This is a genomic window from Streptomyces sp. NPDC086787, assembly GCF_044745865.1.
GTDB lineage: Bacteria > Actinomycetota > Actinomycetes > Streptomycetales > Streptomycetaceae > Streptomyces.
This window is the reverse complement of the sequence record NZ_JBIVBC010000004.1, coordinates 457,241-514,911: the sequence shown is the minus strand read 5'-3', so window position 1 is coordinate 514,911 and position 57,671 is coordinate 457,241. Positions and strand designations below refer to the sequence as shown.

At 73.3% G+C, this 57,671-nt stretch carries 28 protein-coding genes (2 of these 28 running past the window's edge); 18 read left to right on the top strand and 10 right to left on the bottom strand.

Features of this window, described 5'->3' with window-relative positions; all coding sequences use genetic code 11:
- The 5 genes in view from ACIPK3_RS14190 to ACIPK3_RS14170 are tightly spaced (at most 3 nt apart) and all read left to right on the top strand, a layout consistent with a single transcriptional unit that may run on beyond the window.
- A protein-coding gene (locus ACIPK3_RS14190; RefSeq protein ID WP_402569402.1) for a type I polyketide synthase crosses the window boundary here: on the top strand, positions 1-837 show its end. 2,163 nt of this gene lie to the left of the window's left edge; the window shows 837 of its 3,000 coding nt (coding positions 2,164-3,000); the start codon falls outside the window, past its left edge; it ends in the stop codon at positions 835-837.
- Positions 834-1,850, top strand: coding sequence for a 3-oxoacyl-ACP synthase III family protein (locus ACIPK3_RS14185; RefSeq protein WP_402569401.1), 1,017 nt, complete (start codon positions 834-836; stop codon positions 1,848-1,850). Before ACIPK3_RS14190 ends, ACIPK3_RS14185 begins: the two co-directional genes overlap by 4 nt.
- A gap of 3 nt (positions 1,851-1,853) precedes the next feature.
- Positions 1,854-3,782 (top strand): HAD-IIIC family phosphatase, encoded by a 1,929-nt coding sequence (locus tag ACIPK3_RS14180; RefSeq protein ID WP_402569400.1) that lies wholly within the window; start codon positions 1,854-1,856, stop codon positions 3,780-3,782.
- A complete protein-coding gene (locus ACIPK3_RS14175; RefSeq protein WP_402569398.1) occupies positions 3,779-4,063 on the top strand; it encodes an acyl carrier protein in 285 nt (94 codons plus the stop codon). The genes ACIPK3_RS14180 and ACIPK3_RS14175 overlap by 4 nt, the downstream gene beginning before the upstream one ends.
- Complete coding sequence (locus ACIPK3_RS14170) at positions 4,060-4,905, top strand: 4'-phosphopantetheinyl transferase family protein (RefSeq protein ID WP_402569396.1); 846 nt, start codon at positions 4,060-4,062, stop codon at positions 4,903-4,905. Before ACIPK3_RS14175 ends, ACIPK3_RS14170 begins: the two co-directional genes overlap by 4 nt.
- Before the next feature lie 3 nt (positions 4,906-4,908).
- On the opposite strand, the gene ACIPK3_RS14165 is transcribed toward ACIPK3_RS14170, so the two are convergent.
- Positions 4,909-5,970 (bottom strand): LuxR C-terminal-related transcriptional regulator, encoded by a 1,062-nt coding sequence (locus tag ACIPK3_RS14165; protein WP_402569394.1) that lies wholly within the window; start codon positions 5,968-5,970, stop codon positions 4,909-4,911.
- Between the two features lie 425 nt (positions 5,971-6,395).
- On the bottom strand, positions 6,396-7,103 hold the full coding sequence (locus tag ACIPK3_RS14160; protein WP_402569392.1) for a 4'-phosphopantetheinyl transferase: 708 nt from the start codon (positions 7,101-7,103) through the stop codon (positions 6,396-6,398).
- A gap of 319 nt (positions 7,104-7,422) precedes the next feature.
- Here ACIPK3_RS14160 and ACIPK3_RS14155 point away from each other — a divergent pair, with 319 nt between their 5' ends.
- From ACIPK3_RS14155 to ACIPK3_RS14145, 3 genes are all read left to right on the top strand, one after another.
- On the top strand, positions 7,423-8,235 hold the full coding sequence (locus ACIPK3_RS14155) for a metallophosphoesterase family protein (RefSeq protein ID WP_402569448.1): 813 nt from the start codon (positions 7,423-7,425) through the stop codon (positions 8,233-8,235).
- A 256-nt stretch (positions 8,236-8,491) separates the two neighbouring features.
- Positions 8,492-11,251, top strand: a complete 2,760-nt coding sequence (locus ACIPK3_RS14150; RefSeq protein WP_402569391.1) for an AAA family ATPase — start codon at positions 8,492-8,494, stop codon at positions 11,249-11,251.
- 44 nt (positions 11,252-11,295) lie between these two features.
- A complete protein-coding gene (locus ACIPK3_RS14145) occupies positions 11,296-11,517 on the top strand; it encodes an MbtH family protein (protein WP_402569389.1) in 222 nt (73 codons plus the stop codon).
- Here ACIPK3_RS14145 and ACIPK3_RS14140 read toward each other — a convergent pair.
- Positions 11,482-12,384 carry a hypothetical protein gene (locus ACIPK3_RS14140; protein WP_402569387.1) on the bottom strand — a complete coding sequence of 301 codons (903 nt, stop codon included), beginning with the start codon at positions 12,382-12,384 and terminating at the stop codon, positions 11,482-11,484. The genes ACIPK3_RS14145 and ACIPK3_RS14140 overlap by 36 nt on opposite strands.
- Positions 12,385-12,386: 2 nt before the next feature.
- Entirely contained in the window at positions 12,387-12,680 is a 294-nt protein-coding gene (locus ACIPK3_RS14135; RefSeq protein WP_402569385.1) for a hypothetical protein, read from the bottom strand.
- 204 nt (positions 12,681-12,884) lie between these two features.
- On the opposite strand from ACIPK3_RS14135, the gene ACIPK3_RS14130 reads away from it, so the two are divergent.
- Positions 12,885-13,826, top strand: coding sequence for a polyprenyl synthetase family protein (locus ACIPK3_RS14130; RefSeq protein WP_402569383.1), 942 nt, complete (start codon positions 12,885-12,887; stop codon positions 13,824-13,826).
- Between the two features lie 3 nt (positions 13,827-13,829).
- Here ACIPK3_RS14130 and ACIPK3_RS14125 read toward each other — a convergent pair whose 3' ends face one another.
- The 5 genes from ACIPK3_RS14125 to ACIPK3_RS14105 all read right to left on the bottom strand — a co-directional run bounded on the left by ACIPK3_RS14125 (position 13,830) and on the right by ACIPK3_RS14105 (position 23,372).
- Positions 13,830-15,503 carry an AMP-binding protein gene (locus ACIPK3_RS14125; RefSeq protein WP_402569382.1) on the bottom strand — a complete coding sequence of 558 codons (1,674 nt, stop codon included), beginning with the start codon at positions 15,501-15,503 and terminating at the stop codon, positions 13,830-13,832.
- Complete coding sequence (locus tag ACIPK3_RS14120; RefSeq protein ID WP_402569380.1) at positions 15,500-17,833, bottom strand: ATP-binding protein; 2,334 nt, start codon at positions 17,831-17,833, stop codon at positions 15,500-15,502. The genes ACIPK3_RS14125 and ACIPK3_RS14120 overlap by 4 nt, the downstream gene beginning before the upstream one ends.
- A gap of 117 nt (positions 17,834-17,950) precedes the next feature.
- Positions 17,951-20,488, bottom strand: coding sequence for a BTAD domain-containing putative transcriptional regulator (locus tag ACIPK3_RS14115; RefSeq protein ID WP_402569378.1), 2,538 nt, complete (start codon positions 20,486-20,488; stop codon positions 17,951-17,953).
- 37 nt (positions 20,489-20,525) lie between these two features.
- Positions 20,526-21,530, bottom strand: coding sequence for an AfsA-related hotdog domain-containing protein (locus ACIPK3_RS14110; protein WP_402569376.1), 1,005 nt, complete (start codon positions 21,528-21,530; stop codon positions 20,526-20,528).
- Positions 21,531-21,935: 405 nt separating this feature from the next.
- The gene (locus tag ACIPK3_RS14105) at positions 21,936-23,372 is read right to left on the bottom strand and encodes a LuxR C-terminal-related transcriptional regulator (RefSeq protein WP_402569374.1); all 1,437 of its coding nucleotides are present in this window, start codon (positions 23,370-23,372) and stop codon (positions 21,936-21,938) included.
- A 160-nt stretch (positions 23,373-23,532) separates the two neighbouring features.
- On the opposite strand from ACIPK3_RS14105, the gene ACIPK3_RS14100 reads away from it, so the two are divergent.
- Positions 23,533-24,861 (top strand): MFS transporter, encoded by a 1,329-nt coding sequence (locus ACIPK3_RS14100; RefSeq protein WP_402569372.1) that lies wholly within the window; start codon positions 23,533-23,535, stop codon positions 24,859-24,861.
- Between the two features lie 121 nt (positions 24,862-24,982).
- On the opposite strand, the gene ACIPK3_RS14095 is transcribed toward ACIPK3_RS14100, so the two are convergent.
- The gene (locus tag ACIPK3_RS14095; RefSeq protein ID WP_402569371.1) at positions 24,983-25,972 is read right to left on the bottom strand and encodes an AIR synthase-related protein; all 990 of its coding nucleotides are present in this window, start codon (positions 25,970-25,972) and stop codon (positions 24,983-24,985) included.
- Between the two features lie 263 nt (positions 25,973-26,235).
- On the opposite strand from ACIPK3_RS14095, the gene ACIPK3_RS14090 reads away from it, so the two are divergent.
- From ACIPK3_RS14090 to ACIPK3_RS14055, 8 genes are all read left to right on the top strand, one after another.
- Positions 26,236-27,717 (top strand): amidase, encoded by a 1,482-nt coding sequence (locus ACIPK3_RS14090; RefSeq protein WP_402569369.1) that lies wholly within the window; start codon positions 26,236-26,238, stop codon positions 27,715-27,717.
- 10 nt (positions 27,718-27,727) lie between these two features.
- Complete coding sequence (locus ACIPK3_RS14085; protein ID WP_402569368.1) at positions 27,728-28,513, top strand: thioesterase II family protein; 786 nt, start codon at positions 27,728-27,730, stop codon at positions 28,511-28,513.
- A 114-nt stretch (positions 28,514-28,627) separates the two neighbouring features.
- Positions 28,628-29,467, top strand: a complete 840-nt coding sequence (locus tag ACIPK3_RS14080) for a hypothetical protein (protein ID WP_402569366.1) — start codon at positions 28,628-28,630, stop codon at positions 29,465-29,467.
- A gap of 3 nt (positions 29,468-29,470) precedes the next feature.
- Entirely contained in the window at positions 29,471-31,303 is a 1,833-nt protein-coding gene (locus ACIPK3_RS14075; RefSeq protein ID WP_402569364.1) for an amino acid adenylation domain-containing protein, read from the top strand.
- A 33-nt stretch (positions 31,304-31,336) separates the two neighbouring features.
- On the top strand, positions 31,337-32,368 hold the full coding sequence (locus tag ACIPK3_RS14070; RefSeq protein ID WP_402569362.1) for a methyltransferase: 1,032 nt from the start codon (positions 31,337-31,339) through the stop codon (positions 32,366-32,368).
- Positions 32,369-32,402: 34 nt separating this feature from the next.
- Positions 32,403-32,654 carry a phosphopantetheine-binding protein gene (locus ACIPK3_RS14065; protein ID WP_402569360.1) on the top strand — a complete coding sequence of 84 codons (252 nt, stop codon included), beginning with the start codon at positions 32,403-32,405 and terminating at the stop codon, positions 32,652-32,654.
- 67 nt (positions 32,655-32,721) lie between these two features.
- Positions 32,722-48,021, top strand: coding sequence for an SDR family NAD(P)-dependent oxidoreductase (locus ACIPK3_RS14060; RefSeq protein ID WP_402569359.1), 15,300 nt, complete (start codon positions 32,722-32,724; stop codon positions 48,019-48,021).
- Positions 48,022-48,065: 44 nt separating this feature from the next.
- A protein-coding gene (locus ACIPK3_RS14055) for an SDR family NAD(P)-dependent oxidoreductase (RefSeq protein ID WP_402569358.1) crosses the window boundary here: on the top strand, positions 48,066-57,671 show its 5' portion. The gene runs 2,124 nt beyond the window's last position; 9,606 of the gene's 11,730 nt are visible here — the first part of the coding sequence; its start codon is at positions 48,066-48,068; its stop codon lies off the right edge, out of view.

The window sequence follows — 57,671 nt, the reverse complement described above, 5'->3', positions numbered from 1 at the left end:
CACTCGCCGCTGGTGCGCCCCGTACTCGACCGGCTCAGGGCGGCCGCGGGCGCCACCGAACCGAGGACGCCCGACGTGCCCGTCTTCTCGACCCGCCACGGCCGTCTCCTCGACGCCACCGAGCGCATGGACGCCGACTACTGGGCCGCCCAGGCCGAGTCGCCCGTACTGTTCGCCGAGGCGCTCGCCGACCTGGAGGCGGTCTGCGCCCCCACCCACCTGGTGGAGATCGGACCACGCCCCCAGCTGCTGCCGCTCGCCGGGCGGGCCGGGCTCGCGTCCGGTGTGGAGTTCATGCACCCCTCGCCCGGCCCGGAGGCCGCCGGCACCGAACTCGCCGAGCTGGTGGCCCGCCTCTACCGCGCGGGCCTCGACCCGGACTGGGAGCGGCTGTACGACCCCGACGACCGGCCCGGACCCGGCGAGCGGCTGCGCGGCTACTCCTTCTCCACCGCGCACCGCTACTGGACCGCGCCCCAGCCCCCCGCCGCGCCCCGGGCCGCGCGGCCCGTGACCGCACCGAGGCCCAGGCCGACGCCCGCCGTGCCCGAGACCAGCGACCCGGTCTCCCGGGACCGGGACCCGGTGCTCGCCGCGGTGATCGACGCGGTCGCGGAGGTCGGCTCCTACCCCCTCGAACAGGTCACCCACTCCGCCCGCTTCTACGAGGACCTCGGCTTCGACTCGGTGATGATCATGCAGCTCAAGGACCGGATCGAGGCGCGGCTGCCGCACCTCGGGGAGGTCTCCGTACAGCAGCTCCTGCCTGCGCTGCGCTCGGTGGGCACCCTCGCCCAGTTCCTCGGCGGACACGTGACGGAAGGGGCACGCGGGTGAACCCCACGGCCTATCTCGCGGCGGCCGCGGGCGCGCTGCCCGGCCCGCCCGTCGACAACGCGACCCTCGGAAGGGCGCTCGGGCTGAGCGAGGAGTGGGTGGACATCTTCGTCGGCACCCGCACCCGCCACTTCGGCTGGGACCTGGAGACCGGACAGGTGCGGCACACCCTCGCCGACCTGTGCGCGCAGGCCGGCGGCGCGGCCATCGACGCGGCCGGACTCGACCCGGTCGACATCGAGTTCGTCCTGCTGGCCACCGCCACTCCGGACACCCTGCTGCCCACCACGGCGAGCGAGGTCGCCGACCGGCTCGGCCTGATGTACCTGCCCACCTTCCAGCTCCAGTCCGGCTGCGCGGGCGCCGTGCAGGCCCTCGACTTGGGCCGGACCCTGATCACCGGCGGCGCCCGTGCCGGGCTGGTGATCGGCGGCGACGTCACCCACCGCCACCTCGACCCGCACCGCGAGGTGACCCGCATGCCCACCGAGGAACTCGTCAACTACGTGCTGTTCGGCGACGGTGCGGGCGCGGCCGTCCTCACCGCCGAACCCGTCGCCGAGCGTGTCGCGCTCCGGGGCGTCCTCAACCGCTTCACCGGCCTCGGCAGGCCGCCCGGCCAGACGCTCGACTGGTACGGCATCAGCGACCGGCACAGCGAACGCCCCATGGTCGTCGAGGACTACAAGGCGATCGAGGAGTCCGTGCCCACGATGGCCCGCGAGATCCTCTGGGAACTCCTCGACCAGCTCGAATGGACCCCTGACGACCTGGACTTCCTGCTGCCGCCCCAGCTGTCGGGCCGGATGACCGAACGGATCACCGAGCAACTCGGCGTGCCCGCCGCCAAGGAGGTCTCCTGCGTAGCCGAGACCGGCAACACCGGCAACGCCCTGGTCCTGCTCCAGCTCGCCCGGCTCCTGCCGGACCTGACCACCGGCGGGCGGGCACTCGCGATCGCCGTGGAGTCCAGCAAGTGGATCAAGACCGGGCTCGGTCTGGAGAAGGTGTAGGAGATGGCGGTGCTGACGACGACGCGGGGCGAGCCGCTGCAACGACTGCGGGACCTCGCCGCCCGGGGACGGCTGGAGGAGTGCTACGACGAGACGGTTCCGCTCCTCGCGGAGCTGGCCGACGACCCCGGGGCGCGGCCGGACTGGGCCCGGCGGGCCGGTCGGCTGCTCGCGCGGGCCGACCGGGACGCCGTACTGGCCCGGCACCCGCACCTCACCCGGGTCACCGTGGCGGTCACCGGCCAGTCCACGGCCGCGGACGTCGTCGAGCCGCTCACCGGCGAACTGGCCAGGCACGGACTGCTGCTGAACCCGGTCGTCGGCGACCACGGCGCGTATCTGCGGGACCTCACCGACCCCTCGGGCGTCTTCCACGGCATGACGTGCGACCTCGCGCTCTGTCTCCTGGACGACAGCACGATCTTCGCGGAGGTGCCCGCCGTGTGGCACCCCGACGACGTCGCACGGGCCGCGACGGAGGTGGCGGAGCGCATCGAGGGCCTCGCCCGGCACCGCGCGGTCACCGGCGCGGGCACTCTGGTGCTCAACACCCTTCCCCTGCCCCGCGAGCGCACCCACCAGCTCATCGACCACCGCTCCCGGGCCCGGCTGGGCATGACCTGGCGGGAGTTCAACACTCGGCTGCTGCGACTCGGCGCCGAGCTGCCCGGCGTGGTCGTCATCGACCTCGATCCGCTCGTCGCCGCCTCGGGACCGGTCGCCGACGCCCGCCTCGCGCAGTACGCTGGAGCCAGGATCGGCGCCCCGCTGCTCGACGCCTACGCCCGCGAAGTCGCCCACCTGGCCCGCGCGCTGACCGGACGTACCCGTAAATGCCTGGTCCTCGACCTCGACAACACCCTGTGGGACGGGGTGCTCGGCGACGACGGACACGACGGCATCGCCGCCGCCGGCACCCTGCGGGGCGACGCGTTCGGCGCCTTCCAGCGGGCCGTACGCCAACTCGCCTCCCAGGGCGTGATCCTGGCCGTCAGCAGCAAGAACGAACGCGGCGCAGTCCTCGACGCACTGCGCACCCACCCCGATCTCCTGCTCAGGGAGGGCGATTTCGCCCGTGTGTACGCGGACTGGGAACCCAAGAGCGGGCATCTGACCGCGGTGGCCGCGGCGTTGGGCATCGGGGACGACGCGCTGGTGTTCGCCGACGACTCGCCCGCCGAGCGCGCCGAGGTACGGCACTCGGGCGTACGGGCGGCGGTGGTCCCGCTGGACGAGGAGCCCGCACTGCACCTGCAACGGCTGCTCGTCGACGGCTGGTTCGACACCCTCGCGCTGACCACCGAGGACCGCGTCCGCGCCGCCCACTACCGCGCGGCGGGCTCCCGCGCCGAGCTGCGCGCCGGGGCCGGGTCGCACGCGGACTTCCTGCGCGGCCTCGACGTCCAGGTCGCCCTCTCCGCACCCGAATCCCACGAGTACGAACGGCTCGCCCAACTCACCCAGCGGACGAACCAGTTCAATATGACCGGCCTGCGCCTGACGCCCGCCGAGGTGGCCGCGGCAGCGGCCGATCCCGGCCGGCTGCTGCTGGCGGCGCGCACCGCCGACCGGTTCGGCGCGAACGGCCTGACCGGCGCGCTGCTCGCCACCCGGGACGGGGACGTACTGCGCCTGGACAACGCCTGGCTCAGCTGCCGTGTCCTGGCCCGTGGGGTCGAGCAGACCCTGTTCGCTGCCGTGCTGGCGCACGCCCGCGACACCGGGCACCGCATGGTGCTCGCCGGATTCCGGCCCACCGCGAGGAACGGCCGCGCGGCCGGGCTCTACCCGTCGCTCGGGTTCACCGCCGAGGGCGAGCACGACGGGCTGCTGCTGTTCCGGCACGACCTGCGACGGCTGCCGGCCGTTCCGGAGCATGTGCGGACCACCGGGTCGGCGGCCACCGGTTTCGACGGGAGGGAGCGCCCATGAGCGCGGTCGACACGCTCGACGGGTTTCTCGCACTGCTCAGGGACGAGTTGGGTCTCGATGCAGAAGCGGTGGAGGCGGACCGGAGCCTGGTGGATCTCCCGAGGTGGGACTCGCTGTACTTGCTCCGGGTGGTCACCCTGGTGGAGGAAGAGACGGGCCGGCGGCTGCCGTTGGCCCCGGTACTACAGGCCCGCACGCTCGCCGAGATCCACGCCGTCGTCGTACGGCAGGGGTCCCGGCCTGAGCACGAGCGGCACAGCAGTGTGGAGGCACAGGCATGACCGTCCCCGGCAATTCCACGCTCGGGCCGCCGCTGGGCGCTCCCGTCGAGGTGGGAACCGACGACGCCGCCTGGGACCGCGTCCGCAAGGACCTGAAGTCGGGCGGGACCGCCCTGCTCTACGCCCACCGCTCGGTCCTCCAGCCCCAGTTGCCCGGCGGCGACGAGCTGCGCCGGCTGCTGGGCCGCGACTGGTCGCGCTATCTCGGGCTCGTCCACGCCGAGGTCCGCGACCGGTACGCGGCCTCCCGGGTGCTGCTCAAGTCCGCCGCGGCCGCTGTGCTGCGCGGTGATCCGGACGCGCTGGAGCTGGCGTACGGGCCCACCGGACGGCCGTATCTGCGCGGCTGCGACCAGATCGACATCAGCCTCAGCCACACCGACGACCTGCTGGTGGTGGGACTGACCACCCGGGGGCTGATCGGTGTGGACGCCGAGCGCGCCGACCGGCAGATGTACGGTGGTGGACTCGGGCGGCACGTGTGCACGCCGTACGAGATGGTGACCCTCGCGGCGCTGCCCGAGGAGCAGCGCAACCCGTCCCTGGTGCGGCTGTGGACGCTGAAGGAGGCGTACAGCAAGGCGATCGGGCAGGGCATGCAGTTCCGGTTCACCGAGTTCGGCTTCGGCCCCGACGGCAAGCCGGTGCGGGTGCAGCGGCCCGACGGCAGCGCGGGCACCGGGGACGAGTGGGCCTTCCGGACGTTCCCGCTGTCCAGCGGCTACTGCGTCAGCGCGGCCGTCTACGACGCCGGGTTCGGCCCGCCGGGCGGCACCGACATCACGACCATGCTCGACGCGGACTGCGTGGAGACCATAGAGGAGGCGCTGGGGGAGGGGTGAACGTCAGCCGGGCTCGGTCTCCCGCCCGGGTCCCCGCTGCTCCAGCAGGCCGGACAGCGCCACGTTGTACCCGGCCTGGAAGCGGCTGGTGGCCTCGAGTTCCTCGGTGATCTCGGAGATGTGGCGGCGGCAGGTGCGCACCGACATGCCGAGCCGGCGCGCGACCATCTCGTCCTTGTAGCCCTTCGCCATCAGGCGGAGGATCGACTGCTTGAGGTCGTCGGCGATGGACGGCGCGCGCGAGGTGTCCGGCACGAAGGGTGTGGCGCCGTCCCACAGGTGCTCGAAGACGTTGCAGACGAATCCCACCAGGGTGGGCTCCCGGACCACGATCGCGCCGATGGCCACCGGGCCGTCGGCGTCGTCGGCTCCCGCCCGGAGGCTGGGCGTGGGCAGGAGCACGGTCTCCCGGTCGTAGATCAGGATCCGGTCGATGACCTGGTCGGCGGTGCGCACCTCGACACCGGCCGCCGTCACGTCGCGCACATAGGCGCGGGTGGCGAGGTCGCTGCGCGCGGTGTGCTGGTAGATGACGCGCATCGCCACTCCCCGTTCGCGGATGCCGAGCGCCGACTTGCGGGCCGCCTGGAGGACGTCGCCGGGGCGCGCGCCGCCGGGAGCGACGGAGGCGACCTCGTGCCGGCAGTGGGAGCTGAGGTGGTCGAGCATGGACTGCACGGTGGCGGGGTCGGTGATGGCGTCGAACGCCTCGAGCCGGTTGCGCAGCCGGCGGCCCTCGAAGTAGACGGGCGTCAGCGACATCAGACGGCTGCGGACGTCGGTGACCGCCTGCTGGAGGTCGCGGATCTGGTCCTCGGCGGAGCTGACCAGGTCGGCGGTGGCGACGTCGGGGCCGACCGGCACGAGGACGCTGGGGTTGCCCGGCATTGGCTGGAGCAGCCGTAGCAGGGTCAGCACCTTCTCCGTACGCTCGATCTCGGCCGGGGACAGTGCCAGGCGTACCGCGATGTCGTCGCGGACGAAGCGGCCCAATTCGACGGCCTGCCCGTAGGCGGCAGCGCTGATGTCGTCCAGTTCGGCGAATTCGGAATGGGAATAATTCATTCCGCGCACCTGAATCTCGAGTGACCGAAGCGGAGTTGTTGCCGTGCAGCTTTGAGCCATCGCAGATGGCTTGGGTTTCGCTCGAGAAGTTGGAGATGGTGTTCCCGGCAGCGCGAGGGACCGCTGAGGAGTGCGGGGTTCAAGCGCATGGCGATCCGTCCCGACCGGCACCGGGGCACATCGAACCTGTAGGGGGAAACGTGCACGTTCTGACAAACATGATCAACATCGTTGCTCGTAGTGCAGCTTTGGGTAGTGCTCTTGGTCTGTTGTTTACCGGCGCCGTCCTTCTTGGTCAGCACGGCGACGCGGATCGAACCACGTCGGCACACCAGAGAACCGTCGCGACGGCGGGCGGTCCCATCCACCACGACGACGACCGGTGGCCGTAAACACCCTCAGCGTATCCGCAGGCGCCTCCCCACTCAGACCAGCAGGGGGGCGCCTGCCGCCGTGTGTGCGATCTCCGCGTGCCGTACCGCCGGTACCGCGATGGCGCTGAGGATCACGCCGTCGGCGGCCCGGAACCTACCGGTCAGGACACGGCGCGGCGAACCGGGCGCGGCCGCGGGGTCGTTGAGCAGAGCCGCGCGGAAGGTCCCGTGCTCCGGGTCCACCGTGAGCAGCGCGTCCTCGAACTCCAGGGTGTGCCCGGTGAGCGGGAAGTACGACTTGTAGACCGTCTCCTTCATGGAGAACAGCAGTCGGTCCCAGCGGACTTCGGGGAGTGTGCGCAGCAACCGGGCCACCCACGAGCGCTCCTGGGGCAACGCGATCGACTCCAGGATGCCGTCGGGCAGCGGCTGGTTGGGCTCCGCGTCGATGCCCAGCGCGGCGATGTCCCGGGCGCGGGCCACGACGGCACCCCGGTAGCCCGCGCAGTGCGTGATGGAGCCGACCAGCCCGGGCGCCCAGCGCGGCGCGCCGCGCAGGCCCGGCAGCACCGGGACCGGCTCCTGGCCGAGAGCCGCCATGGCGCGCCGGGCGCACCAGCGGGCCGTGGTGAACTCCAGCCGGCGAGCCTCCACGGCCCGGGCGATCTGGGCCTGTTCGGCCGGGAAGAGGGTGACGTCGGTCCGGTCGACGGTCGTGTCGACCGCCGCGACCTCGGCCGGCAGGAGCGCTTCGATCATGGTCATCACCCTCGTGGGACGGGCCGTTCCCGGGTGGGACGCGGCGATGTCCCCACCGTCGCGCCCGCCCCGGCAGGCCCTCAACGACAGACCGCCCCGGCCGGGCACACCGGCCGTCCGGCGCGTGCGAAAGCGCCTGTTGCCTGCCATGCGTGCTGGGGTGCGGCGTGGGCCTGCCATACGGTTGTCATGGCGCGTCTGCGGTCTGAGCCGGCGGCCTGATCCGGACGGCGGGCCCTGGGGGCCCTTGAGGGGTGCTGAGGGGTACTCGGCCGCGGGACGTGCGGCCTAGGGTCGGCGGATGCCGCACGGAAAGCTGATGGCCATCAGTGACCTGCACGTAGCGTTCGAGGAGAACCGTCGCGTCCTGGAGGGGGTGCGGCCGGACGACCCCGCCGACTGGCTGCTCGTCGCGGGGGACGTGGGGGAGTTGCTCTCCGACGTGGAGTGGGCGCTCGGGGTGCTCAGCGAGCGGTGGGCGCGCGTGGTGTGGGTGCCCGGCAACCACGACCTGTGGACCGCCCCGGAGGATCCGGTACGGCTGCGCGGCGACGCCCGCTACCGCCGCCTCGTGGAGATCTGCCGCAACCTCGGTGTGCACACCCCGGAGGACCCGTACCCGGTCTGGTGCGGGCCGGGCGGACCGGCCGTCGTGGCCCCGCTGTTCCTCCTGTACGACTACACGTTCCGCACCCCCGCGGCCGCCACCCGGCGGCAGGCGCTGGAGCAGGCGTACGCGGCCGGAGTGGTGTGCACCGACGAGTACCTGCTGCACCCGGACCCGTATCCCAGCCGGGACGCCTGGTGCCGGGCCCGGGTCGCCGAGACCGAGCGGCGGCTCGCCCAGTGCGACCCCAGTCTGCCCACCGTCCTGGTGAACCACTTCCCCCTGGTGCGCACCCCCACCGACATCCTGCGTCACCCCGAGTTCGCCCAGTGGTGCGGCACCGAACTGACCGCCGACTGGCATCTGCGCTTCCGCGCCGCCGCCGTTGTCTACGGCCATCTGCACATCCCGCGCACCACGTTCCACGACGGCGTGCGCTTCGAGGAGGTCTCGGTCGGCTATCCGCGCGAGTGGCGCAGACCCGGCCACCCGAGGAACGTGCCGCGGCTGATTCTGCCCGCTTGACGCCGGGCCGGCGGTGCCCGGGGAGAGCCGCGGTCACTTGCTGCCGTGCAGCTTTCGGACACCGGAACAGCCCCACTCGCCTGCGTAGACTGACGCCTTGAAGAGCGGTTGCCCCGCGCGGGAGAAGTCCTTTGCGCCGTCTTGGGGAAGTCATGGGGGCAACTCGAAAAATCCATGGGGGAGTTCCCTGTCGTACTCCTGGAATTCCAGATCGATTTCCGACTTCCATGGCAACGGGGGATGGTGGGCAGCGGCGATGTATATGGACCGGGAAAGTCACATCCGATTGTTGGAAACCGCAGTCCGGGAAGCGGTCGATGGTGCCGCCCGGATCGTGCTCGTGGAGGGCGCGGTGGGCTGCGGAAAGACCGAGTTAATTGAATCCGTAACGGAAATGGCCGAGCGGGCCGAACTGCTCGTGCTGCGCGCCGAGGGCACCAGGGCCGAGCAGGACCTGCCGTACGGCGTCCTCGGCCAGCTGGCCGCCGCTGCCCCCGAGGGCACGCTGGACGTCCTGCCCCAGGCAGCCACCGGCGCCGGACGCGTCGCCGCCCGTCAGGCCTTCGCGGCCGCGGTGGAGCGGCTCGCCGCACACACTCCGGTCGCCCTCTGCGTCGACGACCTCCACCTCGTCGACGAGCCGTCCCGCCACCATCTTCTGCACCTGGCCGGCCGACTCCGCCAGGCGCGGATCCTGCTGGTGCTCGCCGAGTCACTGCACGAGCGGACGGACGACCCGGAACTGGGCACCCACCTGCTGCGCAGACCGGGCTTCGCCCGCGTCCGTCTGGAGCCCCTCACCGCACACGAGGTCGCGGCGGCCCTACAGGGCGCCTCTGCCCCCGCCACCGCCCCGGCCGCGGCCGAGGCGTACGCGCTCAGCGGCGGCAACCCGCTGCTGCTGCGGGCCCTGACCGAGGACGGCGGCCCCGGCCGAGCCTTCGTCCAGGCCTTCCTGGCCTGCCTGCGACGCTCCGGCGGCCGCACCGAGGACATCGCGGCGACCGTCGCCGTGCTCGGCACCCTCGCCACCCCCGCCACCGTCGCCGGGCTCCTCGGCCTTCCCGAGGTCGAGGTACGGGACTGCCTCGGCGCGCTGGGCGCGGCCGGCCTGCTCGACGGCGCCGCCTTCCGGCACCCCGCCGCGCGCACCGCCGTACTCGACCACCTGGACGGCGCCCAGCGCGCCCGACGCCACCTCGAAGCCGCCGAACTCGCCCACGCGCAGGGCCAACCCGCCACCGACGTGGCGGACCAGCTGCTCGCGGCCGGCACCCCGCCGCCGCCCTGGGCCGGACCGGTCCTGCGCGCCGCCGCCGACCGGCTGCTGGCCGACGGAGCGCACCGGCGGGCGCTGGAGTGCCTGGAAGCCGCCCTGACCGGCGCCGAGGACGACGCGGAGAGCGCCGGAGCGCGCACCGCGCTGGCAGCGGCTCGGCTCGCCGTCGACCCCGCCGCCGCCGAACAGGAACTGGCCGGGCCACTCACGGCCGTACGGGCCGGACGGCTGTCCGCCCCCGCCACGGCCCGGCTCGCCCGACTCCTCGTCACCCAGGGCCGGATCGACGAGACGGCCGAAGTGCTCCGCGAACTCGACGTCAACTCCGTCGCGGAGGAGAGGGATTCGTGGGTCGACCCGGGACGTGCGGCCCTGGACGGACTGTCCGCCTTCCCGCACTGGCCGGTCCGCACCCCGTCGCCCGTCACCCTGCCCCGCCAGCGGGAGGCCACCTCCCGCAGAACCGTCCCGTCGGCCCCGACGAGCGCCACGGCCGTGGCGACACAGCCCGCACCCGGCTCACCCGGGCCCGGCTGGGCGGCGGCGTTCTGGGGCGTGCCCGACTGGGAGCGCGCGACGCGCGGCGTGGAGGGTGCCGAGGCACTGCTCCGGCGCACCAGCCTCGCCGAGACCACCCTCGCCCCCGTCCTCCAGGCCCTGCGCGCCCTGCTGCACCTCGACGGGCCACGCCGCGCGCTGCCCTGGACCCAGAGCTTCATGGACGAGGCCGCCCGCCGCGGCGCGCCCGGCTGGCGGGCCGTCCTCGCCCTCACCCGGGCCGAGGCGCTGCTGCGACAGGGTGATCTGCTCGCGGCCGAGGCACTCGCCCTGGAGGCGCGCGCGGCGGTACCCGAGCACGACGACAGCCTCTTCCACAGCTGGGCGGCCGCCACCCTGGCCGCGGCCCGCACCCCGATGGGCCGGCACGACGACGCCGGACGCGAGGTGTGCCGCCCCCAGCCGGACCGCCTCAACCAGAGCCTGCACCTCCTGGCCCATCTGAAGGCCCGCGGCGCCTACTACTTCGCCACCAACCGCTACCAGGCCGCCCTCGCCGACTACCTCGACATCGGGCGGGCCATGCGCCGCTGGGGCATCGACCGGCCCGTGGTCCTGCCCTGGCGCACCCACGCCGCCGAGGCGCTGCTCCAGCTCGGCGAAGTCCGTCAGGCGGCCCGGCTGGTCGCCGACCAGGCGGCATCGCGGGACCTCGCGCACCCCTGGGTGAACGGGCTGACCCTCCGTGCGAAGGCGGCGCTCGCCGAGCCCGCGGAGCGGCCCGCGCTGCTCGCCCGCGCGGTCGACGAACTGCGCCGCTCGGGAGACCGGCTCGAACTCGCCCGTGCCATGGCCGACCTGGGGGAGGCCTTCAAGGAGTACGGGGACCCGGCGCGCGGCAACATGGTCAACCGGCGGGCCTGGCACCTGGCCAAGGAGTGCGGCGCGCAGACGCTGCGCGAGCGGATCCTGCCGGGCCGGGCGGGTGCGGCGGAACCCGCCGACGGCTCGCGGCCGGCCGTCCACGCCGAACTCGACGCGAAACTGAGCGAGTCCGAGAAACGGGTGGCCATGCTCGCCGTGCACGGCCACACCAACCGGGAGATCGCCCTGAAGCTGTACATCACCGTCAGCACGGTCGAGCAGCACCTCACCCGCGTCTACCGGAAGCTCAACATCACCCGCCGCCAGGACCTGCCCGCCGACCTCCCGTTCAGCGAGGCACTGGACCTCGCGTGACACACCGCGTGGCCGACAGCGTGACAGACAGAAGGAGTACGACGATGAGCGGTACGCCGTTCGAGAACCCCGGCGCCGAGTACCTGGCGCTGGTCAACGACGAGGGGCAGTACTCGGTGTGGCCCGCGGCCGCCGAGGTGCCCGCGGGCTGGCGCGTCGACCTGCCGCGCACCTCCCGGCAGGCGGTACTCGACCACATCGACGCCCACTGGACCGACCCCCGGCCCCTCTCACTGCGGGCCGTCGACGGGCAGTCTGGCCAGTGACGCCCTCGCGTACACCGCCTGGCAGCCCGGGACGGTGAACAGCGACTCGCGCAGCGCGGAGGCGGACTCGCTCGTCAACTCCTCGACGGTGTCCGCCGCTTCGTACATCAGCGCGCGCTCAACTTCGAAGTAGTGCAGGTTGAAGGCGTCGACCTGCCGCTGGTACAGCCACCAGCGGTGGCATTCCTCCGGGCTGCCGTGCTCGCGCAGATAGGCGGAGGTCAGCTCCTCCTCCAGACGGTGCGCGAGACGCTCGGAGGCCAGCCGGGCCCGGATGCCGCGGACCGGACGGGCCCGCTCGTACAGGCAGTGGCCCAGTTCGTGGGCGACTCCGGCGAGTGCTCCGACGCTTGGGGCGTCACCGCCGAGGATCACGGCGGAGTGCGGGGGGCCGACGGTCCGGAACGGCGTGCCGGGTTCGGCGAGTGAGGACTCGGCGAGGATGCGCAGCACCCGGTCGCGCCAGGGCCGCAGTTCGGGCAGCCGGGGCAGGATCTCGGCGGCCGGGGCGTGCGTGGGGTGGCTCAGGATCAGGTCGTCGGCCGGCAGCGGCAGGGGCAGTTCGGCCAGGTGCGTGAGCATCGCCCGGCGCAGCGGCAGTACGGCCGTGTAGCGGGGGGCCGCCAGGACCTGCCGTACCTGGCGGTGCGTGACGTCGAACAGGCGCCGCACCCAGGGAAGTCGCCGTAGTTCGGCGAGGCGGGCACGGCGCCCGGCGAGCAGCGCCTCGATCAACTTGCCGGAGCCGAGGACGGCTTCGCGCTGGAGACGCCGGCGGTCGTCGCGATAGGCGGCGACGGCGTGGGGGTCGCCGGCGAGGTCGGGCGGCGGGGCGGGCCGGTGTGCCCCGCCCCGCTGGGGCACCACGGTCAGTTGTTGCTGTTGTTGTTGCTGTTCTCGTCGGCGGCGATCGCCAGGTCCTCCGCGAGGGCGTTGATGTCCGTGGAGGTGATGCTCTGGAGGCGCGGCGCGTCGGAGGCGTCGGCCATCACCGGGTTGTCGGCGTTGATGTGGGCGTTGTTGGCATTGCTGTTGTTGCCGTTGTTGTTGTCGCTGTTGTTCGACAGGGAGTTGTTCGCCGGGGAGTTGTTCACGATGGATCTCCTGAGGACGAGCCGGAAGCCGGGGCGGTGCCCGGTCTGCGTGTCGAGCAGCACCTCCATGTACGGCCATCGCGCTAAAGCCGTGGATGCGCTGTGGCAGGCGCATGGCAAGGTCGCGCGGAGCGCCCGGTGGGCATGGCAGGGAACCGCCAGGGCGGACGTGGGCCGCCCGGCCAAGGCGTGACAGGCCGGTCCCCCCGCGTTGTGCCCGGGTGGCGTGTGCCGCAGGGTCGGTGGCAATCCGCAGTCCGGCAGGAGGCCATCATGATCACGGATCAGGACCGCACGACACCGGCTCCGGCACGGCAGCGCGAGGAGATGCTGGACCTGGTCGAGGCCAGACTGCGCGCCCTGCTCAACGACGAGTACCGGCGTCACTCCGCGCACGCGCGCGCCGCCGTCCTGGTCGAGTCGCTGGCCGAGCTGGTCGCCGCGGGCGGCGAACGGGTGCGTCCCGTCGTGCTGTTCACCGGTTACCTCGCGGCGGGCGGCGCCACGGACGACCCGCGTGCCGTGGACACGGCCGCCGCACTCGAACTCCTGGACACCGCGACGCTGCTGCGCTCCGACGTGCACGACAACACGGCCGTACGCCGCGGCATGCCGGCCCTGCACGTGACCCGCGCGGCCGAGCACGAACGCGGCGGCTGGGGCGGCGACGCACACCGGTACGGCGCCTACACGGCCACGCTCGCCGGTGACCTCGCCCTCGCCTGCGCCGACCGGCTGGCCGCGGGGCTGACCGGAGCCGCGCGGGCACACTGGGACGAACTGCGCGCGGACCGCTGCGTCGGCATGTACGCACGCGAGGCGATGACCGCCGCGTACCTGGACGACCCCTGGCCCGGCCGCTGCGTCTCCGGCTGCGACAACGGCTGCCGGGCGGGCTGGTACGCCCTGCGCGCCCCGCTGCTCATCGGCGCCGCGCTGGCCGCCCGCGACGACCTGACCCCCGCCTACGAGACCTACGGCGACGCCCTGCACGCGGCCTGGCGGCTGCGGGGCTTCCTCGACGGCGGCCCCGAGTACGCCTGGGACGCCGACCTGCTGCGCGAGGCCCTGCTCGACGGCGACGAGCGGGACGTGGCCGAGCGCATGATCCGCGAACTCGTCGACCGGGCCGGCCGCACGGCGACCGAGGCTCCGCTGTCCACGGCCTGGCGCGCGGAACTCACGTCGTTCGGTATGCGGGTCGCCTCGGCGTGACGGTCAGGGTGCCGCTTCCGGCCCGGTGCGCGGCGATCCCGGGCGCAGGCGGGTGAGCCAGGCGCGCAGCGGCTCCTTGCGGAGGTGGCCGCTGTCGTCCCGGGGGAGGGACCCGACGAGTTCCAGGCGGGTGGGCAGGAACGCCTCCGTCAGCCCGCGCCGGGTCAGGTGGTCACGCAGTTCCACCAGGCCGGGCGGCTCCGCCTGGAGCGCGGGGACGACGACGGCGCACGGCATCTCGCCGTAGGTGGCGTCGGTGTACTCCACCACGGCCGCCTCCCGCACCCGCGGATGCGCGCGCAGCCCTTCCTCCAGCTCGTCGACCGGTACGACGAACAGGCCGCCGGTCCGTTCGTCCGCCCGCCGCACCACCGTGACCTCGCCGGGCGGTCCCGGTACGGCGGCGTCGCCGGTGTCCAGCCAGCCGTCCCGGGTCGCCCAGGCCGCCTCCACGACGGCCCCGTGCCGCCAGGCGGCCAGGGCCACCGACGGGCCGCGCACACGCAGCCGGCCCTCCGCCACCGTCACCTCCAGCCCGGGCAGCGGCCGCTCCGCCGACCCGTGGGACAGCGCACCCAGCCCCGACTCCGGCGCACCCCACACATTGCGCACCCGGGCCCCGAGCTCCTCCCGCAGCTCGGCGAGGAGGGCCTCCGGCGTGCCGACCCGGCCGCCGGTGAGGGCCAGCCGCAGTTCGGGCAGGTCACGCGGCTCCCGCCGCCGTGCGGCGAGCAGTTCGGCCCACTGCGCGGGCGTGGCGTAGACCTGCTCGGCGCCGGTGGACCCGGCGAGTTCGAGGAACACGCGCGGATCCCACACGTCCTGGAAGACGCCCGTGCCACCGGCCGCCAGCGGCCAGCACACCGAGTGCAGCAGCGCGGCGAGGGAGGTGAGCGGCAGCGGGGAGGCGAAGACGCCCGTCCCGGCCGTCGTGGCGTCGGCGCGCTGCGCCGCGAGACCCGCGTACAGCGTGTTGCCGGTGTGCAGGACCGTGCCGTGGTCCTCACCCATGCCCATCACGGTCAGCAGCAGCGCCGGACGGTCCGGGGACGCCAGGGAAAGCGGCAACTCAAGTGCGAACGGGCCACGTTCGTGGGCGGTGCGCAAGAAGTACGTGCCGAAGTCCACGGCACCCGGCGCCGCCGTGTCACCGACGGCCACCCGGCGCCGAAGCCACGGCAGCCGGTGCGCGACCTCGGCCAGCACCTCGGCGTTCGCGTACTCCTCCCAGCGGTCCGGCACCACACACACCCGGGCCCGCGTGACGCCGAGAATCCGCTCCAGGTCGGGCCCGCGCACCCCCGGCAGCACCGGCACCACCACGGCGCCGATCCGCCAGCAGGCCAGCACGAGGGCCGCCGTCTCCCACCAGTTGGGCAGCTGCACGGCCACCGGATCGCCCTCGGCCACCCCGAGCGAGCGCAACCCCGCCGCGAACCGGTCCATGTACCGGGCCAGTCGGGCGTACGACACGGTCACCGTGCGACGGCCCTCGGGGCGTCCGGCACGGTGACCGACGAAGGCGGGGCGGTCGGGGTGCGCGGCGGCGGTGCGCAGTACATCGTGGACGAACCCCTCGGCACGCCACAGCCCCACCGCCCGCCAGCCGTCCGCGACCTCGCGCGGCACGCTCGCCCCGTCCGGCAGCGGACCCGGTGGCGGTGAGCTTCCCGTCATGTCCACCGGCCCACCGACCACGCCACCTGGAGCCGGGACGTGCACCCGAGCCTGCGCATGATCTGACGCAGGTGGTTGACGACCGTCCACTCCGATATGTCCAGCCGAGAGGCAATCTGACGATTCGTCATCCCCTCCGCCACGAGCATCGCCACCTGCACCTGGCGGGGGGTCAGCGGCTGAGCCTCCGGAGTGGGGGCCGCCGGACGCGTGTCCGGGCCGGGTGCGGCCAGCGCCTCTTCCAGGGCGGTCGCGGCCGGCATCCGGGCACCCTCGGCCCAGGCCGCCGCGAAGCCGGCGGCGTGCAGCCGCGACCGCAGCGAGTCGAGAGCCTCGTCCACGGCCGCCCGCCGGGCCGGTGCCGCGCTGCTGCCCACCTGTCGGCGCAGCACCGCGCACGCCGCGAGCACACGCGTCGTCCGAGGGCCCGCCGAGGGATCGGCGTGCAGCCACAGCAGGGCCAGCTCCTCCAGCACGTCCGGCAGCTCGGTACGTTCACCGAGCGACGCGTACAGCTCCAGGCTCTCCCGCAGCGCGCGTGCCGCGCCCTCGGTGTCGTCACGTTCCACGGCGGCGGCAGCCGACTCGCGCAGCGCCCCCGCGAGACCGCGCGCGTCCGCCACCCGGCGGTGCGCGTCGACCCCCTTGTCCAGCAGACCGTGCGCCCTGCGGGTGTCGCCCTGCGCGCGCAGCGCCGCGGCCAGCGCGACCGTCGCGTCCGCCGCCGCGGCGGCCGCGCCCAGCGACTCCAGCGCGGACACCGCCGGCCCGAGGGCGGCGACCGCGCCCGCCGGGTCGCCGAACCGCAGCAGCGCCAGCCCCATGCGCGCCGACACCAGCGCCGTCTGCCGCCGGTCACCGAGCCGCTTGCACAGGGCGAGCGCCCGGCGGTGACGGCGTACGGCGAGATCTGCGTCGCCCAGCGCCAGGGTGAACGTCGCCGACAGGTCCACCAGCCGGGCGCGCATCGGCTCGGCCGGCGCGGCCCGGGGCGACGGCGTGTCCGGCCCGGCGGCCGACTCGTCGTCCTGCCCCGCCAGGTCGCACCATTCCACCCCCTCCCGCAGCCTGCCCTGCACCAGCCAGGGCAGGCGCAGCGCCAGCACCGTCGACGCGAGGTCCTCGACCGCGCCGCACCGCCGCAGCCGGCGCAGCGCGGCCACGATGTTGGGCTGCTCGGCGGCCAGCACCCGCAGCCAGTGCCCCTGGCGGGGCCCGGTGAGCCGCGGCTCCACGCTGCCCACGAGGTGCCGGTACGCGGCCGCGTGCCGGTCCAGGGCCGTGTCGAGCAGTCCGTCGGCGGCGAGTTCCTCGGTCATGTGGGAGCGGACCGGTTCGGGCACCGCGAACCGCGGCTCGCCCTGCTCCTGTTCGAGGGCCACTACCAGGCTCCGGTCGAGCAGCGAGTCGAGCACCGAGTCGCTCTCGGTGCTCGGCAGGGGCGAGACCCGCTCCAGCATCGGCATCCCGAACCCCGGCTCGAATATCGCGAGTTGCCCCAACAGCGTCAGCTCGCCCCGGCTCAGACCCGCGACCGAGGACTCCGCGAGCGCCGCGAGCGAGCGGTGCCGGGCGGGCGCGTGCGCGGGGCCGCCGGAGAGCGCGGTGAGCGCACCGCCCCGGTGCCGCACCCGGGCGAGCAGCACCTGCGGTGTGAACAGCCGCAGCCGGGCCGCCGCCAACTCCAGCGCAAGCGGCAGGCCTTCCAGCAGCCGGCACAGGGCGGCGACCGCTTCCGCGTTCTCCTCGGTGAGCGCGAAGCCGGGCACCGCGTCACGGGCCGCGCGGGTGAACAGCGCGACCGACGCGTTGCCCGCGAGCTCCTCCGGATCCTCGGCACCGGACGGCGGAACCGGCAGCCGGCCCACCGGAAGCAGCCGCTCGCCCACGATCCGCACCGGTTCGCGCGAGGTGGCCAGCGCGGTCAGTCTGCCGGCCGGAGCGAGGAGCTCACCGAGCACGGTGGTGAACGGCTCGCCGTGATGGTCGCAGCCGTCGAGAACCAGCAGACCGTCCGCGTCACCGGGCACCCGGCGCAGTTCGGCTGCCAGACGCAGCACCACGGCCGCGGCCTCGTCGGCGGACGCGGCGGGCCCAAGGTCCGCTGTACGCACGCCACGGAACTGGCCGGGTGCGGCCTCGAACGCCCCGGCCAGCGCGCTCTTTCCGACACCTCCGGGCCCGATGAGCGTCACCAGCCGGGCCTCCGGATCGGACAACCTGCCGTTCAGGACGACGAGTTCGGTGTCCCTGCCGACCAGGGCGCGCCCGGTCCCCATCGGTGCCGGGCGCAGCCCACGAACGCTCGGGGCCTGCTGTGTGACGGTCATGGCTTCCCCCTTGGGACGGCTGGCAGAACAGTCTCCGGAGCGGGCAAAGCGCGGCTTAAACAGCGTGGCTTGAACGCAGCGCCGTGTGCACGGGCCCCTGGTCCCCGCCAAGTCGGCCTACGCCGCCTCCCGCAGCCGCCACACCCCGGGACGCACCTCGACCGCCGGATCGGACTCCCCGGTGCCGCCCAGCCTGCGCAGGCAGCGCCGCGCGTAGGCCTCAAGACGACGGTCGCGCAGGGCCGCCGCCAGCTCGCGGCAGGCCGTGAACCGGGCGGTCGCGGTCGCCTCGTCGCCCTGGTCGAGGGCGAGCAGCGCCCCGGCCCGCAGGGCGTCGAAGCGCGCCGCCGAGTGCTCGGGCAGCGCACCGAGCGCCGAGTCCAGCAACGCGCCCGCCTCGTCGAACGCCCCCGCGTCGAGCCGTACATCCACCAGACCCACCAGGGCACGCCCGTGCTCCTGGCCGTCGGCACAGCCCCGGGCGGCCCGCACGGCAGCCTCGTACAGCTCCTCGCACCGCGCCAACTCACGCTGCTGCCAGGCGAGATCACCCAGCGAGCGCAGCATCCGCGCCTCACCGCCCCGGTCCCGCGCCCGACGTGCCGCGTCCAGGCCGAGCGTGTGCGCGGTCCGCCAGTGGTGCCACGCGGCCTGCGACTCCAGCCCGCCGGACAGGGCATCGGCCAGCCCCAGCGCCGCCGGCCACGCGCCGCGCGCGTGCGCCGTGCGCAGTACGTCGACCAGGACCGCCAGCCCAGGAGCCGCGTCGGCCGGGCGGACGGCGGCGGTCAGAGCGCCCGCGTAGGCCGCGGCGAGACGGCCCGCCGCGTCCCGCGCCGAGTCCTCCGGCTCGTGCCGGGCGAGCAACTCGGCGGCCAGCAGCCGCAGCAGCGGATGGAACCGGTACCGGCCCGTCTCGTCGGCCTCCAGCAGACGCGCGTCGACCAGCCCCTCGATCATGCGGCCGGCTGCCTCCGTGCCGAGCCCCAGCACCGCGGCCGCCGGGCCTGGCGCGAACGGCCCGTCCGGCAGCAGGGCGAGCAGCCGGAACGCCCGCCGCTGCTCGGCGGTCGCCATCGCACAGCACGTCAACAGCACGTCCCGCACATCCAGTTCACCGACCCGTAAGGCGTCCAGCCGGTCCCGGGCGTTCCGCAGCCGGTCGGCGAGCGTGTGCGCGGTCCAGTGCGGGCGGGCGGCCAGCTGCGCCGCCGCGCTGCGCAACGCCAGCGGCAGGCCGCCGCACAGACCGGCCACCTCAAGGAGTGCCGCCCGCTCGTCGACCCCGGCCCCGGCCTTGGCCCCGGGCGCGCGGCCACCGGCGCTCGTGCCGGACGCCGCCGTCAGCAACGTGCGGGCCGCCTCCGGAGGCAGCGGCGCCAGCGACACCGTACGGACCGAGCCGAGCGAGGCGGGCGTACGGCGCATGGTGAGCAGCGCCCGGCACCCCGCACCGGCCGGCAGCAGCGGGCGCACCTGCGCCTCGGAACCCGCGTGGTCCAGGACGAGCAGTACCCGCCGGTCCGCCAGATACGTGTGCAGGGTGTCCCGCAGATCCTCCGCCGCCTCGGGCAGCGAGCCCGTCTCGCCCGCCCGCCGCAGCAGCCGTACCAGCGCCTGCGCGGCCGTGAGCGGGCGGCCGGGCTCCGGCTCCAGGTCCACGAAGAGCCGCCCGTCCGGGAAGGCGTCCGCGCACCGATGCGCGGCCTCGACCGCCAGAGCGGTCTTGCCCACCCCCGGCATCCCGGCCACCGCGACACACGCACCGGCCGGGGACGCGGTCAACAGGTGCACCACCCGGGCGAGTTCGTCCTCGCGGCCGGTGAACGCCGGATCGGCGGCGGGCAGCGCGACCGGACGTCCGCGCGACTGCGTCACCGTGACCGCACCGGGCGGCGCCGCCTCGGCGACCAGCAGGTCCGCGTCGCCCTCCAGGATCCGCCGGTGCAGCCGTTGCAGCGCCGGTCCCGGCTCGATCGCCAGCTCGTCCACCAGCGTCTGCCGCAGCCGGCCGAACGCGCGCAGCGCCTCCGCCTGCCGTCCCGCACGAAACAGCGCCATCATCAGATGACCGTGGAACTCCTCGCGCAGCGGATGCCGTGCCGTCACCGCCTGCAACTCGGCGACCAGCTCACGGTGCCGGCCCAGCTCCAGATCCGCGCGGATCCGCTGCTCCAGCGCGGCGACCCCGGCCTCCTCCAGCCGTACCGCCGCCGCGTCCAGCGCGGGTCCGTGCGGGGTGTCCGACAGCAACGGGCCGCGCCACAGCCCGATCGCCTGCCGCTGCACCGCCGACGCCCGCGCGAAGTCACCGGACTCCAGTGCCCGCCGTCCGCTCGCGTGCAGCGACTCGAACCGGGTCAGGTCCAGGTCCTCCGGATCCACCCGCAGCACATAGCCGGGCTGCCGGGTCACCAGTGCCTCCCGGCCGAACCCGTCCCCGGCGGCGTTGAGTTGCTTGCGCAGCTGTGAGATGTACACCTGGAGCGTCGTCGTCGCGGTCCGCGGCGGGTCGTCCTGCCACAACTCGTCGGTCAGCGCCTCCACGGACACCACCTCGCCGCCGCGCACCAGCAACAGGCCCAGCACGACCCGCAGTTTCGCGGCCCGGGGCGTGTACGGGACATCGGGGCCCGCGCTGCCCTCGACCTCCATCGGACCGAGGATCCGGAACCTCATCACGACGCCCGCGTCACAGATCCTGCACGACACTCGTGCGGGCCTCGGCCACCGCGCGCCGGTGCTGCGTCACCGTCAGCGTCACCGGCACCGACGGACGGCCCTCGGAGTCCCGTTCCAGCGGACCCGGCACCGCGACACAGCGCAGCGGCAGCCCCGCCTGCGCATAGCCGCGGAAGTGCACGTCCCAGCCGGCGACCACGGCCCGGTCGGCGTCCACCCCGCTGGCCCGGCCGGCCGCGAGGACCGACGTCTGGCGCAGCGCCTCCAGCAGCAGCAGACCCGAGACCTGGCCGTCCGCGGACGGCGCGAACACCGGATTGTCCCCACGGGTGAGAACCCAGGTCGTCAGCCGCCCGTGCGCCGACACGCTCGGCTCGCACACCACCACGTTGCCCGGCGCCCGGCGGCCGATCTCGGCCGGGTCCACCGGCCAGCCCGCGCCGTCCGGCACGTCGTCCAGCTCGGGTGCCGCGCGCAGCGCGCGCCGACTGTGCTCGATGTGGTTGCGGTGCAGCGCCGGCGTCAGAAAGACCAGCCCGGCGGTGCCGGTGCAGCACGCCACGTCGTCGACGCGCACCTCGACACCGAACGTCAGCCCGCGCGGCACCCCGCCGATCACGTGGTCGGGACGCGCGGTCAGATGCGTCGTCATCCGGGGCGGCACGGAGTATCCCGCGTCACCCGCGCGCCAGGCCCGCAGATCCGTCACCGACAGCGCGAACCGGTAGAACAGGCCCGGCCGTTCACGCGGCACACCGAAGTACCGGTGCCCCACGAACTCGCCGACCTCGCGCACCTCCTCCGCGACCGCCTGCGCGTCGTGGAAGAGACCGGGCCCGTCGTTGAACAGCGGATGCCCGGTCGGCGTCGAACCGGTCAGGACGAAGTTCTCCTCGCCGCTGCTCGGCGCGTCGAGAAGGTAGTGCTCCCAGGATGTCGGGCAGTGGATCAAATGGCGGGTCGCGTACCTCGGTCCGGCTACGGCGCCCGCCGTGCTCGTCGTGTCGACAGTCATGGTCTCTCCTCGGCGCGATGGGAGCTCTCCCGGCTCGCAGAGCATGGGAAGGGCCCGGTCTGCGGCGCGCGCTGTCCCCGTGACCGCCTCACGGGCGGCCCACGCACACCAGGGTGCGGAGTACGGTCCGCCGGACGCCAGCCGGGGACGTTGGCAGCAAGTTGCACGGCAACTAGTTGGGTGCGGGGACCAGGCGGTCGGGCACCCGGCCCAGGCCGGTCGGGCACGGGAATTGTCCGGTCGGACACCTGACTTGCCTGGTCGGGCGTGGTGTCCGGTGCTCGGGCCACCCGCGCTTTAGCCCCGCTCAGGCGGTCGGCGGCACAGTGGCCACGATGGCGCGGTCGCACCCGACCACCCCCCGTCACAGCGTGCCCGCGCCGGCCGCCCGCTCCGTCCGGGAAGTCATCCCCCGCCTTCCCGGACGGGGCTCGCGGACACCCCCACCCAGTGCGCGACCTGCGCCCGTGAGGTGATCCCGAGCTTCTTGAACATACGGCTGAGATGCGTCTCGACGGTCTTCGGGCTCAACTGGAGCCGCGCCGCGATCTGCTGGTTCGTACATCCCTCGCTCACCAGCACCGCCACCTGCGCCTCGCGCCCGCTCAGCGCCTTCCGGCCGCCGCCCCCGGAAGCGTTCGTCATGTACGCCCTGTACGGCACGTCGGTCCCGTACGGCACGTCGGTCCCGTACGGCACGTCGGTCCCGTACGGCACGTCGGCTCCGTTCGGCACGTCGGCTCCGGACCCGGCGGTGGTGCCGGACCTGGCGATGGTCCCGGACCCGGTCGTGGTGCCGGACCGCTCGTGCTGCCGTACCAGCCGAATCTCCCGCAGCCGACCGGCCGCCCGGTCCCGCCACACCCCGCCCAGGGGACGCGCCGCCCGCACAGCGGCCTCCGCCGCCTCCAGCGCCGTGTCCGTGTCGTGTGCCGCGAGCCGCACCCGCGCCCGGCACAGGGCCGCGTCCACACCCAGCGGCACCCCGCCCGAGCGGCGCGCCGACTCGGCAGCCCGCTCCGCCCACCGGCCCGCCCCCGTCACGTCCTCCGCGGCCAGCCGGGCGCGGGCGAGGCCCAGCTCCAGCCGGCCCGCCACATGTCCCTGCCCCGACTCACGCGCCCGGACCAGCGCCTCGCCGAGCCGCCGTTCCGCGTCATTCCTCCGCCCCGTGTGGAACAGGGCGTCGGCCAGCCGGTGCACGGCGTCGAGCCCGCGCAGCAGCGCGTCCTCCCCGAGCCCGTCGAGCGCCCGCGCGGCGGCGTCGGCGGCGTCCAGGGCCGCCCCGAATCGTCCGGCGGCGGCCAGCGCGGCAGCGAGCAGACAGCGGGCGTGTGCGGCGTCCATCGCGACCCGCTCCGCGCCGTACCCTGGCCCCCCTGGCTCCTCGGCAGCCGGATGGTCCACGCCGGGGAGACCGTGCAGGGCCTTCTCCGCCCACTGCTGTGCCGTACGGCCCAGCACCGGCTCGCCCCGGTCGAGCGCGAGCGCGGCGCACTCCAGGGCCGACGCCGTGACGGTCCACGGGCATCCCGCCACGGCCGAGCGCTCCAGGCACCGCTCCGCCTGCTCCCAGCGCCCCAGCAGCCGCAGCGCCTCCGCCCTGACCGGCGCCTCCCGCTCCGTCCAGGACACGGACCCGTACACCCGCAGCGCCGTTTCCGGCTGCCCGGCCAGCACCAGGGCACGCGCGCGCAGCAACTGCGCCCCGATGTCCCCGGGCGGCAGCAGCCGCAGCAACGACGCGGCCGCGGCGGCCTCCCGGTGCAGCCCGTCCGCCGCGACACCGAGCAACTCGGCGCCCACCCGCGCTCCGGACTCCCGGTCCTCGTCGACACACATCCGTGTCCCGCCTCCCCCTCGGTTCCCCCCGACCATCTCCCGGCCGGACACTCCACTCCAAGCAGGCTGCTGTGTCCGGTAGTTGCACGACAGGAAGTCCCTGATCCGTCAGGTGATCCCCGGACTACTGCCACGGTCCGCCGCAGGTCACGCTCGGACCATGGCTGTTGAATCGGAACCCGCCGTCCGCCCGGCGACCGCACCTCCGGTACCCGGCGCGAGCCGCCGACTGCGGGCCGGATACGCCTCCGGGGCCCTGGTCACCGGCGCGTTCAGCACACTGCCCGGCCTGCTGCTGCTGCCGTACCTCACGGACACCCTCGGCGTCGGCGCGGCACTCGCCGGAACCGTCGTCCTCGTGCCCAAGGTGTGGAACGCCCTCCTGGGCCCGCTCGTCGGCCACGCCGGGGACCGCAGGCCGCGCGTCCGCGCCCAACTCCTCTGTGGCGGGGCCGGCGTGGCCGCCGCGTTCACCCTGATGTTCGCCGCGCCCGGGCCCGCCTCCGCCGGTGCGTGGTGGGCCGCCGTCGGCTTCTTCCTGGCCGCCACCGCCTACGCGTTCTTCCAGGTGCCGTACTCCGCGCTGCCCGCCGAACTCGGCGAACGGCCCACCGACCGGGTCGCGCTCGTCGCGGGCCGCGTCGCCGTGATCGCCGTGTCCGCGCTGCTCGTCGGAGGGGCCGGGCCCGCGCTTGTCGACGCCGGGGGCGGGGGAGTGCCCGGACACCGTCTGGTCGGCCTGTTCGGCGCCGTGTGCGTGCTCGCCGGTACGGCGGCCGTACTGACCGGAATCAAGGGCGCGCCGCTCGCCGCCGCCCGCCCGGCGGAACCCGCACTGCGCCGCCAACTCGCCCTGGCCCGGCGCATCTCCGGGTTCCCCGCGCTGCTCGCCGCGATCGTCGTCCAGTCCGTCGCCACCGGCGCGCTGACCGCCGGCGCGCCCTACTTCAGCGAGCACATCCTCGGCGACAAGAACACCACCGGGCTGCTCGTCGCCGCGTTCGTCGCCCCCAACCTGCTCACCGTGCGCCCCTGGACCCGGCTGGGCACCCGTGTCGGCCATCGCGCGGGCTACCGGTGGGCGTGCACGGTCTTCGCCGCGGGCTGCCTGCTCCTCCTCACGGCCCCCGCCCTGCCGCTGCCCCTCGTACTGCTCCTCATGGCCCTCGCCGGAGCCGGGCACGCCGGTCAACTCCTCTTCCTCTACGCAATGTTGCAGGACGTCATCGCCGCCGAGGGCCTGCGCGGGGCGGGCGTCTCCGCCGGCCTCTTCACCACCTGCGAGACCCTGGGCCTCGCCGTCGGCCCGTTCCTGTACGGCCTCATCCTCGCCCTCTTCGGCTACACCTCATCGGGCACCGGCCACGCCCTCACCCAGTCCGGCACCGCGCACCAGGGCATCCTCATCGGCATCGGCCTGACCCCGGCGCTCGCGGCGCTCCTCGCGGCGGCCGTGCTGAACCGGGGCGGCAGGCGGGTCCGGGACTGAAAAGCCCAGGCGGGCGGCAGGCGGGTCCGGGACTGAAGCCCCAGGCGGGCGGTAGGCGGATCCGGGACTGACGCCGCCCATGCGCGGGCGGCCGTGGGACGACCGGGCCCCGCACCCCCGCTCACAGCAGACGGACCTGCGCCCCGTCGTCCTCCGCGTCGGCCCGCAGCGGGGTGCTGCGGCCGTCCGGTGTGCGGATCTCCACCGCTCCGGCCGGGCCGCTCGTGACCGTGCCGACCGCTGTGGCCAGGCGTCCGGCGCGGGTGGAGCGCAGAGCGGCTAGCGCTGTCGCCTCCTCGGCCGGGTCGACCACGAGGCACATGCAGCCCGCGCCGGCCGAGTGCAGCGGGTCCAGACCGAGGACGTCGAACGCCTCACGGGCCCCGTACGGCACCGGCAGCGCGGCCTCGTCGACCAGCAGCGCATGGCCGGAACGCTGCCCGAACTCCCGGAGCACCACGGCGAGTCCGCCCTCTCCCACCATCCCGGCCGCCCGCAGCGCGTCCGGCGGAAGTGCCGCCCGGACCGTCTCCAGCAGCCCGCCGAGCGGAGCCACGTCACTGGGCACGTGATACTCGAAGCCGAGCCCGGCGCGCAGCGACAGCACATGAACGGCGTGGCTGCCCAGCGGCGCGGACACCAGGACGCGGTCACCCGGACGCAGCGCGGCGGCGTCCAGGGGAGGGCGGGCGAACGCGCCGAACGCCGTGGCGGCGACCGCGATCCGGTCCACCTCGCCCGCCCGCACCACCCGCGCGTCGACCGCCGACACCCGTACCCCCGCTTCCCGTACGGCATCCCGCACGGACCCGGCGGCACGGTGCAGCAGCGCGGCCGGCAGCCCCGCCTCCACGACGACGGCGAGCGCCAGCCGGCGCGTCACCGCACCGGCGACCGCGAGCGCGTTGACGGCCGAACACACCGCGAGCCGCCCGATGTCCCCGTTTCCGAAGAACGGCGGATCCACCACACACATCACGGTGCGCAGTGCCAACGGCCCCGACTCCACAACTGGTTCGGGATCGTAGAGATCACCCAGCGCCGAGCTGAGGACCCGGGCCGGCGAGGCCTCGGTGGCACCGTCGCGCAGTGCCACTTGCCCCACGGGCACGGGAACGTCGTCCCGCAGCAAGGAAATCCCCCCTTTCCGGACCCGGGAACGCGGTCGGTCCCGACCACCAGTCTGCGTCAGTCTGCCGGTACCGAGGCGTCACGGTAGCCCGGGAAACCACGGACAACCCGCAGGCAGGGGTGGTGATTCAGGGGTGCCCAGGGGTGCGGCAAGGGGGACTGCGCGACCGGTCGCGCTTCCTAGGCTGCCCAGGGTCGGGGACCCGGAGCACCCGGGGCAGCCAACGGACCTACGGAGCGGCCATGGTGGACGTCAGCACGCGGGTGGAGCGGCAGCGGACCGCCGCCGACCGTCTCGACGAACGGCTCGGAGTGTTCGTACGCCGTTTCGACCCCGTGGGCATGGAGACGGCCGTCGACGGCCCGCTGCACGGCGTGACCCTCGGCGTCAAGGACGTGATCGCCACCCGCGAGGCCGTGCCCACCGCACACAGCAGGGCGTACGACACCGCCTGGCACCGGGGCCGTGACGCCGTCGCCCTGCGACGGCTGCGCGCCGCCGGGGCCGTACCGCTCGGCATGACCACCGCCGCCGAACACGCCCTGGGCCGCCCCGACCCGGCACTGCCGTTCCCGGTGCCCCGCAACCCCTGGGACCCCGACCGCTACCCCGGCGGCTCCAGCAGCGGCAGCGCCGTCGGTCTCGTCCACGGCCTGTTCGACGTCGGCCTCGGCACCGACACCGGCGGCAGCATCCGCATCCCCGCCGCACTGTGCGGCGTCACCGGTGTCAAACCCACCCACGGCCTCGTCCCGACCGCCGGCTGCCACCCCCTCGCACCCAGCCTGGACACTGTCGGCACCCTCGCCCGCACCGTGCGCGACGCGACCCGCGCGCTCGCCGTCGCCGCCGCCTGGGACACCCCCGCACCCGACTGGCGCGGCGACCTCGACGGCATCCGTATCGGCGTCCCCGACCGGGCCCTGGAGGAGTCCGGTCAGCTGTCCGACGACTGCCGCAACGCCTTCGACACCGCCCTCGAACACCTCCGGGACCAGGGAGCGAAGGTCGTCAGCGTCGAACTGCCCGAGCTGTACCCGCTGTTCGCCGCGCAGCTCATCACCCTGCTCGCCGAGGGCTTCGACCGGCACGGCGCCGGACTGCGCGCCCGCTGGGACCAGTACGGCCGTCCCTTCCGACGCACCCTGGTGCTCGGCGGTCTGATCCCCGCCTCCGTCTACGTCCGTGCCCAGCGCGTACGCGCCTGGGGCGCGGCCGGACTGCGCCACCGCCTCGACGGCCTCGACGCCCTCGCCACCCCCACCTGGCCCACCGCCGCCCCCCGCTACGACGACCCCACCGGCCTCGCCACCGTGTCCTGGCTGCCCAGCCTGTGGAGCGCCGTCGGATTCCCCGCCGTGGCCGTGCCCATGGGTTTCGACCCCACCGGCCTGCCACTGTCCCTGCAACTGGCCGGCCCCCCCGGCACCGACCGCGCGCTGCTCACCGTCGCCGACGCCTACCAGCGGCACACCGACTGGCACCTGCGCACCCCCGCCCCGCTGCCGGCGGCACCGCCCGCCCCCGTCGCCCTGCCACAGGGCGCCCCCTGTGAACCGGAGGCCCGCAGGCTGCTCGGCGAGGCACTGCACCGGGCCGGCGTGCCCGTGCCCGAGTCGGAACTCACCGAGTTCGCCGGACAGTGGCAGCTCACCGAAATGCTCTTCGGATTCCTGCCGGAACTCCCGGACTCCGCAAACGAGATGTACGAACACGACAGCTGAGGTGCACACCATGACGACGCAGCAAAGCCCCGCCCCGGCCACCGGGGAAAGCGACTGGATTCGCCGCTACCACCCCGCGGTGGCCGACGCCCCCCGCCTGATCTGCTTTCCGCACGCGGGCGGTTCGGCGAGTTTCTATTTTCCCGTCGCCAAGGAGCTGACCCCCGGCATCGACGTCCTCGTGGTGCAATATCCCGGCCGCCAGGAACGCCGCAGGGAACCCCTCATCGACAACGTTCCCGAACTCGCCGACCGCGTCTTCGAGGAACTGCGCCACCACGCCGACCGGCCGCTGTACCTGTTCGGCCACAGCATGGGCGCCACCGTCGCCTTCGAGATCGCCCGACGCTTCAGCGCGGCCGGACTCCCGTCCCCCGCCCGGCTGTTCGCCTCCGCCCGCCGTGCCCCGTCCCGCACCCGCGCCGAACGCGTCCACACCCGCGACGACGAGGGCGTCATCAGGGAACTGCGCAGGCTCAGCGGCACCGACGACCGGGTCCTCGGCAACGAGGAGATCATGCGGCTCGCCCTGCCGGTGATCCGCAACGACTACAAGGCCGTGGAGACCTACCGCGTCGAACCCGACGTGCGGATCGACTGCCCGGTCACCGTCCTCACCGGCGACTCCGACCCCAACACCAGCCTGGACGAGGCCCGCGCCTGGGCCGGGCACACCACCGCCGACTGCGAGGTACTCACCTTTCCCGGCGGCCATTTCTACCTGGTCGACCGGTCGCGCGAGGTACTCGACACCATCGCGGCCCGCACAATCGCCCCGGCCGCGCTCCGAGGTTAGGGGTGACCCTGCCCGGTCTAGGGGTCCGCACCGCGACCGTCCGCATCTAGCGTGAAGTTCACCGCTGCCACGAATTCCCTTTTCGTGGCCCGAGGACAGGAATAGGGAACAGCCGTGAGTCGAATAGCGTGGAAGACGCTGAGCAGCGGGAGCAGCGAAGGCCTCCTGCTGGCGGTCGACTTCGCCGCGGGAAGCCGCGCACCGGCCCAATTCGCCGACCTCGCCCCGCTCCTCGATCCGTCGCTCACCCTGTGGGCGAGCCGGACCCCGGGCCCCGAGGACCAGGTGCCGCCCACCGGGAACGCCTACCTCGACTGGTGGCTCGGCGAGGTACGCGACTCGGACACCCCGGTCAGGGCGGTCCTCGGCTACTGCGCCGGCGGTGTCTTCGCGGCGGCCCTCGCCGAACGCGTCGCCGACTGGCAGCCCGCCCCCCGACTCATCCTCCTCGACCCCGAACTCCCCTCCACCAGCGGGCTGTACGACGACTTCCACACGGCGGGCGACACCCTCGCCGCCCTGCTCACCCCCGCCGAACTCGACGCGTTCCACGCCCGCGGCGAAGCCCTCAGGGCACAGTACGGAGCCGACCGGCTCCCCGTCGTCGGACGCGAACTGGCCGACACCTTCACCGCGGCCGTGGCCGCCGCCGCCGACCGCCTCGACCTGGACGAGGACATCCGCGACGAACTCTCCGGCGCCTACGTCTCCCTCGTCTCCTACCTCACCGCGGCCACCACCCTCGGCCCGCTGCCCGCCTGGTCCACCGCCCACGCCCTCACCACCACCGCCCCCGACCAGGCCGTCGGCCACGAGCACCGCATCCCGGTCGCCCACGACGACCTGCTGCGCTCCTCCGAGACCGCGCGGGCCCTGGAGCAGCTGCTGGCCGACGACGCTGCCGACGCCGACGCCGCACCCGTGCTGATGCCCGCGACCGGCAAGGCCGGGTGACCGATGCGGACGCCGACCACGATCCAGGCCCGGACCGCGCCCCACGGCCAGGCCCCCGGCCACGCCCACGGCCACTCCGCCCTGCTCCCCGAACTCCTCGCCGAGCAGGCCCGCCGCACCCCCGACGCCCTCGCCCTCACCGACGGCGCCACCCGGCTCACCTACCGCGAACTCGCCGAACGCTCCGCCCGCCTGGCCCACCACCTGATCGGCCTCGGCCTCGGCCCGGAGGACATCGTCGCGGTCGGCATGCGGCGCGGCGCGGAACTCGTCACCGCCTTCCTCGCCGTACTCAAGGCCGGCGCCGCCTATCTGCCGCTCGACCTCCAGAACCCGCCGCAGCGCCTCGCCCTGATGACCGAGGACGCCCGCCCGGCGGCCCTCGTCACCCACACCGGCGGCAGCGCCCCGGCCGGCGCCGCCGTCACCGTCCTCCTCGACGCCCCCGCCACCCGCGCCGCGCTCGACGCCGCCCCTGCCACCGACCCCGGGGACGACGACCGCCGCCGGCCGCTGCACGCCGACCACCCGGCCTACGTCATCTACACCTCGGGTTCCACCGGCCGCCCCAAGGGTGTGGTCGTCACCCACCGCCCGCTTGCCGCCTACCTCGACTACGCGCGCGGCACCTACCCGAGCGCGGCCCGCACCACCCTGCTGCACTCCTCCGTCGCCTTCGACATGACGGTCACCACCCTCTACGCCCCCCTCACCAGCGGCGGCACCATCCGCGTCGGCACCCTGGAGGAACCCGGCCCGAGCCCCGCGCTGCTCAAGGTCACCCCGTCCCACATGGCCCTGCTCGCCACCCTGCCCCCGGAAGCGGCCCCCACCGAACAGCTTGTGGTCGGCGGTGAACTCCTGCTCGCCGAGACCGTCGAAGCCTTCCGCGACCGCCACCCCCGGGTCACCGTCCTCAACGAGTACGGCCCCACCGAGGCCACCGTCGGCTGCTGTGTGCACTCCGTCCACCCCGGTGACCCGCTCCCGCCCGGCGCCGTGGCCATCGGACACCCCACCTGGACCAGCGAACTACGGGTTCTCGATGCACAGTTGCGCCCCACCGACGACGGGGAGCTGTACATCGCCGGCGGTCAGCTCGCCCGAGGCTATCTGCGCCGCCCCGCCGTCACCGCGGAACGCTTCGTCGCCGACCCCTACGGCCCGCCCGGCACCCGCATGTACCGCACCGGGGACCGCGTCCGCCGCGCCCCCGACGGCACCCTCTCCTTCCTCGGCCGCCTCGACGGCCAGGTCAAGATCCGCGGCTACCGCGTCGAACTGGGCGAGATCGAGTCGGCCCTGCTTCGTCACCCGGCGGTCTCCCGCGCCGCCGTCACCGTCCACCGCACCCCGGCCGGAGACACCCACCTCGTCGCCTACGTCGTACCGGACGCCGTGTCGAACGTCGTACCGGACGCCATGTCGGACGTCGTGCCCGACGGCCGCTGCGAGCCCGACCGGCTGAGGGCGCACCTCGCCGACACGCTCCCCGACTACATGGTGCCCAGCGCCCTCATCACGCTCGACACCCTGCCCCTCAACGCCAACGGCAAGCTGGAGACCGATCGCCTCCCGGCCCCCGACTTCGCCGCCGTCACCACCTACCGAGCACCCGAGACCCCGGTACAGGCCCTGCTCTGCGAACTGTTCGCCGAGTTCTCCGGCGCCCCCAAGGCGGGCCTGGACGACGACTTCTTCGCCCTCGGCGGCACCAGTCTGGGCGCCGCCCAGGTCGCCAACAAGGCTCGCAGACAGGGTGTCCGGATCGCCCTCCAGGACGTCGCCGACCACCGCACGGCACGCCGTCTGAGCGAAGCACTGGCCTCGCACTGAACCACACGACAAGCCAAAGGAATTGGAGTAACGATGGAGCTGCTTCAGCTCGCCGGCATGGGCTGGATCTCCCGGTCGCTCGGCGTGGCCGCCCGGCTGGGCATCGCCGACCACCTCGCCGACGGCCCCAAGTCCCCCGAGCAGCTCGCTGAGCTGACCGACGCCCACCCCGACGGCGTGCTCTACCTGCTGCGCGTCCTCGGCATCGTCGGCGTCTTCCATGAGCGCGAGGACGGCACCTTCGAGCAGACCGAGACCTCGCAGCGGATGCGCGACGACCACCCGCAGTCCATGCGCTACTGGTGCGTCCTGGGCGGCGAGATGTACTACGACGTCTGGCGCGACCTGCTCACCACCGTCAAGACCGGAAAGCCCGCCTCACGCTCCGAGTACGGCGGGTCCATCTACGCCTACATGGACAAGGACACCGACGCCGGCGAGGTCTACGACAAGGCCATGGCCGACATCACCCGCCCGGCGGCCGCCGAACTGGCCCGTGACTACGACTTCTCCCGCATCGCCAAGATCGTCGACATCGGCGGCGGCACCGGCCACCTCCTCAAGGGCATCCTCGGCGCCCACCCCGACATCCACGGCACCGTCGCCGACCGCGCCGACGTCGCCAAGCGCGGCGCCCAGCTCCTCGAGGAGTCCGGCGACAAGGACCTGATCCGCCGCCTCTCCTTCACCGAGGCCGACTTCTTCGAAGAGGTCCCGAGCGGCGCCGACGCCTACTTCCTCAAGAACGTCCTGCACAACTGGAGCCCCGACAGCAGCACCCGCATCCTCAAGACGGTCCAGCGGGCCATGGCACGCACCGTCGAGGAGTCCGAGGGACTCGCCGCCGAACCGGTCCTCTTCGTCATCGAGCCGCTGCTCGGCCACGACAACGCCTCCGCGATCCGCTCTCTGTTCCAGATGGTCGTCTGCGAGGAGGGCACCCGCATCCGGTCCGAGGAGGACATGCGTGCGCAGGCCGAGAGCGCCGGCCTCCAGGTGCGGTCCATCCGCAATCTCTCCACCGAGCACAGCGTCGTCGAGTGCGTGCTCGCGACACGCGACTGACCCCCCCACCACTGCAGAGAGGACCGAACACGCCATGTGGGACGACCGGTTCGAAGTCATTGTCCGCCCCTACCTCGGGTTCCTGCCCGAGGACGCCCCCTTCACCCAGGAGCTCGACATGCGTGACGCGGGCCTCGACTCGCTCGGCATCGTCGACCTCCTCATCGAGATCGAGAACAGCTACGAGGTCAAGTTCACCGACGACGCGCTGTCCCTGGAGACGTTCAGCACTCCGGGCGCGCTCTGGCGCACAGTGTCCGGCCTGCGCGCCGCCACCGTGAGCTGACCACACCCGCACCGCACCACACCTCTTCCCCTTCCTCCCGCTCCTCTCCCACAGGTGGACGAACCGCATGTCGAATGAGTCGAACGAACAGAAGCTCCTCGACTACCTCAAGAGGGCCACGACCGAACTGCGCGACACCCGCAGGAGGTTGCGCGAGGAGGAGGAGAAGCAGTACGAGCCGATCGCCATCGTGGGCATGGCATGCCGCTACCCCGGCGGGGTGACCTCGCCCGAGGACCTGTGGTCCCTGCTCTCCGCGGGCGGCGACGCCATCACCCCCTTCCCCGCCGACCGGGGCTGGGACACGGCCGGTCTCTACGACCCCGACCCGGACGCCCCCGGCAAGACCTACTCCGTCGAGGGCGGCTTCCTGGAGGGTGCGGCGGACTTCGACGCGGACTTCTTCGGGATCAGCCCGCGTGAGGCGCTGGCGACGGATCCGCAGCAGCGGGTGCTGCTCGAGACGTCGTGGGAGGCGTTCGAGCGGGCGGGCATCGACCCGGCGTCGCTGCGGGGCAGCGCCACCGGCGTCTTCGCCGGCGTCATGTACCACGACTACGGCGCCCACCTCCAGGACGTCCCCCAGGACATCTCCGCCTTCCTCGGCAACGGCAGCGCCGCCAGCGTGGTGTCCGGTCGGGTGTCGTATGCGTTGGGTCTTGAGGGTCCGGCGGTGACGGTGGACACGGCGTGCTCGTCGTCGTTGGTGGCGGTGCATCTGGCGGCGCAGGCGTTGCGGGGTGGTGAGTGTTCGCTGGCGCTTGCGGGTGGTGTGACGGTGATGTCGACGCCGGACACGTTCGTGGACTTCAGTCGTCAGCGGGGTCTTGCGGCGGACGGTCGGTGCAAGCCGTTCGCGGAGGGTGCGGATGGTACGGGGTGGGGCGAGGGTGTGGGTGTCCTGGTCCTGGAGCGGTTGTCGGACGCGCGCAGGAACGGGCACCGGGTGCTGGCGGTGGTGCGTGGTTCGGCCGTCAACCAGGACGGTGCGAGCAGCCAGCTCACGGCACCGAACGGGCCCTCGCAGCAGCGCGTCATCAAGCAGGCGTTGTCGTCGGCGCGACTGACTCCGGCCGATGTCGATGTGGTGGAGGCGCACGGTACCGGTACCCGTCTGGGCGACCCGATCGAGGCGCAGGCGTTGCTGGCCACGTATGGGCAGGACCGGCAGGAGCCGTTGTGGCTGGGGTCGGTGAAGTCGAACCTGGGGCATACGCAGGCGGCCGCCGGTGTCGCCGGGATCATCAAGATGGTTCTGGCGATGCGTAATGAGCAGTTGCCGAAGACTTTGCATGTGGATGCGCCGTCGTCGCATGTGGACTGGTCTGCGGGTGCGGTGGAACTGCTCACCGAGGCCCGGTCGTGGGCGGTTGGGGAGCGTGTGCGGCGGGCGGGTGTCTCGTCGTTCGGTATCAGCGGGACGAACGCGCATGTGATCGTCGAGGAGGCCCCGGCCGGCGAACCGGCCGAGGCGGTGGAGGTCGCCGGGCTGCCGGTGGTGCCGTGGGTGGTGTCCGGCAAGACCGTGGAGGCGGTGCGTGGGCAGGCGGCACGGCTGCTCGGGCTTGCCGCGTCCCGCCCCGAACTCGACCTCGCCGATGTGGGTCACTCCCTGGTCACTGGGCGGTCGTCGTTCGCGTACCGGGCGGGTGTGGTGTCCGGGGACCGGGACGGATTGCTGGCGGGTCTGGAGGCGATCGCGGGCGGGAGTGTCGCTCCGGCGGTGGCCGGGGGCCCGCTGGCGTTCCTGTTCACGGGGCAGGGCAGCCAGCGGGCGGGGATGGGCCGGGAGCTGTACGAGGCGTTCCCCGTTTTCGCCGCCGCGCTGGACGACATATGCGCGGTGCTTGACCGGCACCTCGAACGGCCTCTGAAGGAGGTCATGTTCGGTGGGGTGGGGCTGGATGACACCAAGTTCACGCAGCCCGCGTTGTTCGCGCTGGAAGTCGCCCTGTTCAGGCTGCTCGAAGCCTGGGGTGTGCGCCCGGACGCACTGGCCGGGCACTCCATCGGTGAGCTGGCTGCCGCGCATGTGGCGGGGCTGTGGTCCCTGGAGGACGCGGCCACCCTGGTTGCCGCGCGTGGCCGGCTGATGCAGGCGCTTCCGGCGGGTGGTGCGATGGCCGCCGTGCAGGCGACGGAGGACGAGGTCCTGCCGGTGCTGCCGGAGGGTACGGGCATCGCCGCCGTGAACGGGCCGGTGTCGGTGGTGGTTTCCGGCCCGGAGGCGGGTGTGGAGGAGGTCGTACGGCACTTCGCCGAGGCCGGTCGCAAGACGAAGCGGCTCACCGTCAGTCACGCCTTCCACTCCCCGCTGATGGAGCCGATGCTCGCCGAGTTCGAGCAGATCGCCGCCCGACTCACCTACCGGGAGCTGAAGTTCCCGTTCGTCTCGACCCTGACCGGCAACGCGGTCTCGTACGACGACCTCTCCGACCCGACCTACTGGGTCAGGCACGTCCGTGAGGCGGTCCGGTTCGCCGACGCCGTGGCCACGCTGGACGGGCGCGGTGTGCGTACGTTCCTGGAGCTCGGCCCCGACGCGGTGCTCACCGCGATGGCCGCCGACACGGGCACCGAGGCCACGCCGGTCGCGGGACTGCGCCGAGACCGCAACGAGCCCCGGGCCCTGGTCGAGGCGCTCACCCGACTCCCGGCCGTCGACTGGGCCGCCTACTTCGGGCCCGGCCGCACCCCCGTCGACCTGCCCACCTACGCCTTCCAGCACGAGTCGTACTGGCTCGACGGCTACACGGGTGCGTCGCGCGGGGATGTCGCAGGCGCTGGTCAGACGGATGCCGAGCACCCGTTGTTGAGCGCGGCCGTGGAACTGCCGGATTCCGACGGAGTGTTGTTCACCGGTCGGCTGTCGCTCGCCGCGCAGCCCTGGCTGGCCGAACACGCGGTGAACGGTTCCGTGCTCGTGCCCGGTGCCGCGTTGGTGGAGATGGCCGTGCGGGCCGGGGACCAGGTCGGCGCCGGCACCGTACGTGAGCTGACCCTGTACGCACCGCTGGTCATCGCGGACGGTGGTGCGGTCGCGCTTCGGGTGCGGGTCGGTGAGGGTGACGAGCCCGCTCTCACCGTCCACTCCCGCTCCGAGGGCGAGGACGGATCCTGGACGCTGCATGCCGAGGGTGTTCTCTCGGCCGAGGCGGTCGAGCCCGCCGCCGATCTGACTGTCTGGCCGCCGGCCGGTGCGGAGCCGGTCGATGTCACGGGTCTGTACGGTGACCTGGCCGCCGTCGGTCTGGAGTACGGTCCGCTCTTCCAGGGTGTCTCGGCGGCCTGGCGCTCCGCCGACGGCACCGTGTACGCCGAGGTCGCCCTGCCCGAGGGCACGGACACCGATGGCTTCGGCATCCACCCCGCCCTGCTCGACGCCTCCCTCCACGCCATCACGCTGGCTCACCATGCCGACTCTTCCGCCCAGTTGCCGTTCTCCTGGTCCGACGTGACGTTGCATGCCACGGGTGCCTCAACGGTTCGGGTGCGTGTCACGGGTGACGGATCGGGCCACCGCCTTGATCTCACCGATCCCATGGGGACTCCGGTGGCCTCCGTGGGTGCGCTGGCTCTGCGCCCGCTGGCGGTGGATGCGAGTACGTCGGCGGTGCGTGACCTGTACCGGATCGACTGGACCCCGGTCTCCGCACCGGCGACGGAGTCCACGGCCGCGTACACGGTCCTGCGGGCGGCGACGGCCGCCGAGCTGCTCCCGCGGCTCCAGACCCACCTCAACGGCGACGGACTGCTGCTCGTCCACACCCGGCAGGCAGACACCGACCCCGACCAGTCCGCCATCCGCGGCCTCGTTCGAGCCGCCCAGGCCGAACACCCCGACCGGATCGTCCTCCTCGACACCTCCGGCCAGTCCTCCGACGGCATCCCCGCCCACATCCCGGCCAACGAACCCGAACTCAGCCATGACGAAGCGGAGTTCCGAGCCCCCCGCCTCACCCGGGAGGCAGTGTCCGCAGACGGCACTTCATGGTCCACCGCGGGCACTGTGCTGATCACCGGCGGCACCGGGGGACTTGGCGCGCTCACCGCACGCCACCTCGTCACCACCCACGGCGTACACAGCCTCCTGCTCACCAGCCGACGCGGCACCGACGCCCCCGGCGCCACCCAACTCACCACCGACCTCAGCGAACTGGGCGCCCACGTCGAAGTCGTCGCCTGCGACGTGACCGACCGGACAGCCGTCGCCCGGCTGCTCGACACGCATCCGGACGTCACCGCGATCGTCCACACCGCGGGCGTCCTCGACGACTCCACCGTCGAGACGCTCACTGCGGAGCGTCTGCGCTCGGTGTGGGCGCCCAAGGCGCTGGCCGCTCAGCATCTGCACGAGCTGACCGCCGACCGCGACCTGGACGCGTTCGTGCTCTACTCCTCCAGCGCGGCCACTTTCGACGGCACCGGGCAGGCCAACTACGCCGCTGCCAACGCCTACCTGGACGCCCTGGCCGCTCGGCGGCGGGCCGACGGACTGCCGGGCGTATCGCTCGCCTGGGGCCTGTGGGCACCCGAGGTCGGCGGCATGGGCGCCGAGCTCACCACGGCCGACCTCGACCGCATGGCACGCGTCGGAGTCCTGCCCATCGACGAGGAGCGGGGCCTCGCGCTTCTTGATGCGGCACTGTCCGGTGCGTACGGCCAGAACGCGCACCTGCTTCCCGTCGTCATGGACCCGCGAGCCATGGAGCAGCGGGCCAAGCGTGGCGAACTGCCCCACGTGCTGCGTGCGCTGGTCCGTCCCGCCGTCGCCCGCAGGGCCGCCGCGTCCGGCGCACGCGGCTCCGCCGGAGACCTGGCCGCCGGACTCGAACGCCTGCCGTCCGCCGAACGCACCCGCGTCCTGCTCGACCTCGTGCGCCGCCATGTCGCCTCCGTCCTGGGATTCGGCAGCGCGGGTGACGTCGTGCCGGACAAGCCCTTCAAGGAGTTCGGCTTCGATTCCCTCACGGCGGTCGAGTTCCGCAACGGGCTCGGTGCGGAGGCCGGGATCCGGCTGCCCGCGACACTCGTCTTCGACCACCCGACACCGACCGCGGTCGCCGGCTTCCTCGAGGCCGAACTCATCGGCGTGGAGGCGGCGTCGCAGGTCCCAGTGTCGGTCCCGACGGCGGTCACCAACGATCCGGTCGTGATCGTGGGCATGGCGTGCCGCTATCCGGGCGGGGTCGCCTCGCCGGAGGATCTGTGGTCGTTGCTCTCGGCGGGCGGTGACGCGGTGTCCGCGTTCCCGACCGACCGCGGCCCGCTCTGGCAGGAAGCCTACGACCCGGACCCGGAGGCCGTCGGGAAGACGTACACCCGGCACGGCGGATTCCTTTCCCAGGCGGCCGAGTTCGACCCGGGGTTCTTCGGGATCAGTCCGCGTGAGGCGCTCGCCATGGATCCGCAGCACCGGTTGCTGCTGGAGACGTCGTGGGAGGCGTTCGAGCGGGCGGGCATCGACCCGGCCACCGTGCGGGGCAGCGCCACCGGTGTGTTCACCGGCGTCATGTACCACGACTACGCCACCGTCCTGGAACGCTCCGCCCACCACGACACCGAGGGCTTCATGGGTGTCGGCGGCAGCATCGCCTCGGGTCGGGTGTCGTATGCGTTGGGTCTTGAGGGTCCGGCGGTGACGGTGGACACGGCGTGTTCGTCGTCGTTGGTGGCGGTGCATCTGGCGGCGCAGGCGTTGCGGGGTGGTGAGTGTTCGCTGGCGCTTGCGGGTGGTGTGACGGTGATGTCGACGCCGGACACGTTCGTGGACTTCAGTCGTCAGCGGGGTCTTGCGGCGGACGGTCGGTGCAAGCCGTTCGCGGAGGGTGCGGATGGTACGGGGTGGGGCGAGGGTGTGGGTGTCCTGGTCCTGGAGCGGTTGTCGGACGCGCGCAGGAACGGGCACCGGGTGCTGGCGGTGGTGCGCGGCTCGGCCGTCAACCAGGACGGCGCGAGCAACGGCCTCACGGCGCCCAACGGTCCCGCCCAGCAGCGGGTGATCCGGCAGGCTCTGGCCGCCGCCGGCCTGACCTCGCAGCAGGTGGATGTGGTGGAGGCGCACGGTACCGGTACCCGTCTGGGCGACCCGATCGAGGCGCAGGCACTGCTCGCCACCTACGGCCAGGACCGGCAGGAGCCGTTGTGGCTGGGGTCGGTGAAGTCGAACCTGGGTCATACGCAGGCGGCGGCGGGCGTGGCCGGGATCATCAAGATGGTCTTGGCGATGCGGCACGAGGAATTGCCACGCACTCTGCATGTGGATGCGCCGTCGTCGCATGTGGACTGGTCTGCGGGTGCGGTGGAACTGCTCACCGAGGCCCGGTCGTGGGCGGTTGGGGAGCGTGTGCGGCGGGCGGGTGTCTCGTCGTTCGGTATCAGCGGGACGAACGCGCATGTGATCGTCGAGGAGGCCCCGGCCCGGGAGCCGGCGGCGGCGGAGGCCGCCCGGCTCCCGGTGGTGCCCCTGGTCGTATCCGGCAAGACCGCCGAGGCCACCCGCGAGCAGGCCGCAAGGCTCCTCCAACTCGTCCGCCGGGAAGGCCGGATGGACCTGGCGGACGTCGGCTTCACTCTGGCCACGCAGCGGTCGTCGTTCGCTCACCGAGCCGGTGTCGTGGCCGAGGATCCGGCTGACCTGCTGGCGGGTCTGGAGGCGATCGCGGGCGGGAGTGTCGCTCCGGCAGTGGCCGGGGGCCCGCTGGCGTTCCTGTTCACGGGGCAGGGCAGCCAGCGCGCGGGGATGGGCCGGGAGCTGTACGAGGCGTTCCCTGTTTTCGCCGCCGCGCTGGACGACATATGCGCGGTGCTTGACCGGCACCTCGAACGGCCTCTGAAGGAAGTCATGTTCGGTGGGGTGGGGCTGGATGACACCGGGTTCACGCAGCCCGCGTTGTTCGCGCTGGAAGTCGCCTTGTTCAGGCTGCTCGAAGCCTGGGGTGTGCGGCCGGATGCGCTGGCCGGGCACTCCATCGGTGAGCTGGCTGCCGCGCATGTGGCGGGGCTGTGGTCGTTGGAGGATGCGGCGGCTCTGGTTGCCGCGCGTGGCCGGCTGATGCAGGCGCTTCCGGCGGGTGGTGCGATGGCCGCTGTGCAGGCGACGGAGGACGAGGTGCTGCCGGTGCTGCCGGAGGGTACGGGCATCGCCGCCGTGAACGGCCGGGTGTCGGTGGTGGTTTCCGGCCCGGAGGCGGGTGTGGAGGAGGTCGTACGGCACTTCGCCGAGGCCGGTCGCAAGACGAAGCGACTCACCGTCAGTCACGCGTTCCACTCCCCGCTGATGGAGCCGATGCTCGCCGAGTTCGAGCAGATCGCCACACAGCTCACCTACAACGAGACGAACATCCCGATCGTCTCCACGCTCACCGGCGAAGCGGTCTCCTACGAAGACATCTCCACCCCCTCCTACTGGGTCCGCCATGTCCGTGAGGCGGTCCGGTTCGCCGACGCCGTCGCCACGCTCGACGAGCAGGGCATCGGCACGTTCCTGGAGCTCGGCCCCGACGCGGTGCTCACCGCGATGGCCGCCGGCACGGGCACCGAGGCCACGCCGGTCGCGGGACTGCGCCGAGACCGCAACGAGCCCCGGGCCCTGGTCGAGGCGCTCACCCGACTCCCGGCCGTCGACTGGGCCGCCTACTTCGGGCCCGGCCGCACACCCGTCGACCTGCCCACCTACGCCTTCCAGCACGAGTCGTACTGGCCCGTGCCCTCGACGCTCGACGCGGGTGACGTCCATGCAGCCGGTATCGCTGCCGCAGGGCACCCGTTGCTCGGTGCGGCGGTGGAACTTCCGGATTCGGACGGGGTGTTGTTCACGGGCCGGCTGTCGCTGTCGACGCACCCCTGGCTGGCCGAGCACGCGGTGAACGGGACGGTCGTCGTCCCGGGTGCCGCACTGGTGGAGATGGTCGTACGTGCCGGGGACCAGGTGGGTGCCGGGACGGTCCGCGATCTGACCCTGCACGCGCCTCTCGTCCTGACCGAGACCGGTGCGGTCGCGCTTCGGGTGCGGGTCGGTGAGGGTGACGAGCCCGGTGTCACCGTCCATTCCCGCTCCGATGGCGAGGACGGGTCCTGGACGCTGCATGCCGAGGGTGTTCTCTCGGCCGAGGCGGTCGAGCCCGCCGCCGATCTGACTGTCTGGCCGCCGGCCGGTGCGGAGCCGGTCGATGTCACGGGTCTGTACGGTGACCTGGCCGCCGTCGGTCTGGAGTACGGTCCGCTCTTCCAGGGTGTCTCGGCGGCCTGGCGCTCCGCCGACGGCACCGTGTACGCCGAGGTCGCCCTGCCCGAGGGCACGGACACCGATGGCTTCGGCATCCACCCCGCCCTGCTCGACGCCTCCCTCCACGCCATCGGCGTGCAGGACACCACGGACGAGTCCCGAGCGGAGCTTCCCTTCTCCTGGTCGGACGTCACACTGCACGCCTCCGAGGCCTCTGCCCTGCGGGTGTGCACCACCAAGGAAGGCCCGGGTCACAGGCTGGAACTGGCCGATCCCATGGGTACGCCGGTGGCGTCCGTAGGTGCGCTGGCTCTGCGCCCGCTGGCGGTGGATGCGAGTACGTCGGCGGTGCGTGACCTGTACCGGATCGACTGGACCCCGGTCACCGCACCGGCGACCGAGTCCACGGCCGCGTACACGGTCCTGCGGGCGGCGACGGCCGCCGAGCTGCTCCCGCAGCTCCAGACCCACCTCGACGGCGACGCCGACGCACTGCTGCTCGTCCACACCCGGCAGGCAGACACCGACCCCGACCAGTCCGCCATCCTCGGCCTGATCCGGGCCGCCCAGGCCGAACACCCCGACCGGATCGTCCTCCTCAACACCTCCACCGACACCTCCACCGACGCCTCCACCGACGCCTCCGACGGCATCCCCGCCCACATCCCGGCCAACGAACCCGAACTCAGCTACGACGACGCGGAGTTCCGGGCACCCCGCCTGACCCGGGAGACGTCCACCCCCAGTGCCACCACCCCCTGGCCCACCACCGGTACCACCCTCATCACCGGCGGCACCGGAGGACTCGGCGCGCTCACCGCACGCCACCTCGTCACCACCCACGGCGTACACAGCCTCCTGCTCACCAGCCGACGCGGCACCGACGCCCCCGGCGCCACCCAACTCACCACCGAACTCAGCGAACTGGGCGCCCACGTCGAGATCGTCGCCTGCGACGTCTCCGACCGTGCCGCGCTGGCCGAGCTCCTGGCCGGGCACCCCGACATCACCGCCGTCATCCACACCGCCGGCGTGCTCGACGACACGACCGTGGAGCACCTCTCCGCGGAGCGTCTGGCCCGGGTATGGGCGCCGAAGGCCGATGCCGCCCGCCATCTGCACGAGCTGACGGCCGACCGCGACCTCGAAGTGTTCGTCCTGTTCTCCTCCGCGGCGGGCAGCTTCGACGGCATCGGACAGGCCAACTACGCCGCTGCCAATGCCTACCTGGACGCCCTGGCCGCTCGGCGGCGGGCCGACGGACTGCCGGGCGTATCGCTCGCCTGGGGCCTGTGGGCACCCGAGGTCGGCGGCATGGGCGCCGGGCTCACCGAGACCGACCTCGACCGTATGGCGAGGGCAGGGGTCGGTGCGATCGGCGCGGCCGAAGGTGCGGAGCTCTTCGACGCGGCGCTGGCTGCGGGGAACAGCAGGGCCCACATCGTTCCCATCAAGCTCAACGTCGACGCCTGGGATCCGGAGACCGCGCCGACGCTGCTCCGCGACCTCGTACGACCGCGCGCACGTCGCGCCGTACGGGCGTCCGTGGCAGCGGGCGCGAGCCGTCCGGGTGGGAACTCCCTCCAGGACCGTCTGGCGGCCCTGCCCGACACCGCGGCCCGCCGTGACCTGCTGCTCGACCTGACCCGGGGACGTGTGGCGGGCGTGCTGGGCTTCGCCGGAGCGCACGCCGTCGCGGCCGACGCGGTCTTCATGGAGCTGGGCTTCGACTCGCTCACCGGAGTCGAGTTCCGCAACGCTCTGGCCGCCGAGACCGGTCTGCGGCTCCCGGCCACACTCGTCTTCGACCACCCGAGTCCCGGCGCGGTCGCCGACTACCTGCTGACGGCACTGATCGGCTCCGAGACGGACACCACGACGGGACAGGGCACGGCGGCTGCCACGACCGTCGGCACGGACGAGCCGATCGCGATCGTCGGCATGGCCTGCCGCTACCCCGGCGGCATCAACTCTCCTGATGAGCTGTGGAAGTTGCTGGAATCGGGCGGCGACGCCATCGGCCCCCTGCCCATGGACCGTGGCTGGGACGTCGCCGGCCTCTACGACCCGGATCCGGAAGCGGTCGGCAAGACGTACTCACGCCACGGCGGATTCCTTTCCCAGGCGGCCGAGTTCGACCCGGGGTTCTTCGGGATCAGCCCACGTGAGGCCCTCGCCATGGATCCGCAGCACCGGTTGCTGCTGGAGACGTCGTGGGAGGCGTTCGAGCAGGCGGGCATCGACCCGGCCACCGTGCGCGGCAGCGCCACCGGTGTGTTCGCCGGCGTCATGTACAACGACTACGGAATCCGCCTCAGCGGCTACCCGGCCGACCTGGAGGGCTACCTCGGCACGGGCAGCTCGGGGAGCGTCGCCTCCGGCCGTGTCGCCTATGTCCTCGGCCTGGAAGGCCCGGCGGTCACCGTGGACACCGCCTGCTCCTCCTCCCTCGTCACCGTTCACATGGCCGCTCAGGCGTTGCGTGGCGGTGAGTGCACGCTGGCCCTTGCGGGCGGTGTGACCGTGATGGCCACCCCCGAGACGTTCGTCGGCTTCAGTCGTCAGCGGGGTTTGGCGTCCGACGGTCGGTGCAAGCCGTTCGCGGAGGCTGCGGACGGTACCGGCTGGGGCGAGGGCGTCGGCATGCTCGTCCTGGAGAAGCTGTCCGATGCGCGCCGCAATGGTCACCGGGTGCTGGCGGTCGTGCGGGGTTCGGCAATCAACCAGGACGGTGCCAGCAACGGGCTGACCGCCCCCAACGGTCCGTCCCAGCAGCGGGTGATCCGGCAGGCTCTCGCCGCCGCGCGCCTGACTCCGCAGCAGGTCGACGTGGTGGAGGCGCACGGCACCGGAACCCGTCTGGGCGACCCGATCGAGGCGCAGGCACTCCTCGCCACCTACGGCCAGGACCGCCAGGAGCCGTTGTGGCTGGGGTCGGTCAAGTCGAACCTGGGTCACACACAGGCGGCTGCCGGTGTGGCCGGGATCATCAAGATGGTCTTGGCGATGCGGCACGAGGAACTGCCGCGCACCCTGCACGTGGACACGCCCTCCTCCCACGTCGACTGGACCGAGGGAGCGGTCGAACTGCTCACCGAGGCCCGGCCATGGGCGGCGGGGGAGCGGGTCCGGCGCGCCGGCGTCTCCTCCTTCGGTATCAGCGGCACCAACGCCCACGTCATCATCGAGGAAGCCCCCGCCGAGACTCCCGACGAACCGGACTCCGCGGCCCGTAGGCTCCCCGTGCTGCCGTGGATCGTCTCCGGCAAGACCGCCGAGGCCGTACGCGACCAAGCCGCTCGGCTCCTCGACCTCACCGGTTCCCACCCCGAGCTCGACTCCACGAACATCGCCCATTCACTGACCGCCCGACGCGCATCGTTCGCTCACCGCGCGGCCGCTGTGGCGGGAGACCGGGCAGGGCTGCTCGCCGGTCTGGAAGCCATTGCCGACGGCCGCGTGCGGCCTTCGGGTACGGCAGGTCCGACGGCGTTCCTGTTCACGGGGCAGGGGAGTCAGCGGGCGGGGATGGGCCGGGAGCTGTACGAGGCGTTCCCTGTTTTCGCTGCCGCGCTGGACGCCGTGTGTGCGGTGCTTGACCGGCACCTCGAACGGCCTCTGAGGGAGGTCATGTTCGGTGGGGTGGGGCTGGATGACACCGGGTTCACGCAGCCTGCTCTGTTCGCGCTGGAAGTCGCCCTGTTCAGGCTGCTCGAAGCCTGGGGTGTGCGGCCGGACGCACTGGCCGGGCACTCCATCGGTGAGCTGGCTGCCGCGCATGTGGCGGGGCTGTGGTCCCTGGAGGACGCGGCGGCTCTGGTTGCCGCGCGTGGCCGGCTGATGCAGGCGCTTCCGGCGGGTGGTGCGATGGCCGCCGTGCAGGCGACGGAGGACGAGGTCCTGCCGGTCCTGCCGGACGGTACGGGCATCGCCGCCGTGAACGGCCCCTCCGCCGTGGTCGTCTCCGGCCCCGAACCCGGCGTCGACGAGGTCGTACGGCACTTCGCCGAGGCCGGTCGCAAGACGAAGCGGCTCACCGTCAGTCACGCGTTCCACTCCCCGCTGATGGAGCCGATGCTCGCCGAGTTCGAGCAGATGGCCACACAGCTCACCTACAGCGAGACGAACATCCCGATCGTCTCCACCCTCACCGGCAAGGCGGTCTCCTACGAAGACATCTCCACCCCCTCCTACTGGGTCAGGCACGTCCGTGAGGCGGTCCGTTTCGCCGACGCCGTCGCCACGCTCGACGAGCAGGGCATCGGCACGTTCCTGGAGCTCGGCCCCGACGCCGTGCTGACCGCGATGGCCGCCGACCCCCGCGCGATTCCCACCCTGCGCCGCGACCGCACCGAACCCCAGGCCCTGACCGAGGCACTCACCCGCCTCGACGCCACCGACTGGAGTGCCTACTTCGCAGGCACCGGCAGCCTGGCGGTCGACCTGCCGACCTACGCCTTCCAACACGGCACGTACTGGCTGGCGGACAAGGGGACGGGAACGGCCACGGGATTCGGGCAGTCCGACGTCCAGCACCCGTTGCTCGGTGCTGCGGTGGAACTTCCGGATTCGGACGGGGTGTTGTTCACGGGCCGGCTGTCGCTGTCGACGCACCCCTGGCTGGCCGAGCACGCGGTGAACGGGACGGTCGTCGTCCCGGGTGCCGCACTGGTGGAGATGGTCGTACGTGCCGGGGACCAGGTGGGTGCCGGGACGGTCCGCGATCTGACCCTGCACGCGCCTCTCGTCCTGACCGAGACCGGTGCGGTCGCGCTTCGGGTGCGGGTCGGTGAGGGTGACGAGCCCGGTGTCACCGTCCATTCCCGCTCCGAGGGCGAGGACGGGTCCTGGACGCTGCATGCCGAGGGTGTTCTCTCGGGCGAGCCCGTCGAGCCCGCCGCCGACCTCACAGCCTGGCCCCCGGCCGACGCGGAACCGGTCGACATCACGGGTCTGTACGGGGCCCTGGCCGCGATGGGCCTCGAATACGGCCCCCTCTTCCAGGGCGTCTCGGCCGCCTGGCGCTTCGCCGACGAAGCCGACGAAACCGTGTACGCCGAGGTTGCCCTGCCCGAAGGCGCCGACACCCAGGGCTTCGGCATCCACCCCGCCCTCCTCGATGCCTCACTCCACGCCCTCAGCCTGCTCGACGGCGACGACGAGACGGCACAACTGCCCTTCTCGTGGACGGATTTCGCGCTCCACGCCACCGGGGCCTCGGCGCTGCGGCTGTGCATCGGCCGCACGGGGTCGAGCTACCGGCTTGATCTCGCCGACCTCACGGGCGCGCCCGTCGCCACGGTCACCGGCCTGGCCCTGCGCCCGCTGGCGGTGGATGCGAGTACGTCGGCGGTGCGTGACCTGTACCGGATCGACTGGACCCCGGTCACCGCACCGGCGACCGAGTCCACGGCCGCGTACACGGTCCTGCGGGCGGCGACGGCCGCCGAGCTGCTCCCGCAGCTCCAGACCCACCTCGACGGCGACGCCGACGCACTGCTGCTCGTCCACACCCGGCAGGCAGACACCGACCCCGACCAGTCCGCCATCCGCGGCCTGATCCGGGCCGCCCAGGCCGAACACCCCGACCGGATCGTCCTCCTCAACACCTCCACCGACACCTCCACCGACGCCTCCACCGACGCCTCCGACGGCATCCCCGCCCACATCCCGGCCAACGAACCCGAACTCAGCTACGACGACGCGGAGTTCCGGGCACCCCGCCTGACCCGGGAGACGTCCACCCCCAGTGCCACCACCCCCTGGCCCACCACCGGTACCACCCTCATCACCGGCGGCACCGGAGGACTCGGCGCGCTCACCGCACGCCACCTCGTCACCACCCACGGCGTACACAGCCTCCTGCTCACCAGCCGACGCGGCACCGACGCCCCCGGCGCCACCCAACTCACCACCGAACTCAGCGAACTGGGCGCCCACGTCGAAGTCGTCGCCTGCGACGTGACCGACCGTGCCGCGCTGGCCGAGCTCCTGGCCGGGCACCCCGACATCACCGCCGTCATCCACACCGCCGGCGTGGTGCGGGACGGGACGATCGGATCGCTCACCGCGGAGGCGCTGGACGAGATGCGGGCGCCGAAGGCGGATGCCGCCCGCCATCTGCACGAGCTGACTGCGGACCGCGAGCTCGAAGCGTTCGTGCTCTACTCCTCCGCCGCCGGTGTGCTGGGCGGCGCGGGGCAGGGCGCGTACGCGGCGGCGAACGCCGCACTGGACGCCCTCGCCGCCGAACGTCGCGCGCAGGGGCTGCCCGGCACGTCCCTGGCGTGGGGCCTGTGGGCGCCGGAGGCCGGTGGGATGGGGGCCGGGATCGGCCAGGGCGACATCGAGCGCATGGCGCGCTCCGGCGTACGGCCGCTCACCGTGCCCGAGGGGCTCGCGCTGCTCGACGCGGCTGTTGCCACGGACCATGCCCTGCTCGTTCCCACCGGGCTCGACCTTCCGGCGCTCGCCCATACCGCCGGGGCACAAGTGCCAGGGCTCTTCAAGCAGTTGGTACGCCCGGTTGCCGTTCGCAGGTCCGCCACGGGTGGCGCCACCGCCACCGGTGGGACCGGCGGGCAGGAACTCGCGCGGCGGCTCGCGGGGCTCACCGGCCCGGAGCGGCAGCGCCTGGTCCTCGAGTTGGTCAACCGCCATGTGGCCGCGGTGCTCGGCGCGGGCGCCGGTGGCGGGGCCGGTACCCCGGAGATCACTCCCGACAAGCCCTTCAAGGAACTCGGATTCGACTCGCTCACCGCGGTCGAACTGCGCAACGGCCTGGGTGCCGAAGCCGGCGTCCGCCTTCCGGCGACGCTCGTCTTCGACTACCCGACCCCGGCCGAACTCGCCGGATTCCTGGTCCGGCAACTGGTCCCCGAGGGCACCGACGTCGAGGCCGGGGACGCGGCATACGAGGAGAGCGTGCGGGCCGGTCTGCGGGAGATCCCGCTGGCCCGGCTCAGGGACGCGGGTCTCCTGGACGCGCTGCTCGAACTCGCGGGCCACCGGCCCGCCACCCCGGGCTCGTCCCTGTCGGCGGACGACACGACCGGCGACGCCGGCACGACGGGCGACGACATCGACGACATGGACGCCGAGAGCCTCATCTCGATGGCACTCGAAGGATCGGACTTCTGATGACGCGGCTGACGACGCGCGACGCGAATTGGGTGAGGTAAGAGGTGTCTGGACAGAAGGCGCAGAAGGCGTCCGCACAGAGCGACAAGATCGTCGAGGCTCTCCGGGCGTCCTTGAAGGAGACCGAGCGGCTGCGAGAGCAGAACCGCAGGCTGACCGCCTCGGCCCATGAGCCGATCGCGATCGTCGGCATGGCCTGCCGCTACCCCGGTGGGGTCAACTCCCCCGACGAGCTGTGGCAGTTGCTGGCAGCCGGCGGCGACGCCGTCAGCCGCTTCCCGGAGGACCGCGGCTGGGACACCGAGGGCCTGTACGACCCCGACCCGGACGCGGTGGGCCGTACCTACTCGGTCGAGGGCGGATTCCTCTCCCAGGCGGCCGAGTTCGACCCGGGGTTCTTCGGGATCAGTCCGCGTGAGGCGCTCGCCATGGATCCGCAGCACCGGTTGCTGCTGGAGACGTCGTGGGAGGCGTTCGAGCGGGCGGGCATCGACCCGGCCACCGTGCGGGGCAGCGCCACCGGTGTGTTCGCCGGCGTCATGTACCACGACTACAGCGAGGTCCTGGAGCGGGCCACCGACGACCTGGAGGGCTTCCTCGGAGTCGGCGGCAGCATCGCCTCCGGCCGCGTGTCCTACGCGTTCGGCCTGGAAGGCCCGGCGGTCACCGTGGACACCGCCTGCTCCTCCTCCCTCGTGGCGGTGCACCTGGCGGCTCAGGCGTTGCGTGGCGGTGAGTGCACGCTGGCCCTTGCGGGCGGTGTGACCGTGATGGCCACCCCGGACACGTTCGTGGACTTCAGTCGTCAGCGGGGTTTGGCGCCCGACGGTCGGTGCAAGCCGTTCGCGGAGGCTGCGGACGGTACCGGCTGGGGCGAGGGCGTCGGCATGCTCGTCCTGGAGAAGCTGTCCGATGCGCGCCGAAATGGTCACCGGGTGCTGGCGGTCGTGCGGGGTTCGGCGATCAACCAGGACGGTGCCAGCAACGGGCTGACCGCCCCCAACGGTCCGTCCCAGCAGCGGGTGATCCGGCAGGCTCTCGCCGCCGCGCGCCTGACTCCGCAGCAGGTCGACGTGGTGGAGGCGCACGGTACCGGTACCCGTCTGGGCGACCCGATCGAGGCGCAGGCACTGCTCGCCACCTACGGCCAGGACCGCCAGGAGCCGTTGTGGCTGGGGTCGGTCAAGTCGAACCTGGGTCACACACAGGCGGCTGCCGGTGTGGCCGGGATCATCAAGATGGTCTTGGCGATGCGGCACGAGGAACTGCCGCGCACCCTGCACGTGGACACGCCCTCCTCCCACGTCGACTGGACCGAGGGAGCGGTCGAACTGCTCACCGAGGCCCGGCCATGGGCGGCGGGGGAGCGGATCCGGCGCGCCGGCGTCTCCTCCTTCGGTATCAGCGGCACCAACGCCCACGTCATCATCGAGGAAGCCCCCGCCGAGGAGTCGACCCCGGTCACCGAGGCTGTACAGCTGCCGGTCGTGCCATGGATCGTCTCCGGCAAGACCGCGGCCGCCGTACGCGCCCAAGCCGCCCGGCTCCTCGACTTCGCCACCGCTCACCCGGACTCGCACCCCGCCGACATCGGCCGGGCGCTCGCCACCGGCCGCTCGTTGCTCCCGTACCGCGCCGCCGCCGTCGCGGGGGACCGGGACGGCCTGCTGACCCGCCTGGAGACGATCACCCACGAGGACACGCCCCCGGTCAAGAACGGTTCACTGGCGTTCCTGTTCACGGGGCAGGGGAGTCAGCGGGCGGGGATGGGCCGGGAGCTGTACGAGGCGTTCCCCGTTTTCGCCGCCGCGCTGGACGACGTGTGTGCGGTGCTTGACCGGCACCTCGAACGGCCTCTGAGGGAGGTCATGTTCGGTGGGGTCGGGTTGGACGAGACGGGGTTCACGCAGCCCGCGTTGTTCGCGCTGGAAGTCGCCTTGTTCAGGCTTCTCGGAGCCTGGGGTGTGCGGCCGGACGCACTGGCCGGGCACTCCATCGGTGAGCTCGCGGCGGCGCACGTCGCCGGGCTGTGGTCGTTGGAGGATGCGGCGGCTCTGGTTGCCGCGCGTGGCCGGCTGATGCAGGCGCTTCCGGCGGGTGGTGCGATGGCCGCCGTGCAGGCGACGGAGGAAGAGGTCCTGCCGGTCCTGCCGGAGGGTACGGGCATCGCCGCCGTGAACGGCCCCTCCGCCGTGGTCGTCTCCGGCCCCGAACCCGGCGTCGACGAGGTCGTACGGCACTTCGCCGAGGCCGGTCGCAAGACGAAGCGACTCACCGTCAGTCACGCCTTCCACTCCCCGCTGATGGAGCCGATGCTCGCCGAGTTCGAGCAGATCGCCACACAGCTCACCTACAGCGAGACGAACATCCCGATCGTCTCCACCCTCACCGGCAAGGCGGTCTCCTACGAAGACATCTCCACCCCCTCCTACTGGGTCAGGCACGTCCGTGAGGCGGTCCGTTTCGCCGACGCCGTCGCCACGCTCGACGAGCAGGGCATCGGCACGTTCCTGGAGCTCGGCCCCGACGCCGTGCTGACCGCGATGGCCGCCGACCCCCGCGCGATCCCCACCCTGCGCCGCGACCGCACCGAACCCCAGGCCCTGACCGAGGCACTCACCCGCCTCGACGCCACCGACTGGACGGCCTACTTCGGGCCCGGCCGCACCCCCGTCGACCTCCCCACCTACGCATTCCAGCACGAGACCTACTGGCCCGCGACCGCCCCGTACACCGCGTCGGACGCCACCGGGCTCGGGCTCACCGCCGCGGGCCACCGGATTCTCGCCGGTGCCGTGGAACTGCCCGACTGCGACGGGGTGTTGTTCACGGGCCGGCTGTCGCTGTCCACGCACCCGTGGCTGGCCGAGCACGCGGTGAACGGGACGGTCGTCGTCCCGGGTGCCGCACTGGTTGAGATGGCCGTACGGGCCGGGGACCAGATCGGTGCCGGAACGGTCCGCGACCTGACCCTGCACGCGCCCCTCATCCTTGACGAGCGCGGCGCTGTCGCGCTCCGTGTCGGCGTTCGCGTCGGGGAAGACGGCGACGAGCCCGCCGTCACCGTCCACTCCCGGCCCGAGGGGGAGGACGGGGCCTGGACGCTGCACGCCGAGGGCGCCCTCTCGACCGACGCCGTCGAGCCCGCCGCCGACCTGACCGTCTGGCCTCCGGCCGGTGCGGAACCGGTCGACACCACGGCCCTCTACGACGACCTGGGCGCCATGGGCCTGGAGTACGGCCCTCTCTTCCAGGGCCTCACGGCCGCCTGGCGCACGGACGACGGCACGGTCCACGCCGAAATCGCCCTCCCCGAGGGCACCGACACCCAGGGCTACGGCATTCACCCCGCCCTCCTCGACGCCTCCCTGCACGCCATCGGGCTGCTCGAAGGCGACGACGAGACCGGCTCGGGCGGTGCCCGACTGCCTTTCTCCTGGACGGACTTCGCGTTGCACGCCGCCGGGGCCTCGGCCCTGCGGGTGCGGGTCACCGGTGCGGGCTCCGGCTACCGGATCGACCTCGCCGACCCGGCCGGCGCACCCGTCGCCACCGTCGCCGCGCTGGCTCTGCGCGAGCTGCCCGCCGCGACGGCGGGCGGAACCGCTGGCCGCGCCCACGAGTCGCTGTTCCGGCTCGACTGGCAGACCCTCGCCCGGCCCGCCATCGGCGCGCCCGATGTCCCGTGCCGTGTGATCGGGCCCGACCCGTTCGGTGTCGTCGACCTGATCGCGCAGTCCGGCGGGCGGTACGTGACGGAGGACGACGAGGCCGAGCTGGTGTTCGCCACGTTCGTCACCGCCGGGCTGGAGCCGCGCGAGGCCGTGCACCGTGCACTGGAGGTCGTACGGGAGTGGCTGGAGGGCGCACAGCCCGACGGGGCCCGGCTGGTGCTCGTCACCTCGGGGGCCGTCGCCGCCGCACCGGGCGACCGGGTGCCCGACCCGGCGGCCGCCGCCGTGGTGGGACTCGCCCGATCCGCCCAGTCCGAGCACCCGGGGCGGATCGTCCTGGTCGACCTGGACACCGCCGCCGAGTCCGCCGACGCCCTGCTGGCCGTCCTCGCGGGCACCGACGAGCCGCAGTTCGCGCTGCGCGCCGGGCAGCCGCTCGTGCCCAGGCTGGTGCGGACCGTGGGCGGCGAGCTGAACATCCCCGAGGGCGAAGCCCCTTGGCGGCTGGACTTCGCCCCCACCGGCACCCTGGACAGCCTCTACGTCGCCGACTTCCCCGAGGCCGCCGAGCCGCTGGCCGAGGGACAGGTGCGGGTCGCGATCCGGGCCGCCGGCGTCAACTTCCGCGACGTCATGAACGTCCTCGGCATGTACCCCGGCGACGCCGGGCGGCTCGGCCTCGAAGCGGCCGGAGTCGTGGTGGAGGTCGGGCCCGGAGTGGACCGGTTCGCCGTGGGCGACCGGGTGATGGGCCTGTTCTCCGGGGCGTTCGGACCCCTCGCCGTCGTGGACCACCGGCTGGTGTCCGCGATGCCGTCGACATGGACGTTCGCCGAGGCCGCCGCCGCCCCCGTCGTCTATCTGACCGCGTACTACGCCCTCGTGGACCTGGCCGGCCTGACCGCCGGCGAGTCCGTGCTGGTGCACGCCGCGGCCGGCGGTGTCGGTACGGCGGCCGTGCAGCTCGCCCGGCACCTGGGCGCCGAGGTGTACGGCACCGCCAGCCCCGGCAAGTGGGCTGCCGTACGCGCCCTCGGCATCGACCAGGACCGGATCGCCAACTCCCGCACCCTGGAGTTCGAGCAGCACTTCCTCGAAGCCACCGGCGGACGCGGCATGGACGTCGTACTCGACTCGCTGGCAAGGGAGTTCGTGGACGCGTCGCTGCGACTGCTGCCCCGCGGCGGCCGGTTCGTGGAGATGGGCAAGACCGACATCCGGGACGCCGACACCGTCGCCGCCGAGCACCCGGGCGTCGGATACCAGGCGTTCGACGTCATGGACGCCGGCCCGGACCGCATCCGGCAGATGTACGGCGAACTGCTCGCGCTCTTCGAGAGCGGGGCGCTGCGCCCGCTGCCGGTCACCGCGTGGGACGTGCGCGAGGCCCCGGAGGCGCTGCGCGTCATGGGGCAGGCCCGGCACACCGGCAAACTGGTGCTGACCGTGCCCGCTCCGCTGAACCCCGAGGGCACCGTACTGATCACCGGCGCCACCGGCGCGCTCGGCGGCCTCCTCGCCCGCCACCTGGTCACCGAGCACGGCGTACGACGGCTGCTGCTGGCCGGCAGGCGTGGCGCGCAGGCTCCCGGCGCGGCCGAACTCGCCGCGGAGATACGGCGACTGGGTGCCGTCGTCGACTTCGTGGCCTGCGACGCGGCCGACCGGGACGCGGTCGCCGCCGCCCTCGGCACCATTCCGGCCGAGCATCCGCTGACCGCCGTCATGCATGTCGCGGGCGTCCTGGACGACGGGGTCATCGGCTCCCTCACCCCCGAGCGGCTGGACAAGGTCCTCGCGCCGAAGGCGGACGCCGCCCGGCATCTGCACGAGCTGACCCGGCTCGCCGACCTCTCCGCGTTCGTGCTGTTCTCCTCCGCCGCCGGCACCTTCGGCAACCCGGGACAGGCCAACTACGCGGCCGCCAACGCCTACCTGGACTCGCTCGCCGCGCACCGCCGCGCCCACGGCCTGCCGGGCCTGTCGCTCGGCTGGGGACTGTGGGCCACCGACGGCGGCGGCATGGCCGAGTCGCTGGACGAGGCCGAACGCGCCCGCATGGCCCGCTCCGGCTCCGCCGCGTTCACCGGCGACGAGGGCCTCGCGCTGTACGACACCGCGCTCGCCCTGCCGTACGCCGCGCTCGTGCCCATCCACCTCGACCTGCCCGCCAGCGCCGCACCCGAGGAGGTGCCCGCGCTGCTGCGCGCCCTGGTGCGCACCCCGGCGCGGCGCACCGCACGCGCCGCGGACAAGTCCTCCGGCGGCGGCGAGCTGGCCGCCCGGCTCGCCGGGCTCGGCGCCGACGAGCAGCACGCGCTGCTGCTCGACGTGGTCCGCACCCACGCCGCCGCCGTCCTCGGGCACAGCGGCCCCGACGCCGTGGACGTCACCCAGGCGTTCAAGGACCTGGGCTTCGACTCACTCACCGGCGTCGAGTTCCGCAACCGGCTCGCCGCCGCCTGCGGCCTGCGGCTGCCCGCCACCCTGGTCTTCGACTATCCGGCCCCCGAAGCACTCGCCGGACACCTCCGTGCGGAACTCGTCGGCTCACTGCCCGCCGAGAACACCGCGACCGGAACCTCGACCGGCACCGTGACCGGCACCGACGAACCCGTCGCGATCGTCTCCATGGCCTGCCGCTTCCCCGGCGGCGTCCGCTCGCCCGAGGACCTGTGGCGGCTGCTCGCCACCCGCGGCGACGCCATGGGCGCCATGCCCGACGACCGGGGCTGGGACATCGACGCCGTGGTCGACCCGACCGGCGAGCGCCCCGGCACCAGCTACACCGACCAGGGCGGCTTCCTGCCCGACGCACCCCTCTTCGACGCCCCCTTCTTCGGCATCAGCCCCCGCGAGGCCCTGGCCATGGACCCGCAGCAGCGGCTGCTGCTGGAAACCTCGTGGGAGGCCCTGGAACGCGGCGGCTTCGACCCGCACACCCTGCGCGGCAGCAGCACCGGCGTGTTCGCCGGGCTGATCTACCACGACTACGGCAACGGCGCCGGATACACCCACCTCCCCGAGGGCGTCGAAGGCTTCCTCGGCACCGGCACCTCGGGCGGTGTCGCCTCGGGCCGCATCTCCTACGTCCTCGGCCTCGAAGGCCCGGCCGTCACCGTGGACACCGCCTGCTCCTCGTCGCTGGTCGCCCTGCACATGGCGGTCCAGGCACTGCAGCGCGGCGAGTGCGACCTCGCGCTCGCCGGCGGTGTGACCGTGATGGCGACACCGGACACGTTCGTGGACTTCAGCCGGCAGCGCGGGCTCGCCGCCGACGGCCGCTGCAAGGCCTTCGCGGAGGCCGCCGACGGCACGGGCTGGGCCGAGGGCGTCGGCATGGTCCTCGTGGAGCGGCTCTCCGACGCCCAGCGGCACGGACACGACATCCTCGCCGTCGTCAGGGGCAGCGCCCTCAACCAGGACGGCGCCAGCAACGGCCTCACCGCCCCCAACGGCCCCTCCCAGCAGCGCGTCATCCGGCAGGCCCTGGCCGCCGCGAGCCTGGCGCCCGCCGACGTGGACGCCGTGGAGGCACACGGCACCGGAACCCGCCTCGGCGACCCCATCGAGGCGCAGGCCCTGCTCGCCGCCTACGGGCAGGACCGCCAGGAGCCGCTGTGGCTCGGGTCCGTGAAGTCCAACCTCGGACACACCCAGGCCGCGGCCGGTATCGCCGGAGTCATCAAGATGGTCGAGGCACTCGGCCACGAGGAACTGCCCGCCACCCTGCACATCGACGAGCCCAGCTCGCACATCGACTGGGAGGCGGGCGCCGTACGCCTGCTCACCGAGGCCCGGCCGTGGCCGCGCCGGGACACGGCGCCGCGCCGCGCGGGCGTCTCCGCGTTCGGCTTCAGCGGCACCAACGCCCACGTCATCCTGGAGGAGGCACCCGCCCCGGCCGCCGTACCGCAGGAGCCGGAGCACCCGGAGCGCCCCGCCGGACCCGTGCCGTGGCTGCTCACCGCCCGCACCCCCGAGGCGCTGCGCGAACAGGCCCGCCGCCTGCGCGACCAGCTCACCGGACGGCCCCTCGACGGCGCTGACGCCGCGCGCGTCGGCCACTCCCTCGCCACCACCCGCACCCCCTTCGAGTACCGCGCCGTACTCGTCGGCGACGACGGCGCCCACCTGCTCCAGGGCCTGTCCGACCTCGCCGACGGCACACCGGCCGCCGGAATCGAGGAGGGCCTCGCCGGACCGGTCGGCAGGACGGTGTTCGTCTTCCCCGGCCAGGGCTCCCAATGGGTCGGCATGGCACGGGAGCTGATGGACAGCTCGGAGGTGTTCCGGGCGCGGGTCGAGGAGTGCGCGGCCGCCGTGGACGCCCACACCGACTGGTCGCTGCTCGACGTGCTGCGCGGAGCCGACGACGCCGCCTCCCTGGAGCGCGTCGATGTCGTCCAGCCCGCCCTGTGGGCCGTGATGGTGTCGCTGGCCGCCCTGTGGGAGTCCCTCGGGATCGTCCCGTCGGCCGTCGTCGGCCACTCCCAGGGCGAGATCGCCGCCGCCTGCGTCGCCGGTGCCCTCAGCGTCGAGGACGCCGCCCGCGTCGTCGCCCTGCGCAGCCGCGCCCTGGTCAGGCTGGCCGGGACCGGCGGCATGGTGTCCGTGCCGCTGCCCGCCGCCCGCGTCGAGGAACTCCTCGCACCGTGGGACGGGCAGATTTCCGTGGCCGCCGTCAACGGGCCCGCGTCCACCGTCGTCTCCGGCGACCCGGACGCCCTCGACACCCTGCTGGAACACTGCGAGCGCGACGGCGTACGCGCCCGCCGCATCCCCGTCGACTACGCCTCCCACTCCGCCCACGTGGAGTCCCTGCGCGAGGAACTGGCCGAGCTCCTCGCCTCCGTACGCCCCCGCGCCGGCCGGATCCCGCTGCACTCCACCCTGGAGGACCGGGTCATCGACGGCCACGAGATGGACGCCGGGTACTGGCACCGCAACCTGCGGCACACCGTCCGCTTCGAATCCGCCGTACGTTCCCTCGCCGGCAGCGGACACACCGTGTTCGTCGAGTGCAGCCCGCACCCCGTCCTGACCGTCGGCCTCACCGACACCCTCGCCGACGCGGGCGCCGAAACCGCCGTGGTCACCGGCACACTGCGCCGCGACGACGGCGGCCCCGCCCGGCTCCTCACCTCCCTCGGCCGGCTCGTCGCACACGGCGTACGGCCCGACTGGGACGCCGTGTTCGCGGGCCGCGCCACCGGCCGCGCCCAGCTGCCGACCTACCCCTTCCAGGGCGAGCGGTACTGGCTGGAGCCCACCGCAGCCGCCACCGACCCCACGGCCGTCGGCCAGAGCGACGCCGGACACCCGCTGCTCGGCGCAACGGTCACCCTGCCCGGCGACGGCGGCCTGGTGCTCACCGGACGGCTCTCGCTCACCGCGCAGCCCTGGCTCGCCGACCACGCCGTCGGCTCCACCGTCGTCGTACCCGGCACCGCACTGCTGGAGATGGCGGTACGCGCCGGGGACGAGGCCGACTTCCCGCACCTGGCGGACCTCACCCTCGAAGCACCGCTCGTGCTGCCCGAACGCACCGAGATCCAACTGCGCGTGGTGGTCTCCGCGTCCGGGGGCGGCGAGGGCGACGGCCGTACCGTCACCGTGTACTCGCGGCCCGCCGACGCCCTGCACGAGGACCCGTGGACCCGCCACGCCACCGGACTGCTCACCCGGCCGCCCGCCACCGGCGGGCAGCACCTCGCACCCTGGCCCCCCGAGGGCGCCGAAAGCGTCGACACATCACGGCTCTACGCCGATCTGGGCACCCTCGGTCTCGACTACGGCCCGGCCTTCCGCGGACTGCGCTCCGCCTGGCGCACCGACGACGCCCTGTACGCCGAGGTCGCCCTGCCCTTCGAAGCCGCCTCCCAGGCCACCGAGTTCGGCCTGCACCCGGCGCTGCTCGACTCGGCGCTGCACGCCATCGCGCTCGGCGGTTTCCTGGCGCCGGGCGACGGCGGA

What these genes read in the sequence shown, in the direction of transcription:
- ACIPK3_RS14180 (WP_402569400.1), top strand. Translation starts at nt 1,854, where the DNA reads ATGGCGGTGCTGACGACGACGCGGGGCGAGCCGCTGCAACGACTGCGG.
- ACIPK3_RS14175 (WP_402569398.1), top strand. Translation starts at nt 3,779, where the DNA reads ATGAGCGCGGTCGACACGCTCGACGGGTTTCTCGCACTGCTCAGGGAC.
- ACIPK3_RS14170 (WP_402569396.1), top strand. Translation starts at nt 4,060, where the DNA reads ATGACCGTCCCCGGCAATTCCACGCTCGGGCCGCCGCTGGGCGCTCCC.
- ACIPK3_RS14165 (WP_402569394.1), bottom strand. Translation starts at nt 5,970, where the DNA reads ATGAATTATTCCCATTCCGAATTCGCCGAACTGGACGACATCAGCGCT.
- ACIPK3_RS14160 (WP_402569392.1), bottom strand. Translation starts at nt 7,103, where the DNA reads ATGATCGAAGCGCTCCTGCCGGCCGAGGTCGCGGCGGTCGACACGACC.
- ACIPK3_RS14155 (WP_402569448.1), top strand. Translation starts at nt 7,423, where the DNA reads ATGGCCATCAGTGACCTGCACGTAGCGTTCGAGGAGAACCGTCGCGTC.
- ACIPK3_RS14150 (WP_402569391.1), top strand. Translation starts at nt 8,492, where the DNA reads ATGTATATGGACCGGGAAAGTCACATCCGATTGTTGGAAACCGCAGTC.
- ACIPK3_RS14145 (WP_402569389.1), top strand. Translation starts at nt 11,296, where the DNA reads ATGAGCGGTACGCCGTTCGAGAACCCCGGCGCCGAGTACCTGGCGCTG.
- ACIPK3_RS14135 (WP_402569385.1), bottom strand. Translation starts at nt 12,680, where the DNA reads ATGGAGGTGCTGCTCGACACGCAGACCGGGCACCGCCCCGGCTTCCGG.
- ACIPK3_RS14130 (WP_402569383.1), top strand. Translation starts at nt 12,885, where the DNA reads ATGATCACGGATCAGGACCGCACGACACCGGCTCCGGCACGGCAGCGC.
- ACIPK3_RS14125 (WP_402569382.1), bottom strand. Translation starts at nt 15,503, where the DNA reads ATGACGGGAAGCTCACCGCCACCGGGTCCGCTGCCGGACGGGGCGAGC.
- ACIPK3_RS14120 (WP_402569380.1), bottom strand. Translation starts at nt 17,833, where the DNA reads ATGACCGTCACACAGCAGGCCCCGAGCGTTCGTGGGCTGCGCCCGGCA.
- ACIPK3_RS14115 (WP_402569378.1), bottom strand. Translation starts at nt 20,488, where the DNA reads ATGGAGGTCGAGGGCAGCGCGGGCCCCGATGTCCCGTACACGCCCCGG.
- ACIPK3_RS14110 (WP_402569376.1), bottom strand. Translation starts at nt 21,530, where the DNA reads ATGACTGTCGACACGACGAGCACGGCGGGCGCCGTAGCCGGACCGAGG.
- ACIPK3_RS14105 (WP_402569374.1), bottom strand. Translation starts at nt 23,372, where the DNA reads ATGTGTGTCGACGAGGACCGGGAGTCCGGAGCGCGGGTGGGCGCCGAG.
- ACIPK3_RS14100 (WP_402569372.1), top strand. Translation starts at nt 23,533, where the DNA reads ATGGCTGTTGAATCGGAACCCGCCGTCCGCCCGGCGACCGCACCTCCG.
- ACIPK3_RS14090 (WP_402569369.1), top strand. Translation starts at nt 26,236, where the DNA reads ATGGTGGACGTCAGCACGCGGGTGGAGCGGCAGCGGACCGCCGCCGAC.
- ACIPK3_RS14085 (WP_402569368.1), top strand. Translation starts at nt 27,728, where the DNA reads ATGACGACGCAGCAAAGCCCCGCCCCGGCCACCGGGGAAAGCGACTGG.
- ACIPK3_RS14075 (WP_402569364.1), top strand. Translation starts at nt 29,471, where the DNA reads ATGCGGACGCCGACCACGATCCAGGCCCGGACCGCGCCCCACGGCCAG.
- ACIPK3_RS14070 (WP_402569362.1), top strand. Translation starts at nt 31,337, where the DNA reads ATGGAGCTGCTTCAGCTCGCCGGCATGGGCTGGATCTCCCGGTCGCTC.
- ACIPK3_RS14065 (WP_402569360.1), top strand. Translation starts at nt 32,403, where the DNA reads ATGTGGGACGACCGGTTCGAAGTCATTGTCCGCCCCTACCTCGGGTTC.
- ACIPK3_RS14060 (WP_402569359.1), top strand. Translation starts at nt 32,722, where the DNA reads ATGTCGAATGAGTCGAACGAACAGAAGCTCCTCGACTACCTCAAGAGG.